The organism is Acinetobacter sp. LUNF3 (assembly GCF_022699605.1).
In the GTDB taxonomy this organism is placed as follows: domain Bacteria; phylum Pseudomonadota; class Gammaproteobacteria; order Pseudomonadales; family Moraxellaceae; genus Acinetobacter; species Acinetobacter johnsonii.
The window spans coordinates 1,728,203-1,785,873 of record NZ_CP093968.1; the positions used below are offsets into that span (position 1 = coordinate 1,728,203).

The 57,671-nt window shown below is 40.5% G+C and carries 52 protein-coding genes, 1 pseudogene and 1 riboswitch (1 of these 54 cut by a window edge); of the genes and pseudogenes, 23 read left to right on the forward strand and 30 right to left on the reverse strand.

All coding sequences use genetic code 11. The annotated features are described in order from the left end of the window. Window positions 1-412, reverse strand: partial view of an SDR family NAD(P)-dependent oxidoreductase gene (locus MN200_RS08465; RefSeq protein WP_058869591.1) — the start only. It extends 425 nt beyond the left edge of the window; 412 of the gene's 837 nt are visible here — the first part of the coding sequence; the start codon lies at window positions 410-412; its stop codon lies off the left edge, out of view. 408 nt (window positions 413-820) lie between these two features. Between MN200_RS08465 and MN200_RS08470 the strand changes: the two genes are divergently transcribed. Beyond that, window positions 821-982, forward strand: coding sequence for a hypothetical protein (locus MN200_RS08470; RefSeq protein ID WP_004979714.1), 162 nt, complete (start codon window positions 821-823; stop codon window positions 980-982). A 209-nt stretch (window positions 983-1,191) separates the two neighbouring features. On the opposite strand, the gene MN200_RS08475 is transcribed toward MN200_RS08470, so the two are convergent. From MN200_RS08475 to MN200_RS08490, 4 genes are all read right to left on the reverse strand, one after another. Further along, the gene (locus tag MN200_RS08475; RefSeq protein ID WP_242759164.1) at window positions 1,192-2,079 is read right to left on the reverse strand and encodes a DMT family transporter; all 888 of its coding nucleotides are present in this window, start codon (window positions 2,077-2,079) and stop codon (window positions 1,192-1,194) included. A gap of 265 nt (window positions 2,080-2,344) precedes the next feature. After that, window positions 2,345-3,622 carry a DcaP family trimeric outer membrane transporter gene (locus MN200_RS08480; RefSeq protein WP_029575018.1) on the reverse strand — a complete coding sequence of 426 codons (1,278 nt, stop codon included), beginning with the start codon at window positions 3,620-3,622 and terminating at the stop codon, window positions 2,345-2,347. A gap of 240 nt (window positions 3,623-3,862) precedes the next feature. Further along, on the reverse strand, window positions 3,863-5,230 hold the full coding sequence (locus MN200_RS08485) for an MFS transporter (RefSeq protein ID WP_242759167.1): 1,368 nt from the start codon (window positions 5,228-5,230) through the stop codon (window positions 3,863-3,865). A 280-nt stretch (window positions 5,231-5,510) separates the two neighbouring features. Beyond that, on the reverse strand, window positions 5,511-6,425 hold the full coding sequence (locus MN200_RS08490) for a LysR family transcriptional regulator (RefSeq protein WP_183176024.1): 915 nt from the start codon (window positions 6,423-6,425) through the stop codon (window positions 5,511-5,513). 115 nt (window positions 6,426-6,540) lie between these two features. Here MN200_RS08490 and MN200_RS08495 point away from each other — a divergent pair, with 115 nt between their 5' ends. The 7 genes and pseudogenes from MN200_RS08495 (at window position 6,541) to accC (ending at window position 11,953) form a co-directional block, all read left to right on the forward strand. Beyond that, window positions 6,541-7,650, forward strand: a complete 1,110-nt coding sequence (locus MN200_RS08495; protein ID WP_151836562.1) for a muconate/chloromuconate family cycloisomerase — start codon at window positions 6,541-6,543, stop codon at window positions 7,648-7,650. Between the two features lie 29 nt (window positions 7,651-7,679). After that, on the forward strand, window positions 7,680-7,970 hold the full coding sequence (gene catC / locus MN200_RS08500) for a muconolactone Delta-isomerase (protein ID WP_130235427.1): 291 nt from the start codon (window positions 7,680-7,682) through the stop codon (window positions 7,968-7,970). 145 nt (window positions 7,971-8,115) lie between these two features. Beyond that, window positions 8,116-8,394 (forward strand): annotated as a pseudogene (locus MN200_RS08505) (dioxygenase); the annotation flags it as partial. A 41-nt stretch (window positions 8,395-8,435) separates the two neighbouring features. Next, complete coding sequence (locus MN200_RS08510) at window positions 8,436-8,594, forward strand: alpha/beta hydrolase (protein WP_242760517.1); 159 nt, start codon at window positions 8,436-8,438, stop codon at window positions 8,592-8,594. Window positions 8,595-9,683: 1,089 nt separating this feature from the next. Beyond that, a complete protein-coding gene (aroQ, locus tag MN200_RS08515) occupies window positions 9,684-10,139 on the forward strand; it encodes a type II 3-dehydroquinate dehydratase (RefSeq protein WP_058869581.1) in 456 nt (151 codons plus the stop codon). Between the two features lie 16 nt (window positions 10,140-10,155). Beyond that, on the forward strand, window positions 10,156-10,575 hold the full coding sequence (gene accB, locus MN200_RS08520) for an acetyl-CoA carboxylase biotin carboxyl carrier protein (RefSeq protein WP_004693209.1): 420 nt from the start codon (window positions 10,156-10,158) through the stop codon (window positions 10,573-10,575). 16 nt (window positions 10,576-10,591) lie between these two features. Further along, entirely contained in the window at window positions 10,592-11,953 is a 1,362-nt protein-coding gene (gene accC, locus MN200_RS08525) for an acetyl-CoA carboxylase biotin carboxylase subunit (protein WP_004979754.1), read from the forward strand. 63 nt (window positions 11,954-12,016) lie between these two features. Here the strand turns inward: accC and MN200_RS08530 are convergent, their stop codons facing one another. The 6 genes from MN200_RS08530 to MN200_RS08555 all read right to left on the reverse strand — a co-directional run bounded on the left by MN200_RS08530 (window position 12,017) and on the right by MN200_RS08555 (window position 20,377). Further along, window positions 12,017-12,454: a hypothetical protein gene (locus tag MN200_RS08530; protein WP_224469288.1), complete on the reverse strand. Its 438-nt coding sequence runs from the start codon at window positions 12,452-12,454 to the stop codon at window positions 12,017-12,019. Window positions 12,455-12,695: 241 nt separating this feature from the next. Continuing rightward, entirely contained in the window at window positions 12,696-16,301 is a 3,606-nt protein-coding gene (gene uca, locus MN200_RS08535; protein WP_242759170.1) for an urea carboxylase, read from the reverse strand. 5 nt (window positions 16,302-16,306) lie between these two features. Next, window positions 16,307-16,957, reverse strand: coding sequence for an urea amidolyase associated protein UAAP2 (locus MN200_RS08540; protein WP_242759172.1), 651 nt, complete (start codon window positions 16,955-16,957; stop codon window positions 16,307-16,309). Window positions 16,958-16,974: 17 nt separating this feature from the next. Then, window positions 16,975-17,715, reverse strand: coding sequence for an urea amidolyase associated protein UAAP1 (locus tag MN200_RS08545; protein ID WP_242759174.1), 741 nt, complete (start codon window positions 17,713-17,715; stop codon window positions 16,975-16,977). A gap of 27 nt (window positions 17,716-17,742) precedes the next feature. Beyond that, a riboswitch (guanidine-I (ykkC/yxkD leader) is annotated at window positions 17,743-17,846 on the reverse strand. A 144-nt stretch (window positions 17,847-17,990) separates the two neighbouring features. Further along, complete coding sequence (locus tag MN200_RS08550; RefSeq protein ID WP_004979763.1) at window positions 17,991-18,884, reverse strand: LysR substrate-binding domain-containing protein; 894 nt, start codon at window positions 18,882-18,884, stop codon at window positions 17,991-17,993. 320 nt (window positions 18,885-19,204) lie between these two features. Further along, window positions 19,205-20,377 (reverse strand): thiolase family protein, encoded by a 1,173-nt coding sequence (locus tag MN200_RS08555; RefSeq protein WP_242759176.1) that lies wholly within the window; start codon window positions 20,375-20,377, stop codon window positions 19,205-19,207. A 521-nt stretch (window positions 20,378-20,898) separates the two neighbouring features. Between MN200_RS08555 and MN200_RS08560 the strand changes: the two genes are divergently transcribed. Further along, window positions 20,899-21,510, forward strand: a complete 612-nt coding sequence (locus MN200_RS08560) for a TetR/AcrR family transcriptional regulator (protein WP_004693224.1) — start codon at window positions 20,899-20,901, stop codon at window positions 21,508-21,510. 62 nt (window positions 21,511-21,572) lie between these two features. Here MN200_RS08560 and cysK read toward each other — a convergent pair whose 3' ends face one another. The 8 genes from cysK to rutD form a co-directional block, all read right to left on the reverse strand. After that, complete coding sequence (gene cysK, locus MN200_RS08565) at window positions 21,573-22,571, reverse strand: cysteine synthase A (protein ID WP_151837005.1); 999 nt, start codon at window positions 22,569-22,571, stop codon at window positions 21,573-21,575. Window positions 22,572-22,732: 161 nt separating this feature from the next. Beyond that, the gene (locus MN200_RS08570; RefSeq protein WP_242760518.1) at window positions 22,733-23,569 is read right to left on the reverse strand and encodes an NAD-binding protein; all 837 of its coding nucleotides are present in this window, start codon (window positions 23,567-23,569) and stop codon (window positions 22,733-22,735) included. Between the two features lie 45 nt (window positions 23,570-23,614). After that, window positions 23,615-24,970, reverse strand: coding sequence for a pyrimidine utilization transport protein G (rutG, locus tag MN200_RS08575; protein ID WP_058869573.1), 1,356 nt, complete (start codon window positions 24,968-24,970; stop codon window positions 23,615-23,617). A gap of 36 nt (window positions 24,971-25,006) precedes the next feature. Next, on the reverse strand, window positions 25,007-25,543 hold the full coding sequence (rutF, locus tag MN200_RS08580) for an NADH-dependent FMN reductase RutF (RefSeq protein ID WP_227509209.1): 537 nt from the start codon (window positions 25,541-25,543) through the stop codon (window positions 25,007-25,009). A 74-nt stretch (window positions 25,544-25,617) separates the two neighbouring features. Then, entirely contained in the window at window positions 25,618-26,001 is a 384-nt protein-coding gene (rutC, locus tag MN200_RS08585; RefSeq protein ID WP_058869571.1) for a pyrimidine utilization protein C, read from the reverse strand. Window positions 26,002-26,031: 30 nt separating this feature from the next. After that, entirely contained in the window at window positions 26,032-26,781 is a 750-nt protein-coding gene (rutB, locus tag MN200_RS08590) for a pyrimidine utilization protein B (protein WP_058869570.1), read from the reverse strand. Next, a complete protein-coding gene (gene rutA, locus MN200_RS08595; RefSeq protein ID WP_058869569.1) occupies window positions 26,778-27,890 on the reverse strand; it encodes a pyrimidine utilization protein A in 1,113 nt (370 codons plus the stop codon). The genes rutB and rutA overlap by 4 nt, the downstream gene beginning before the upstream one ends. A 344-nt stretch (window positions 27,891-28,234) precedes the next feature. Further along, on the reverse strand, window positions 28,235-29,038 hold the full coding sequence (gene rutD / locus MN200_RS08600; protein WP_058869588.1) for a pyrimidine utilization protein D: 804 nt from the start codon (window positions 29,036-29,038) through the stop codon (window positions 28,235-28,237). 391 nt (window positions 29,039-29,429) lie between these two features. Between rutD and MN200_RS08605 the strand changes: the two genes are divergently transcribed. The 11 genes from MN200_RS08605 to MN200_RS08655 all read left to right on the forward strand — a co-directional run bounded on the left by MN200_RS08605 (window position 29,430) and on the right by MN200_RS08655 (window position 41,543). Continuing rightward, window positions 29,430-29,747, forward strand: coding sequence for a metalloregulator ArsR/SmtB family transcription factor (locus tag MN200_RS08605; RefSeq protein WP_004693230.1), 318 nt, complete (start codon window positions 29,430-29,432; stop codon window positions 29,745-29,747). Between the two features lie 101 nt (window positions 29,748-29,848). Then, on the forward strand, window positions 29,849-31,582 hold the full coding sequence (sulP, locus tag MN200_RS08610; RefSeq protein ID WP_058869568.1) for a sulfate permease: 1,734 nt from the start codon (window positions 29,849-29,851) through the stop codon (window positions 31,580-31,582). Between the two features lie 233 nt (window positions 31,583-31,815). After that, complete coding sequence (gene sstT, locus MN200_RS08615; RefSeq protein WP_058869567.1) at window positions 31,816-33,009, forward strand: serine/threonine transporter SstT; 1,194 nt, start codon at window positions 31,816-31,818, stop codon at window positions 33,007-33,009. Between the two features lie 39 nt (window positions 33,010-33,048). Next, window positions 33,049-33,717: a YoaK family protein gene (locus MN200_RS08620; protein WP_058869566.1), complete on the forward strand. Its 669-nt coding sequence runs from the start codon at window positions 33,049-33,051 to the stop codon at window positions 33,715-33,717. A gap of 20 nt (window positions 33,718-33,737) precedes the next feature. After that, window positions 33,738-34,274: a DUF2058 domain-containing protein gene (locus MN200_RS08625; RefSeq protein WP_005399509.1), complete on the forward strand. Its 537-nt coding sequence runs from the start codon at window positions 33,738-33,740 to the stop codon at window positions 34,272-34,274. Window positions 34,275-34,538: 264 nt separating this feature from the next. After that, window positions 34,539-35,777: a mechanosensitive ion channel domain-containing protein gene (locus tag MN200_RS08630; RefSeq protein WP_058869564.1), complete on the forward strand. Its 1,239-nt coding sequence runs from the start codon at window positions 34,539-34,541 to the stop codon at window positions 35,775-35,777. A 113-nt stretch (window positions 35,778-35,890) separates the two neighbouring features. Continuing rightward, window positions 35,891-36,238, forward strand: a complete 348-nt coding sequence (locus MN200_RS08635; protein ID WP_162788934.1) for a hypothetical protein — start codon at window positions 35,891-35,893, stop codon at window positions 36,236-36,238. Window positions 36,239-36,475: 237 nt separating this feature from the next. After that, window positions 36,476-38,326, forward strand: coding sequence for an ABC transporter ATP-binding protein (locus tag MN200_RS08640; RefSeq protein WP_126036372.1), 1,851 nt, complete (start codon window positions 36,476-36,478; stop codon window positions 38,324-38,326). A gap of 303 nt (window positions 38,327-38,629) precedes the next feature. After that, window positions 38,630-39,658, forward strand: a complete 1,029-nt coding sequence (locus tag MN200_RS08645) for an AraC family transcriptional regulator (RefSeq protein WP_004979806.1) — start codon at window positions 38,630-38,632, stop codon at window positions 39,656-39,658. Between the two features lie 71 nt (window positions 39,659-39,729). Beyond that, window positions 39,730-40,104, forward strand: coding sequence for a glycine cleavage system protein GcvH (gcvH, locus tag MN200_RS08650; RefSeq protein WP_176537700.1), 375 nt, complete (start codon window positions 39,730-39,732; stop codon window positions 40,102-40,104). A 260-nt stretch (window positions 40,105-40,364) separates the two neighbouring features. After that, window positions 40,365-41,543: an MFS transporter gene (locus MN200_RS08655; RefSeq protein ID WP_242759178.1), complete on the forward strand. Its 1,179-nt coding sequence runs from the start codon at window positions 40,365-40,367 to the stop codon at window positions 41,541-41,543. Window positions 41,544-41,589: 46 nt separating this feature from the next. Here the strand turns inward: MN200_RS08655 and MN200_RS08660 are convergent, their stop codons facing one another. The 4 genes from MN200_RS08660 to MN200_RS08675 form a co-directional block, all read right to left on the reverse strand. Then, window positions 41,590-42,783, reverse strand: coding sequence for a PilT/PilU family type 4a pilus ATPase (locus MN200_RS08660; RefSeq protein ID WP_242759180.1), 1,194 nt, complete (start codon window positions 42,781-42,783; stop codon window positions 41,590-41,592). A 238-nt stretch (window positions 42,784-43,021) separates the two neighbouring features. After that, window positions 43,022-44,083 carry a 3-deoxy-7-phosphoheptulonate synthase gene (locus MN200_RS08665; RefSeq protein WP_010326643.1) on the reverse strand — a complete coding sequence of 354 codons (1,062 nt, stop codon included), beginning with the start codon at window positions 44,081-44,083 and terminating at the stop codon, window positions 43,022-43,024. A 478-nt stretch (window positions 44,084-44,561) separates the two neighbouring features. Next, window positions 44,562-46,661 (reverse strand): EAL domain-containing protein, encoded by a 2,100-nt coding sequence (locus MN200_RS08670; protein ID WP_242759182.1) that lies wholly within the window; start codon window positions 46,659-46,661, stop codon window positions 44,562-44,564. A gap of 488 nt (window positions 46,662-47,149) precedes the next feature. Beyond that, window positions 47,150-48,280 (reverse strand): alcohol dehydrogenase catalytic domain-containing protein, encoded by a 1,131-nt coding sequence (locus MN200_RS08675; RefSeq protein WP_157843580.1) that lies wholly within the window; start codon window positions 48,278-48,280, stop codon window positions 47,150-47,152. 122 nt (window positions 48,281-48,402) lie between these two features. Here MN200_RS08675 and MN200_RS08680 point away from each other — a divergent pair, with 122 nt between their 5' ends. Both MN200_RS08680 and MN200_RS08685 read left to right on the forward strand, forming a co-directional pair. After that, entirely contained in the window at window positions 48,403-49,956 is a 1,554-nt protein-coding gene (locus MN200_RS08680; protein WP_058869559.1) for a phospholipase D family protein, read from the forward strand. Between the two features lie 258 nt (window positions 49,957-50,214). Further along, window positions 50,215-50,652 (forward strand): hypothetical protein, encoded by a 438-nt coding sequence (locus MN200_RS08685; RefSeq protein ID WP_058869558.1) that lies wholly within the window; start codon window positions 50,215-50,217, stop codon window positions 50,650-50,652. A 62-nt stretch (window positions 50,653-50,714) separates the two neighbouring features. Here MN200_RS08685 and MN200_RS08690 read toward each other — a convergent pair whose 3' ends face one another. From MN200_RS08690 to MN200_RS08720, 7 genes are all read right to left on the reverse strand, one after another. Next, window positions 50,715-51,308, reverse strand: a complete 594-nt coding sequence (locus MN200_RS08690) for a uracil-DNA glycosylase family protein (RefSeq protein ID WP_058869557.1) — start codon at window positions 51,306-51,308, stop codon at window positions 50,715-50,717. 29 nt (window positions 51,309-51,337) lie between these two features. After that, window positions 51,338-52,048 carry an SGNH/GDSL hydrolase family protein gene (locus MN200_RS08695; RefSeq protein WP_058869556.1) on the reverse strand — a complete coding sequence of 237 codons (711 nt, stop codon included), beginning with the start codon at window positions 52,046-52,048 and terminating at the stop codon, window positions 51,338-51,340. 183 nt (window positions 52,049-52,231) lie between these two features. Further along, complete coding sequence (locus tag MN200_RS08700; protein WP_010326633.1) at window positions 52,232-52,555, reverse strand: pyrimidine/purine nucleoside phosphorylase; 324 nt, start codon at window positions 52,553-52,555, stop codon at window positions 52,232-52,234. Between the two features lie 151 nt (window positions 52,556-52,706). Beyond that, window positions 52,707-53,450 carry an SDR family oxidoreductase gene (locus MN200_RS08705; protein ID WP_005399526.1) on the reverse strand — a complete coding sequence of 248 codons (744 nt, stop codon included), beginning with the start codon at window positions 53,448-53,450 and terminating at the stop codon, window positions 52,707-52,709. A 15-nt stretch (window positions 53,451-53,465) separates the two neighbouring features. Next, the gene (locus MN200_RS08710) at window positions 53,466-54,164 is read right to left on the reverse strand and encodes a histidine phosphatase family protein (protein WP_078425610.1); all 699 of its coding nucleotides are present in this window, start codon (window positions 54,162-54,164) and stop codon (window positions 53,466-53,468) included. Beyond that, the gene (locus MN200_RS08715; protein WP_242759185.1) at window positions 54,161-55,282 is read right to left on the reverse strand and encodes a phosphotransferase family protein; all 1,122 of its coding nucleotides are present in this window, start codon (window positions 55,280-55,282) and stop codon (window positions 54,161-54,163) included. Before MN200_RS08715 ends, MN200_RS08710 begins: the two co-directional genes overlap by 4 nt. A 96-nt stretch (window positions 55,283-55,378) precedes the next feature. Next, window positions 55,379-56,620, reverse strand: coding sequence for an acyl-CoA dehydrogenase family protein (locus MN200_RS08720; protein ID WP_242759186.1), 1,242 nt, complete (start codon window positions 56,618-56,620; stop codon window positions 55,379-55,381). 94 nt (window positions 56,621-56,714) lie between these two features. Here MN200_RS08720 and MN200_RS08725 point away from each other — a divergent pair, with 94 nt between their 5' ends. Beyond that, window positions 56,715-57,632, forward strand: coding sequence for a LysR family transcriptional regulator (locus tag MN200_RS08725; protein WP_242759188.1), 918 nt, complete (start codon window positions 56,715-56,717; stop codon window positions 57,630-57,632). The last annotated feature ends 39 nt before the right edge of the window (window positions 57,633-57,671 follow it).

The following is a 57,671-nucleotide window of genomic DNA, read 5'->3' on the forward strand; positions in this document are numbered from 1 at the left end:
CAATATGCCCAGAGCCACTTTGTTTTAAGTAGGGTAAAAAAGCTTTGGTTCCATACACCACTCCCCAAAAGTTGATGTTGAAAATCCACTCGGCATCTTCATAGCTTAAGCCTTCAACAGTACTCGCTAACGCGACCCCTGCATTATTAAAAACTAAATTGACCTGTCCGAAATCCTGCTCACACTGCTTTGCCCAGTCCTCTACTGCCTTACGGTCTGAAACATCTAGTTTTGTGAGCGTGACTGAAACAGGATAATCTTTGACGTGGTTTAAGGTTTCCGCCAAACCTTGTTCATTGACATCACTGAGTGCCAAATGTGTACCTTGTTTAGCCAGTTGAATCGCCAACTGCTGCCCAATGCCTGAACCTGCGCCTGTGATCGCAGCCACTTTATTTTCAAAACTTTTCATAATGCTCTCTAAAATATAGTGTTCTAAATATCGTTTTACACTTAAACGTCATGCTGAAGGTTCAAGTACTCTAATTCTACGCAGCCAAGGTGCTATTTTAGTTAATGTACAAAAATTACAGTCATGAATGAAATGATCATTTCTAATGATTCAATATGTATAAAATTCATGAGTGGTATTTTAAATATAAGATCATTTTCTATTGGGTTTTTGTTCTTAAGTGATAGGACTCTAAAAACTGAAATCAAGTTACTGATATCTACATACTGTCCCGACAGGATTTAAAATATAACAGTCCTTAGCAATTCTGCTTCATCTGTTATATTTTTTTAATCTTGTTTTTGTACCTGTTTCATCAGTCCTTTGCTTTGCATAATGTACTCATCACCTCAGTTGAGTGCAGTAACCATGAAAGATCTAGACTCAAAAAAACCAGCAAAATATGCAGATAGTTCAATTTCAGATAAAGCTTTTAAAAACATGATTATCTGGTTTGCGATTTACTGTGGGCTTTTTTGCATAGGTGTGATTTTCTTTGTCGGTGCAGATCAAAACTACCTTCTTCAGTAAGAATCTGAAGCTTGTTACACTGATATAAACATCTAAATTTTGGCCTCAGAATTGAATTTTACGAGAAGTATAGACTTTGGAGATTAGACCTAGACATGGGTTTAATCTCTATTTTTTGAGTTGAAGACTAGTAAAACGGCAGTTACATTACATTTTGGATGGTTAATGTCATTACAAATGAATGACGTGGGCTGTGTAAAGATCAGACTTTAAGCCCAAATCACTAAAAATGCTGCAATCACTACCAATACAATACCGAGATGTTCAGCACGTGCCAGCTTTTCTTTAAAGAAGTAGGCTGAAATCAACATACTAAAAATAATCTCAACCTGCCCCAAAGTTTTTACAATGGGCACTGACTGCATACTCATGGCACTAAACCAACCCAGTGACGCCAAAAAACTACATAAGCTGACACGAAATGTAAGTCCAATACGCTGCCACATGGCCCATAATGTTGCACGGCGAAATATACCCAAATACATTAAAAGTAAACAGCACTGTGTCCCAATCACCATTAAGAGCACCCAAGCTGCACGGTGAATAAACGGTAAATTATCTAGTTCTAAACTGGCCTCACGTACCAAGAGCGAGGTAATGGCAAAACATAAACCACTACCGATACCTATACACAAGGTTTGCACCGAAAAATCAGAAAAGTCCCGCCCTTTGGACATTAAAAAAACTGCGAAGCCTCCGACAGCAACCCCAAACCAGCCTAAAAGGCTTAAATGATCGGATAAAAAGAGCACGGCAATAATCGCGGCAAGTACTGCTTCACTTTTAGCAAGACCCACTCCAATTGCATAATTTTTTTGCTTAAAAAGCTGAACCATCAATGCTGTTGCTGCAATTTGGCTCAACGCCGCAATAAGCACATAGATAGCAAAACGGAGATTGAAATGGACGGACTCTGTCACAGGTTTGAAATGGTAAAGGCAACTGATGTAAATCAGTGCTAAAGGTAAAGCAAAGATGAACCGCGCTAGAGTCACTCCATAAACATCTACAGTAGTACTGAGTTGCTTTTGAAAAGCGTTGCGCCAAGCCTGCATGAAAGCGGCCATAAGCGTAAAAAGAATCCATGTTATTGTCATCAAGTACTCTATATACAGTTACTTACCTCACATAATGTAACCCGTTGATGGCAGCACATGTGCTTTATTTTCATGACTTATTCTTATGTGACAAATAACTTAAGTTCTGACGAAACTTCGACTATTGCATGACTTTCGCAACATTTCCTCAAAACTGAGTATCGAGCAAAACATAAAAAGCCGAAGGGGTTATCCTTCGGCTTCTATGTGAAATTTCACTTCGATCTATACATATCAAAGTGAAAACGGGTTATCACTTAAAGTATTAGAAGTTATAAATCGCAACCAAGTTCACACGGTTGTCTTCACCTTTTTTACTACCATTTGCCGCAGGTGCAAACGCTTCACGCTCACCGTAGACATACTCTACGCCAAGGCTAACAGGCTGAACTGGGCTATAGAATAAATTACCCCATGCCTGCCATAAGTTTTTATTGATTTTGGTATCATCAGCTACAGCATCAAGGTAGTCCTGATTTTTATCAAAAGTCATATAACCATAAGCCAAAGTACCACGTAATTTGTCATTAAACTTCTGTGTTAAACCGACAGTAATTGAGTAAAACTCACTTTGTTCAATACTTGTGCCTGTTGCAACTACGCCAGGGTTAGTAAAGGATACAAAGCTGCTATCGCCTTTAACATGGTAGTAGTCGGCTTTCACAGAAGTCACAGGGGTGATGTCAAATTTGGCACCAACACCTACGCCATACGCCCACTCTTCTTGATTTTGAATGCGTTTTTCATGCGCCATTGCACGCCCACTGACTGAAAGTGCATCATTAAACTTATGATTCAGTCGTCCTGTAAATGCTGGCATACGTTGGCTCATGCTGGCATCTTTCGGGTCTTCCACTGCCGCGACTAAGTTAGTATTTGGCGTAAATTTATGGGTATAACGCACTTGAGGTGTACGTTTAATTGAAGCACCCACATAAGCCAAAGCATCAATCGTTTCAGGGATGTAGTCTGGAGTCGCAAAGTTTGACCACGTTTGACCAATTAACCAGTTACCATAGTTTAAATACGCATGACGAATACGTAAATTATCAAGGTTTGCGCCGCCTAAAAAGTCGACCTCAATTTTGGCATTTAAGTTCTGATCGGCGACTGGCGCTTTAAAGTCCAAACCTAATCGCGTTGCTGAAAGGGTTGATCTTAAGCGATCGCTATTTTCAGCATTTCCTTCTAAAGGCACGCTATTGATTTGGTTATAGGGCATATCACGAGAGCCACCTTCGGCCTGATACGATGCGTCCGCGCGAACATTACCGTATAAGTTGAACTCTGCCCCACCTTTGGTCAAACCTAAACCCGTTTTTTCAACCGTTTTTGGCGTCGTCAACACTTGACGTTCAACAGCGCTCAATTGAACAGCTTGCTGCTGTTGTTGCTGAGTATTCTGTTGAAGCATTTGTTTTAACGCATTAATTTCATTTCTAAGTTGCTCAATCTCTGTCGTCGTATTGCTTTGTGCATGTAATGCTGCACTGCTTAACATCGATAAAGTGACAACTAAAACGTTCTTCTTAAATTGTTTCATTTAACACGGGTCCTGTGTATTTAAGTCTGTCCTGACTTTTACTCTTTAATATTTAGCTCTATTTTTCATCGCTGTTTTCTAACGCAATGCATTTCTTTTAATACTTTAAAATGAAACTTTTTATTGCATTAAAAATCGCGTTAAAAAACAACTTATAAAAAGCAAATTGATTTTAACAGTTCATACAGTTTTTGAAATGAGCCTACTACTAATGCACTAGACTCATGGGTTCGGTATTCTTTAATTGGCTGTGGATTTAACTGCATCAAACACTTGTTTTGATTTGGTTTTTTCACCATCTACAGATACTTTTAAGTTGACCATAAACACGGCCAAAGCCGCAATCACCCCAGGTATCGCAATCACGAGAAAATTCATTTGATGTGGCAACTCAAAAGTTAACAATGCACCTGTCAGTACAGGTCCAACAATTGCGCCAATGCGTCCTATGCCTGAAGCCCAGCCCATACCTGTAGAGCGCACAGCAGTTGGATAGAACTGTGCGACAAAGGTATACAGTAGAATTTGTGAACCAATGGTTGCTGCGCCTGCAATCGCAATTAAACCGTACAGCACCATTTGTGGACTGTTGAAACCAAGTAGAATCAGCGCAATAGCACCCAAGGTGAACATGGTTGTCAAAACTGGTTTTAAGTGGAAACGGTCTGCGAGCGCACCACCGCCAATCGCTCCAACCATACCGCCAATATTTAAAGCAAATAAGAAAATCATACTTGCACCAAGCGAATAACCTGCTTGAATCATTAGTTTTGGTAACCAGCTTCCAAGCGCATAGACCATGAGTAAGCACATAAAGAATGCCACCCAAAACATCATGGTGCTAAAGGTACGGCCTTGTTGGAATAATGCTTTTAATGGAGCATCATCACCTGCAACAGGTTCGCTGAGCTTAAATGTCGTTTCAGGCTGAATCGCTTGCTCAGGTGCAATTTTTTGCACAATTTCACGGACTTTTTCAGTTTCGCCTTTTTTAGTCAGGAACATTAAAGACTCAGGTAAAAACTTCCAAAGAATCGGTAAAGCCAAAAATGGAATGATGGCGATATAGAACATGATTTTCCAACCATAGTCTGTTACTAACCATGCACCCAGTAAAGCTGAGGTCATGCCACCAATAGCATAACCACTGAACATAACCGCCACGAGTGTGCTACGAATACGCTTCGGAGCATATTCAGTCATGAGTGCGACCACGTTTGGCATCACCCCACCAATGCCAAGTCCCGCAAGAAAACGTAAAATCCCAAACTCGATAGGATTGCTTGCAAATGCGCCTAGAAAGGTGAAGCCACTAAAAATAGCCACACAAATCATAATGGTCTTTTTACGGCCCAATTTGTCAGACAATGTACCAAAACTCATCGCACCGAACATCATGCCAAACAAGGCTGTACTCGCAAGTAAGCCAGCTTGTACTGCACTGAGTCCCCACTCTTGCATCAAAAGTGGCAACGCCACGCCATAGATGACTAAATCATAACCGTCAAAAATAATAATCAGTAGACACCAAATGAGTACACTCCAATGAAAGGGCGTAAATTTGGCTTCATCGACCACCGTGTTGATGTTAACTGGATTTGTATTCACTTTAAGCCTCCTGCTTGCGAATGTTTGTTGCTGTGCACATTGCCGCAAAAGTAGCTTTCTTGTCCAAAACCGAATAACTCTATATTTATACCTTTAAGGTCGGTTAAGGTTTTTATTGTTTTAAATAAATAGCTTATATAAGCCATGATTGCAGTGAGAGACAGAAAATAAGCAAAACCAAGCGAAAATGACTATAAAAAAAGCCATCCCCAAGGATGGCTAAAATGGCTCGTTTTAAAATGTAGACGTTAAAAGTATCGTGAAATTTAAACCCCAAAGTTTAGATAAATGCACGGTCATATTTGATCGCTTCAAGGTCATAGACCTGATAAATACAATCAAATAATGAACGAATGTCCTCACTTTCATCCATGGAACGAATGGCGAGAAAAATGGGGCTAGTCGCTGCATCATCTAAGATTGGAATATAGTTCAAATGCGGCAGTTGAATGGTTCGTGCACTTTCAGGAACCACACAAATTCCTTCTCCAGCGGCAACTAACCCCAGTGCCAATTGTATTTCACGGACTTCTTTTAAGTGTTTAGGTTCCAGTCCATATTCTGAAAACAGCCCTTGGACTTGAGTAGAAAAGTTTGGCTTGGGGTGACTTGGATAAAGAAATAAGTTCTGATCGACCAAGTCCGACAGGTACACACCTTGTTTTTGCACCGTCAAAGGATGACTCGAATGTGCCGCCAACATCAACGGCTCTTCACGCAGTAAAATCCGACGCACAGCAGGATCGGAAATGCGTAAACGTCCAAAACCAACATCAATCCGTCCTTCTTTTAAGGCTTGAATTTGGTCTTTGGTACTCATTTCGATCAATTCGATTTTTAAATGTGGCTGCTGTTGGCGAAATAAATACACAATTTTAGGCAATAAACCATATAACAATGAACCTACAAAGCCCATAGTCACCGTTTTTTCAACCAAGCCTACACGTTGTGTCATGGCTTTGACTTCTTCGGCATTAGACAAAAGTTTAACAGCGTGTTGATAGAAGAATTGTCCTGCTTCCGTGGTCTTGAGTGGACGGCTACCACGTTCAAATAATTGCACCCCCAATTCAGCCTCCAGATTTTGTATCTGGCGGCTTAAAGGAGGCTGTGCAATGAATAATTTTTCAGCAGCTTTGGTAAAACTCTGCTCTTCTACAACAGCTACATAGTAGCGGAGGTGTCTCAATTCCATGACTATTTATACCTTTAAGATATATTAAAATGCTAATTTGATCTTCGACAGTTCATATTTATTCTTTTAAGGTATATCAAATCAGGTACACAACGCAAGGCTGCGCAGAGTTAAGATGTATAAATCTATAGAAACCTTACTCGTCGAAATCCCCACTATTCGCCCACACAAAATGGCGGTAGCGACTATGCAAACGCAAACGCTTGTCTTGGTGAAAATCAGCACTGAAGATGGCTTTGTCGGTTGGGGTGAAGCGACAACAATTGGCGGACTGGGCTACGGTGAAGAAAGCCCAGAAAGCATTAAGACCAATATTGAAACTTATTTTGCACCTTTATTGAAGTCCCTTAAAGCTCAAAACATCGCACAAACCATGCGTGCTTTGAAAAAGAATATTAATGGTAACCGTTTTGCCAAATGTGCAATTCAAACAGCTCTACTCGACATTCAAGCGCAACGTTTAGATTTACCCCTTTCTGAAGTGTTAGGCGGCCGCTTACGTGACAGTTTACCTGTACTTTGGGTGTTGGCTTCTGGTGACACTGAAAAAGATATTGCTGAAGGGCGAAAAATGATTGAGGCAAGACGCCACAATATTTTCAAACTTAAAATCGGTTCACGCCGTGTAGAAGAAGATGTTGAGCATGTTCTTGCGATTAAACAAGCACTGGGTTCAGACATTTCCATCCGTGTCGATGTGAACCGTGCATGGTCTGAGCTAGATGCGATTAAGGGTATTCAACTTTTACAAAATGGTGGTGTTGACCTGATTGAGCAGCCGTGTGCGATTGACAACATTGATGCGATGCAGCGTTTAACACGACGTTTTGATCTTGCCATCATGGCGGATGAATCGCTCATGGGACCAAGCTCAGCCTACCGTTTAGCCAAAACCAATGCGGCCTCTGTTTTTGCAGTCAAAGTGGCTCAGTCTGGTGGACTAATTGAAGGTCATGAAGTCGCGAAGATTGCCAACTTAGCCGGTATAGATTTGTATGGTGGAACCATGCTTGAAGGTGCCGTCGGCACGATTGCTTCGGCACATTTGTTCTCGACCTTTGAAAATTTAGCCTATGGCACCGAGCTATTCGGCCCACTGCTGTTAACCCAAGATATTTTAAAAACCCCACTTCAATACACTGACTTCGCCTTGCACTTACCTCAAGGCAAAGGACTCGGTATTGAACTGGATGAAAACAAGATTGATCAGCTACGCCGCGCTTAAGCGACGTCTTAACCGTTTAGGAGTTACACATGCTTTTTCACGTACGTATGGATGTAAACATTCCACTGGATATGCCTGCTGAAACTGCCAGTGAAATTAAAGCAGTCGAAAAAGCATATTCGCAAGAGCTACAAGCTCAAGGCAAATGGCGACATATTTGGCGTATTACAGGTCAGTACTCAAACATCAGCATTTTTGATGTAGACAGCAATGAAGAGCTACACAACCTTTTGCAAGGTTTACCTCTGTACCCGTATATGAATATTGAAGTGATGCCTTTAAACCGACATCCCTCTTCTATTCGCGAAGATGATCGTTAATTGAAAAAAGATTTTATGCAATTTAATCACTGGAACCTAATGAATGATCTAGTGAAAGAAATTAACAAGGAACGTGGCAGCTAAGCTTTTCAACCTATTCATAAAGCTAGCCACCACACAGCAAACATACTTAAGGAGCAATAGTATGAATCGTCAACAGATTGATGCATTAGTCAAAACAATGAATGTGGATACAGCAACAGGTTCTGTAGACGCACGTACTCAACAAATTGTGGTTCGCCTATTGGGTGACTTATTCCAAGCGATTGAAGACTTAGATTTGAGCCAAACTGAAGTTTGGAAAGGTCTTGAATACTTTACGGATGCAGGCCAAGCCAACGAACTCGGTTTACTTGCGGCTGGTCTTGGTCTTGAACACTACCTCGACTTACGTGCAGACGAAGCCGATGCCAAAGCAGGGATTTACGTGAAAAACTCGAAAGTATTCACGTACCTTTACTTGTTATTGCTGGGCGTAAAGACCCCGTAACAACAGTCTCAGATGCACAGTACATGGTGAATCACATCCGAAGTAGTGCCCTATTTGAAATCGATGCCTCTCATATTTCAAATATCGAACAGCCCAAAGCCTTCAATCAGGCCATTTTAGACTTTATTGCTTAATGCTCTAGATCTGAACGCAAAACAGCACAACAGGGGCTGTTTTTTTATCTATTTAAATAAAGAGGTAAGAAGGCATCAAACGAATCATTAAAAACATGCTGGCTTTGGTTCATTCTATTTTTCCTCTTAAAATCATCAAAACTTAAAAAGTTGTATATAAAACAAACTGAAATTATTATGATTGCAAAATTATCTCTTCCAAATTTCACTTATTGCCAATCCTAAAGTCACCAGATCCCATCATGTAAAGCCAAATCTACCCAGTTAAAATGAGCAAAATAGCCAATTCTTTTCTTTTATAAAATCTTCTCTCACAGCAAAAGCCCTGACGCAATAGGAGGATATTTTTTCAATACATTCTGCTAATCAGCAATTTTTCTACAGTCTTTTGTTTATTTAACGGCAAAATTTCTCAACCAAGAGGATGCTGAAAAACACCGTTACAAACCTGAATTTTCCTCTTACTGGTTCAAGTTTTTCAGTTTTTATCTAAAAGATCATGGCATCAGCTAGATAGACGTTAACAACAGACAAAATCGTGCATCTACACTCTAATGTAACAAGTTAATGTTTTAATTGATGAAAGTGATATTTTTCCAGTTCAATGTTGATCCAATAAAGCTTAGAAGCTGAATTGATCATGCTCGTCAAGCCAGCCAAAAGAGTTAGAATAAATTGATCAGATCATCTCCAGATACAAACCATATCAGACATCAGTTTTATTTTGATATACAGTTTAGCCATATAAAAATTGATCTAGATCTGATGCAGAGTGAGCTACCGACTCAGAAGGCTGAGTTGCCCTCGTTTCAAGACTTGAGTTGTACCTGTGGCACAAAACGAAAACAAATCTGCTGCTTTTGGTCAATTTGGCTTACAATGTAAAAAAGAGTAATAATCCAAAAATTTGTAATCTTTTAACATTGCCAATTACTTGCAAAATTTACATTATATTGCCGAAGTTTGGCACTAAGCATCTACGTCAATTCAAACAAACTATAAAAAAAATGTAGAACTTTATGCCATAATACGCAAACTTTGCAGCCATCTTGCAAAGATTTATTGCAACTTATAATTGGAGCAAGATAAATGAGTTCGACCATTTTGGTTATTCATGGACCGAATCTAAATTTGCTAGGAATGCGTGAACCAGAGGTCTATGGCTCTCTAACGCTGAAAGACATCAACCTACAACTCATTGCACAAGCTGAAAATGCTTCAATTTCTCTCGACACTTTCCAAAGCAATTGGGAAGGTGCCATTGTCGACCGTATTCATCAAGCTCAAGCGGATGGCGTTCAATTTATTATTATTAACCCTGCTGCACTCACGCATACCTCTGTTGCTCTACGTGATGCTTTGCTTGGTGTAGCCATCCCATTTATTGAAGTTCATTTATCAAATGTTCATGCGCGCGAAACATTTAGACATCATTCATATTTATCAGATAAAGCCGTTGGCGTTATTTGTGGCTTAGGTGCTCAAGGTTATAGCGCTGCGCTCAATTACGCTCTCAATAAAATTCAACCCTCTACGCAATCATAATTAGGAATACTGTCACATGGATATTCGTAAAATCAAGAAACTCATCGACCTGATGATTGAATCTGACTTACAAGCGATTGAAGTTAAAGAAGGCGATCAATCGATTGCATTGACTCGTCGTAATCCAGTTGTTGCAGCTGGTGCTCCTGTTGCTATGACAGCTCCTGTTACTCAAGCTCCAGCGGCTAAAGCACCACGTGGTGCTGTAGAAACGTCTCCAATGGTTGGTGTGTTCTACGCGGCTCCGAGCCCAGGTGAAGCGCCATTTGTTAAAGTCGGTCAAACAATCACTGCAGGTGAAACACTTGGTATTATCGAAGCAATGAAAATCATGAACCCGATTGAAGCAACGCAAAGCGGTGTAGTCGAAGAAATTTTAGTGAAAAACGGCGAAGTGATCCAATTCGGTCAACCATTATTCCGCTACCGCGCGTAATAGACGGGGACTTATAATGTTGCAAAAAGTTTTAATTGCAAACCGTGGTGAAATTGCCCTGCGCATCACCCGTGCCTGCAAAACTTTAGGGATTAAGACTGTAGGAATCTATTCAGATGCCGACAAAGACTTAATGCATCTACGTTTTGTAGACGAAGCAGTATGTATTGGACCGGGTGCGAGCAGCGAAAGCTACTTGAACATTCCTGCCATTATTACAGCAGCTGAAATTTCAGGTGCAGATGCCATTCACCCAGGTTATGGCTTCTTATCAGAAAATGCTGAATTTGCTGAAATTGTAGAAAACTCAGGTTTTATTTTTATTGGACCACGCCCTGAACATATTCGTTTGATGGGTAATAAAGTTTCTGCAATTACCGCAATGCGTAAAGCAGGTGTTCCAACCGTACCCGGTTCTGCAAATGCGGTTACACCGCAAAATGCGCTGGCTGAAGCTAAAGAAATTGGTTTTCCATTGATCGTAAAAGCTGCTTCTGGTGGTGGTGGTCGTGGTATGCGTATTGTAGAACGTGTCGACACCCTGCTTGAATCCGTTCAAGCTGCACAGCGTGATGCTGAAATGTGGTTTGGCGATGACACGGTGTATATGGAGCGTTTCCTACAAAAACCTCGTCACGTTGAAGTTCAAGTTCTTGCTGACGGTAATGGCCACGCGATTCACCTGTATGACCGAGACTGCTCTTTACAGCGTCGCCATCAGAAAGTGCTAGAAGAAGCGCCAGCGCCAAATTTACCTGAACAAGCACGTGCTGACATTTTAGAAGCTTGCGTAAATGCTTGTAAATTAATGCAGTACCGCGGTGCAGGTACATTCGAGTTCTTGTTTGAAGATGGTGAATTCTTCTTTATTGAGATGAATACACGTGTTCAAGTTGAACACCCTGTAACTGAAATGGTGACAGGTATCGACATTATTGAGCAACAGCTCCGCATTGCTGGTGGCTTAGGTCTTGAAATTGAACAAGATCAAGTTGAAGTCAAGGGTCATGCGATTGAATGTCGTATCAATGCTGAAGATCCAACGACTTTCTTACCTTCACCGGGTAAAATTGAGAATTTTTATGTGCCAGGTGGTGCAGGTATTCGTCTTGATTCACATATCTATCAAGGCTATAGCATTCCGCCATACTATGACTCGATGATTGCAAAGCTGATTGCACACGGTAAGGATCGTAAAACATCACTTGCTCGCATGCGCCAAGCACTTGATGAAATGATTCTGACCGGTATTAAAACCAATATTCCATTGCATAAAGATTTGATTCTTCAAGATGAAAAATTCTGTGAACAAGCGATGGATATTCACTACCTTGAAAAGCATTTATTAAAGCAAATTGAAGGAAATCAAGATAAATAATTGTCTTGATCCTTAAATAAAAAACCGCGATTCATCGCGGTTTTTTATTTATAAAAGAATTAATTAAGGCAATACACGACGTAGCGTTGCAAAGCATTGTTGTGCTTTATCATTGGCACAAAAATTAATAGTCGATGGACTTTGCCATTTCACAAAATACTGAGACATTTCACCAGTCTGATCTTCTTGTGACCCAGAACAATCCACTTGGTTATTGTCAAATTTGACCTGTAAAATCAAAGCAGGCAGTTGTACATTTTTATCGGTAGATGGCTGGTAATCATAAATTCCCGTGGACCATTCTTCCCCACTTTTAATCACAACATCACTATTACTTTTAAAATTATAGTATTCAACGCATTTACGATTATTTGGAATTTCCATTCCCCATAAGCCCACAATTTCAGGGCGAGTCGTTACACGAATATTATTTTGATTTGATGCTTGAGTATCCTCAGCCTGACTTGGCGTATTTGCCATAAGCACTGATGAAGTTAACATGAATAACATGCCGAGTAATGTTTTTTTCATACAAGCCATAATGTTTTTAAGCGTCTCACTAAATTAGCATATTTTGATTCAAAACATCATTTTATAACCATTTCATAACAATCTATTTTTTGTTATGGGTTGCAATCTCGATTTAACAAAACGATTTATTGTCAGCACTAGATAAATTCTCCTTTCAGAATCGAAAAAAGACCGCTTAAGCAGTCTTTTTTGTATTTCTTGATATTTGAATTTAGGCTACCGGTGCCAGTGTAAACAGCACCTGACCTGTTTTTACCGTTTGCCCTTTTTCAATGGTAATGGTTTCAACCTTCATCCGCTCAGGTGCAATAATGGGAATTTCAATTTTCATGGCTTCAATCACGGCCAAAGTTGCCCCTTCTTCCACAATGTCTCCAGAGGTACATTCAATTTTCCAAATAGAACCCGGCATATGCGACTCTACTGCACAACCACCTTCAGGAATTTGAATTTCACTGTCATCTAACACCGTATCTAGACTTTCAGAAACATGTTCAGCCAAACCTGCCTCATGCCAACGACGGCGTTCATCTTCAAAGTTCGCTTGCTGTACCGCTTTAAAACTTGAAATGGATGCCGCATTTTCAATGAGGAAGTCATTATATTCTTTTAGGTTTAAAATCCCATCTTCTACACGAAGCTTTAAGCGTCCCGCTTTAAAGTCTTCCCGCATTTGCATCAGTTCTGTTTCAGACACTTCGTAAAATTTAATTTGATCAAAGAAGCGCAGTAGCCATGGCTTATCCTGTTCAAAGTCTGGATTTTTGCGGTAACGACTCCACATTTGTGTTGTACGCCCAACAAACTGATAACCGCCTGGGCCTTCCATGCCATAGACACACATATACGCGCCACCAATGCCGACTGCATTTTCAGGCGTCCATGTACGTGCAGGATTATATTTGGTAGTTACTAAACGATGACGTGGGTCCAGCGGCGTTGCCACAGGTGCACCCAAATACACATCTCCCAAACCCATCACCAAATAATTGGTGCTGAATACGATATCCTTCACTGCTTGCTTTGAGTCTAAACCATTGATACGACGAATAAACTCTACATTGTCAGGACACCACGGCGCATCTGGACGGACTGTTTGCATATAACGTTCAGTCGCCAACTGAGTTTGTGAGTCCTCCCAAGCCAAAGGCAAATAGACTGTGCGCGAAGGCACTTCCATTGCTGTCACATCAGGCAATTCACTTTCTGCTTGCTGTAAAAGGCTTAATAAATGTTTTTGATCTAGCACCAATGAATCAAAATGAATTTGCAGCGAACGAATACCCGGTGTTAAGTCTATAATCCCTTCGATACTTTGGTCTTTAACCCATTGCATTAAAGCATGAATACGGAAGCGTAAATTGAGATCTAAAACCAACTCTCCATATTCAACCAACAGATAGCTATTACCTGCAGGACGATAAGTCACATCAGGTCTAGCGTTCTCACCTTTTAATGTCGCTAAAACAGCATCTGATAAGGTCTCCATTTCAGCATGAAAGCTTGGAGAAAATTCTACATTTTCAGTCGTATCTGCGGTTAACGCTGCGCTATATTTTTGATTTAATACTTGTGCTTGATCATAAGAAATTGGGATAAATTTAACTTTATCGCCCGCTTTAAGCTGACCAATTTTCCATAGTTCTGAGCTAACCACCACCGCTGGGCAAACGAAACCGCCCAAGCTTGGACCATCGGGTCCTAAAATAATTGGCATATCTCCAGTGAAGTCAATCGCGCCAATGGCATAAGCATTATCATGAATATTCGAAGGATGCAGCCCTGCCTCACCACCATCGGTACGTGCCCATTCAGGTTTTTCACCGACTAAACGAATGCCTGTACGACTTGAGTTAAAGTGAATTTCAAAGTCTTGCTCAAAGAAGCGCTCAATATCTCGTTTGGTGAAAAAGTCAGGCGCACCATGTGGTCCATACATCACTGCAATGTTCCAAGTCTGGCTAAAGCTTGGCACCTGTGCTGCACTGAGTGCAACAGTTTCTACCGAGCTATAAGCCGTAATGGGCAACATATCTCCTATGAGTAAATTGCGCCCAGCATGACCACCAAACTGACCTAAAGTAAAAGTCGCTTGTGAGCCTAAGTAGGTAGGTACATTGAACCCGCCTTTAATGCCAATATAACTGCGACAACCTGTGGTGATTTTACCTGTTTTAAGAATTTGCCCTTTTTTAACATTAAGGGTCTGCCACATAGCAACGTCGACACCATCCAATGTCGCAAGCATGTCGCCACCCGTAATCACGATTTGGCTATCACAGTGAAACTTTAAAGTTGGGCCTTGTAATGTACATTCGAGCCCTGCGGTATTAAATGGATTCCCCAATAGTTGATTGGCGACATTTAAAGACAAAGGATCAATCGCACCTGATGGTGGCACTCCAACATCCCAGTACCCCAAACGACCATTGACGTCTTGTATTGACGTTTGAATACCAGACTGTAATACCTCAATTTTTTGAGTTTTCCACTCGAATGTATTCAAGAAACGTGTAGTCTGTGTCCCTGCTTTAAACACTTCACAGTCAATAATATTTTGTAAATACTCAAGATTGGTTTCAATTCCTGCCACTGAGGTTTTTGCCAAAGTATCGCTCATGGCCTGAATTGCACTTTCACGGTTTTCGTGAGTCACAATGATTTTGGCAATCATTGGATCATAAAAAGAAGACACGTTTGAACCCGTTTCTACCCATGTTTCATTGCGTGCTTGTGGGTCAAACTCGACATAGGTCAGTAAGCCAGCACTGGGTTGAAAGTTTTTAATTGGATCTTCAGCATATAAACGGACTTGGATCGAATGGCCTTTAGGTGCAAGCATCTCTGTTGGCGCAGTCCAGTCACCACTACCTAAAGTGACCATCCATTCCACAAGGTCTACAGCAAATACTTGCTCGGTCACGCCATGTTCAACTTGCAACCGTGTATTCACCTCTAAGAAATAGAAATTCTGAGTGTCAGTATCCATCACAAATTCAACCGTACCTGCCGAGCGGTAATTCACCGACTGCATCAGTTGAATCGCAACACCTTGAATATAAGCACGTTGTTCATCATTTAAATGCGGTGCTGGGGTCTCCTCGATTACTTTCTGGTTACGACGCTGTACTGAACAGTCCCGCTCTCCCAAAGCCAAAACCAAACCTTGGCCATCACCAAAAATTTGGACTTCAATATGACGCGCATGTTCCACAAACTTTTCTAAATACAAGCCTGCATCTTTAAAGTTCGCTTGTGCCAAATAAGATACCGTTGCATAAGCATCTTTAAGCTCTGCTTCATTCCACACCAAACGCATACCAATACCACCACCACCTGCGGTACTTTTCAGCATCAAGGGATAACCGATACGCTTTGCTTCGATCAGTGCTTCCGCTTCGTCTGCTAAAAGTTGGCTCCCCGGTAACAATGGCACGTTCGCCTGAGTGGCAAGTTCACGCGCAGTATGCTTTAAGCCAAAACTACGCATTTGCGCAGAATTCGGCCCTAGAAACACAATGCCCCGTGACTCACACAAATCACAAAATTCAGCATTTTCAGACAAGAAGCCATAGCCCGGATGAATGGCTTCAGCACCTGCTTCATTCGCGGCCTGTAAAATTTTTTCAATATTTAAATAACTTTGACTGGCTGGGCTATCACCAATAAATACCGCTTCATCAGCCAAAGTCACATGTAAGGAATCACGATCTGCTTCTGAATACACCGCAACAGACTGAATGCCTAACTTCTTTAATGTACGAATTACTCGGCAGGCAATTGCACCACGGTTGGCAATGAGAACTTTTTTAAACATGCTGATTACTCCTTGCCGTCACGTACAATCAGTTGAATTTTGGTCGGGTTGTAGGCATTACATGGGTTGTTCAGTTGTGGGCAGTTAGAAATCAGCACGATGAGATCCATCTCTGCTTGAATTTCAACATATTTACCCGGCGCCGATATTCCATCGTCAAACTTGAGATGCCCATCACTGCTCACAGGAACATTCATAAAGAAGTTAATATTCGGCCCAATATGACGAACATTCAGTCCATGCTTTTTCGCAATTGGGTGCAAAGCTAAAGCTGTCATAAAGTTATTGCGACAGCTGTGCATCGGAAATGTGTCGTGTGCATAACGTACGGTGTTACTCTCACATGAACAAGCACCGCCTAAGGTGTCATGGCGACCACAGTTATCATCATGGATCGTGGCGATTTTGTTGCCATAGTTGGTATATAGAGCTGTGCCTTTTTCGAGATAAATCTGCTGGTTAATGGCTAGAGTATCGGTTGCGCTGTAACGTTCTTCAGGATTGCTCGCAGAAATCAATAAAGTATCGACTGCTTGGTTGCCTTCGAGGTCAATAATGCGGAAATATTGCCCTTTCTGGACTTCACACATCCATGCCTCACCCGCTGGACAGACTTCATTTAAAACGGTTAGATCAAATGCTTGTAAACTGGTCATGCGTATTCTCCTCGGGCTTAAGCAGCATCAAATGCGTAATAACGTGCGTTGTTTTGATAACCGCGTTGGTTTTGTGGGCATGAATCACGACAGACATCGTGTACTGCTAAAGCGGAGGCTTTAAATAAGCGCATTTGAATATCGGCAGGCTGATACTTTGTTGCTTGACTCAAACTATGTGGCGCGGCAGATAAGAACACCAGACAGTCCATCTCAAAACGCAATTCAATAGTTTGATGGGTATTATCGACATCGATATAAGATAAGTTGCCTGCATCATCAGGGCGAACTTTAGAGAATAGGTTGACCGTAGCTGACAGGTCGGCTTGACCTAATGAGAACTTGGTCATTTCAAGTAACAGGCTGTCGCGTCCACTCCGATACATCTCATTTCGTGCATCTTGAAAGGTTTGAGTGCCGAATTGTTTTTGGATCTGTTCTGTGCGACTCGGACCACATAAGGCATCATTCCAACCATGATCATCATGAACAATTGAAGCCATAACCCGACCTAAGTCCGAATACAACACATGCCCTGTACTTAGAAATGCCGTATGTTGTGCCTTTAGGCTATCTGGCATATTAAAACGTTCGAGCTTATCTTCGCTGTTGACACAGAAAAGAGAAACGTTGGCTTGTGCCCCCAAGGCTTTAAACTGTAAGACTGTGCCGCGTTGAATACGTCCAGACCAGTGATTCCCACCCGGTAAAAGTTCAGTCCATAGTGCTTTATCGTCGTGATAAGTTATTGTGCTCATGCGCCTCTGCCTAAATCGTAACTGTTTACCTCCCGGGCTTTTATCCCTCCGTGTAGCTCTTTCGAACCGTGAACTCTCGGTCGCAGACATACATAAAATAGATATGTATCGGAACCCTAGATCACTCTTTCAGATTAGACGATGCAAAGGCTGTGCCAATTTAGTATTACGATTTTTAAACTTCGTAATACTATTTATGTGCAATAAATGGGCACTTTAGATTTCAAGCACGTATATTTTCGCTATGCGCACTAAAAAGCATCAAATTTTAAGAATTACTTCATTAAAATTTCATGGAACATGTGACGCAGCCACTGATGACTGGTTTTGTGATGACAAGACATATGCCAATACTGTTTCACCCCATAACTTGGGAAGGCAATTGGTGCATTGAAGATCTTTAAATTACCACGTGAAAGCAGCACTTCACTTAAATAATACGGGACTGTCGCAATTGCATCGGTTTCTTGTACCACCAAGCCGACGCCTAAATAGCTCGGTAAACGCATTAAAATGTCACGTTTTAGTTCTAAATTGAGCAGTTCGTTTTCAATATGATAATGTCCCATGCCCGCATCAATATCGATATGTGACTCAGCCAAGTACTGTGCTGTGCTGATACTGTCACCTGTCAAACGCGGATGGTCTTTGGCTGCAATCACCACATAATACTGCTCAAACAATTGCTGTTGATAAAAGCCATTTTCCAGTTGAGGTAAAAAACCCAGCGCCAAATCAATCTCGCCGTTTGCCATCTGATAACTGGTTTCAGAGGTGATTGGACGGATATTCAGACGAATATGCGGCGCATGTTTTTTTAAGTATTGCGAAATTTTCGGCAACAGCACCAAATGCGAAACATCGGTCATGGCCAAAGAAAACTGTTGCTGTGAAGTGGCTTGGTCAAAATCAATCGTAAAGTTATTGATGATTTCAACCTTGTTTAAAGCCTCACTGACCAATGGAAATAACTGTTTCGACAGCTCAGTCGGCACCATTTCATTGCCAATCCGTAAAAATAACGGATCATTATAATGTTGGCGAATTTTATTCAGAATGTTACTCACCGTCGGTTGACTCATTTCTAAATGATCAGCCGCCAGTGACACACTTTTAAACTTATAAACGTAAAAAAAGATACTGAGTAATTTACAGTCCAGTTCAAACACGAAAAAAATGTTCCTTATATGTATGGTGATGGTAGACGATCCATCATCTACCCATTATAGCGATGATCCAATGCTCAAAACTTACTTTTATAAGCATCTAGGTCTAATATCAGACGTTTCAGCAATAAAAGTACATTAATTATACTTTTAGCTGTACTGAACAATCGATGCTTTCCCTGAAAATTTATGTCGCATGATCTGCATGTATTTTACATAACAAAAAAGGCCCAAATCAATCGAACCTTTGATGAAATCAACCATGCCGAATTATAGCTATTTAAAGTATTTTCTTCACAGGCATAGCTATGAATATTACAGTTTTAGTTCAGCAGCTCGACGGCAATAGCAGTCGCCTCACCACCACCAATACATAAAGCAGCTACACCCTTTTTCCCACCAGTACGTTTCAAGGCATGCAGTAAAGTCACGATAATACGTGAACCAGATGAACCCAATGGATGACCAAGTGCACAAGCGCCACCATTCACATTGACTTTTGCAGGGTCTAAATGAAAACCATCAATTGCAAGCATTGTGACCATCGCAAACGCTTCATTGACTTCCCACAGATCTACATCACTCGCAGACCAACCTGCTTTGACTAAAACTTTCTCAATGGCACCTACAGGGGCAATGGTGAACTCAGATGGATGCTGGGAATTACTTGCATAAGCCACAACTTTTGCCAATGGCTTAAGACCACGTGCGTCAGCAACTTCGGATGAAGTTACAACCAGTGCCGAAGCACCATCCGAAATAGAGCTTGAATTTGCCGCGGTAATCGTGCCGTCTTTTTTAAATGCCGGACGTAAAGTTGGAATTTTATCCACTTTGGCATTGAGCGGCTGTTCATCTTGATCAACCACAACATCGCCTTTACGGCTACTCACCGTCACAGGTACGATTTCATCTTTAAAGAAACCACCTTGAATCGCAGCAACGGCTTTATTTAAAGAACCAATGGCATACTGATCCTGCTGCTCACGGGTATAGGCTTTTTTATCTGCCATTTCTTGAGCAAGTACACCCATCGACAGACCTGTTTCAGCATCTTCTAAACCTTCTTGGAACATGTGATCAGTGGTTTTACCATGTCCCATACGGTAGCCCGCGCGTGCTTTTTCAAGTAAGTACGGCGCATTTGACATCGACTCCATACCACCGGCCACCACAATTTCAGCTGAGCCCGCTTTAATCGCATCAGCCGCTTGCATGACGGCTTTCATACCAGAGCCGCAAATTTTATTGATGGTTGTTGCACCCGTTGAGTCAGGTAGACCCGCCATACGCATTGCTTGACGTGCAGGGCCTTGTTTTAAACCTGCTGGAAGTACGCAACCAAAGATCACTTCATCCACATCGGTTGGTTGTAGGCCAGAACGGTTTAACACTTCTCTAATTGTCACCGCACCAAGTTCAGGCGCGGTACAGCTCGACAGTGAACCTTGAAAACCACCCATTGCTGTACGTACACCGTCTACAATAACAATCATTTTCTATTTCATCCTTTTTTGCGTTTTATTTGCTTTTAGCCCAATTAAGAGACTTAAAAACATTCCCTATCTATTTTTTCATATTACAAAAGGGTTAATCGTTTCAGATCTTATTTTAATGTTTTTCATAGTGCTACCGTCTCAAAGCGAGTCATCTATAAAGACATTAAAATAAACACACGTGAATAAGACATCGATCCATACGACAGATGATCTATTTATCAACCCGCACTGCATTCGAGGCTTGAGCACTAAAGGTTCTCGTCTCTAAGAACACAGTGGCTATACTGACAATAGTGTAAAAATCACGAAAAAGGAATGCAATGGCCCAAATTTGATCTCTAGAGATCAAATTTATTGACAACGAAATGCGAAAATGCACCTGTATTTATTTCTATTGTTGAACAAGTGGATATTTTTAAAACGATTGTAGTAATATCCAAGACCTTAGTTGCATTTTCATTTTCAACCAAGTTCAATAGCCTCTCTATAGTTCTCATGGAATACACTGGAATAAGCCAATGACTTCAGTACGCCAACAAAATTTTCTATTACGCAAAGAGAAAATTTTAGCCATGGCTGAGACTTTATTATTAGACAATAATCAAGACATCACCTTAAGCGAATTAGCAACGGAACTCGATATTGCGAAGGGTACGATCTACAAGCATTTCAAAAGTAAAAATCAACTTTATCTAGAGCTGATTATCTTGAATGAAACTCGCCTGCTAGAGATTTCTCAAAAGCATAACAATGATATTAAAACGTATGTTTCCGAATACATGCTTTATAATATGTTGAACTCGAACCGTACGATTTTACTGCACGTTATTGAAGAACGTTTAACCAATAATGAACGTAAACTCAAAGAACTTTTTGAGAAGCTCTATCAAATACGTGAACAACGTATTATCGAAATTAAAGACATGACCTCTGACTATTTAAAGTCTTTAGACAGTGCAATGTCCATTCGTGATTATTTATCTTATGTATGGACAGTGACCTATGGTGCGTCATTGTTACTCAATTCAACGCATTATCAAAAATCAATCGGTTCACGTGAGCGTCTGATTAAACTATATGTCAACCAAGCCCTCATGACACCCGATAAAATTTCACACGCAGCCCTTTAAAACTTCTAAACGGCATAAAAAAAGCTAAACATTTTATGTTTAGCTTTTTTTCATACAGTAAATTAGTCTACGGAAATATCTTCAAACAAAACTGAAGATAAATAACGTTCACCACCGTCAGGTAAAATCACTACAATGGTTTTACCTGCATTTTCAGGGCGTGCTGCAAGTTCAGCTGCTGCTGCCATCGCGGCACCACTTGAAATACCCACCAAAATACCTTCTTGACTTGCTGTTTTACGCGCCCAATCAATTGCTGTTGCTGCATCAATTGGCATCACTTCATCGACCAAATCAAGGTCTAAGTTTTTAGGAATAAAGTTAGCGCCAATACCCTGTATCTTATGTGGTCCAGGCGTCAAAGCTTCGCCACGTTTGGTTTGACCAATAATCGGCGATTCAGCAGGTTCTACCGCAACTGAATACAGGGCTTGTTTTTTTACTTTTTCAAAATAACTTGAAATCCCTGAAATCGTACCACCTGTCCCCACACCTGCAACTAAAATATCAACTTTACCACCTGTTGCATCCCAAATTTCTGGGCCAGTAGTTGCTTCATGAATAGCTGGGTTTGCTGGGTTTTCAAACTGTTGTGGCAAAAAATAGGTTTCTGGATTTTTATCCAACAAACGCTGTGCTTCTTCTACCGCACCACGCATGCCTTTTGCAGGGTCGGTGAGAACCAAGTTCGCGCCCAAAGCTTTCATCACCTTGCGGCGTTCGATACTCATGCTTGATGGCATAGTCAGGGTTAACGCATAACCTTTTGCAGCAGCAACAAATGCCAAAGCAATGCCTGTATTGCCACTGGTTGGTTCGACAATATGCATTCCCGCTTTCAGCACACCGCGTGCTTCCGCATCCGCAATCAGCGCAGCCCCAATACGACATTTTACTGAAAATGCAGGGTTACGGCTTTCAACTTTGGCTAAAACGGTGGCTGGACTTTGTATAATTCGGTTAATACGAACCAATGGTGTGTTACCAATCGCTTCTGCATTATTACTATAAACCGCTATCCCTAAATTATTAGGCGTTGGAAAAGCTGAGTCAGTACTCATACCAATGTTTCCTATGTTGTTTTTAATGATCCACTCATTATCATACCCTGATTTTTAAATGCAAACTGACATTTGGTCGGGCTTATGTTTTTATTTGATAAATAAATCAATTAAACAGAAAAAGCATGAGTTTTCCCATGCTTTTCTCCCGCGCGACCAGCTTAAACGAGCCTTACACTATTCCACTTTTCTAACTGTGTAACGGCCGCGCTAAAATCTACTTGTCCAGCCTGTTCTCGATCTGTTTTTAAGAACAGTTCTTGTGTCACTTGAAAAACAGGTGTTTTCATCTGTCCTTCTTCGGCCAGATCCATCGCAATACCAATGTCTTTTTGCAACAGGTTTAAAGCAAATGTTTTTTGAAAAGTGCGGCTCAAAACTTTTTGCGCCATCACCGTTTCAGACATGGTACTTTTGCCACTGGAGTGATTAATACAACTCAATGCTCCAGCCAAGTCAACGCCTCGATTCTTCAAAATAGATAAACCTTCAGACAGTGCCCATAAATGCGTTGCCATGAGCGTATTGTTCACCGCCTTAACCGCAAAGCCTGCACCACTTTTCCCGACGTATTTAATCAGCCCAGAAAATGCCTGAATAATAGGTTTTGCCCTTTCAAATCCAGCGATATTACCACCCACCATAACCGTCAAAGTACCGCGTTCAGCACCGATGGTTTGACCTGAAACAGGTGCATCTAAGTAAGTCACACCACGTGCTGCCAAATCAGTGGAAATTCGCTGCGCAGACTCAGGTACGCCACTGGTACAATCCACCCATAAACTTCCAGATTTGGGTGGATGTAACGCAATTAAAGCTTCAACGTCTGCACTGGTCGGTAAGCATGAAAATATCACATCGGCTTGCATCGCTTGTTGAAATTCAACCTGCAAAGTACCGAAGGTTTGCGCATGTGAAGACGCTTTTTCCGCTGTGCGATTCCACACCCAAACAGGATAACCCAGTTTTGGCAAATGGGAGGCCATGTGCCAACCCATTGCCCCAAGTCCTATAAATGCAATATTTAGACTCAAAACGTACTCCTAACTGTGTGCAATAGTGCTATTGATTTGATCGTCCGACTTTTCTACGACTGGCTCTTTCTCACTGCCTCGATTCAAGAAAAGATTAAGTAGAATGGCTGCTAGTGTTGCAGTGCCAATACCACCTAGGTCAAAACTCCCTATTTGTAAGCTGTAATTACCAGTTCCCATAATCAGACACACTGCACCAATCATTAAAGTACTGTTCTTGGTAAAATCAATTTTGTTATCGACCCAAATTTTTGCGCCAGCAACGGTAATCAAACCAAAAACCACAATGGATGCGCCACCCAAGAGTGCAACGGGAATTGTACTAATCACTGCGCCAAACTTAGGTGAAAGCCCTAGTAAAATCGCAAATACACCTGCAAAAACAAAGATTGTGGTTGAATAAACTTTAGTAACTGCCATCACCCCAATGTTTTCAGCATAGGTGGTCATCCCTGTGCCACCAACCGAAGCAGAGAGTGTGGTACATACCCCATCTGCAAAGAAACCGCGTCCCATATAATGAGACAAATTTTTCCCAGTCATCGCCGACACAGCTTTGAAATGTCCTAAGTTTTCAGCCACCAAAATAATCGCAACGGGTGCAATCAACATCATGGCGTTTACATCAAAGGTTGGTCTGTGGAAAGTTGGCAAACCAAACCATGCTGCTTGACCAACTTTTGCAAAGTCAATTGCAGTGCCAAAACCCATGACATTCGTGAGTAAGAAATAAATAAAATAGGATGCAACCAAGCCTAAAAGTAGCAGTAAACGGCGCACCATACCTTTGGTAAATACCGCAATGACACTGATACAAATAATCGTGATTAACGCCATCCAAGAGTCAAACTGATTGGCTGACACACTTTTGATCGCAACTGGTGCGAGGTGTAGGCCAATAATCATTACGATGGCGCCTGTCACAATAGGTGGCATCAACTTTTCAATCCATGCCGTACCAGTACGTATCACAACTAAACCGATTAACGCGTACAGCACTCCACACGCAATGGTTCCACCCAGTGCTAAAGAAAGATTTGGGTTTGCTCCAACACCTGTATAACCCGTAACTGCAACCACTGCTCCAATGAAGGCAAAGCTTGACCCCAAATAACTTGGCATACGTCCACCGGTCATGAGGAAGAAGAGTATCGTACCAATGCCTGTAATGAAGATCGTTAGATTCGGATCAAAGCCCATCAACAATGGGGCAAGTACGGTTGCGCCGAACATGGCAAAAGCATGTTGCAACCCCAAAATAATGCTTTTTCCTGCGGGTAAGTATTCATCTGTTTGCACAGGCGTTGTATCTAAATCGCCTTGATAAGGCTTAAATTTTGGAAACCACGATTCTTTTGTTTGCATGGGTTTCCCCTCCTTGTAAAAGTAGGAATTTTTGAATTAGCACATTGGTAATGGCTCACAGTAACCACGGTTAAAATACATCAGCGCATTTAGTCCATAACTTTGCTTCATGGCTTTGACTTGGCAAAACAGCACATCATGACTACCCACAGACATGGTCTGTACCACTTCACAATCAAAACTCACCAAGGCATCCTCCAAGACCGGTGCATTGGTTAACAGTGTGGACCATGTGCCCTGAGCAAAACGTTCAAGCATTGGAGTTTTACCTCCAAACAGATTAGATAAGTGTTGTTGCTGACTCGACAACGTATTCACACATAACACTTGATTGCTTTTAAATGTCTCAAACACAGAGGATGCACGGTTTAAACACACCAACAACGTTGGCGGTGTATCGGTCACACTACATACTGCCGATGCCGTAAAGCCTGCCTGACCAGCCCTCCCATCTGTTGTAATCACATTGACCGCAGCCCCTAGATTCGCCATACCTTGACGAAACGTGTGTTGATCCAAGATTGCCTCTGGTGCTTTATGATTCAGCATGGTTTCAACTTGATCTTGATTCATCAATTTTGCATTCATCGTATTCTCCATGCCCTAAAAAAATCGTATATCAGGGCATTAAAATTTGATTATTCCACTTAAGCCACATGTGCAACCGAAGCGATTTCAACCAAAGCCTCTGGCTTGACCAGTCCAGTCTGTACGCAATAGCGTGCAGGTTTATCGTTTGGAAAATACTCGGCATATACAGCATTAATCGCGCCATAATCGGCCCAATCTTTCACAAAGACATGATTAAAAGTGACGTCATCCATTGTGCCACCTGCCGTTGCAAGAACTCGTTTAATGATTTCTAAAATATGTCGAGTCTGTGCTGCTGCATCACCAACGTGAACGACGTTGTTATGTTCATCAAAGGCCAAGGTGCCTGATACATAAACGATATTGTCAGCCTTAGTTGCAGGTACAAATGGTGCAAGTGGTTTCGCTGTGCCTTCTGGCACAATAATTTCTTTAGGCATGAGATTTTCTCTATCTTTCGTATGTATGACTTATGCAGTTTTTGCCAGTGTTTGACTGCTTGATGTTTGAAAGGTGTTCGCAAAACTTTGTGTATCAGACACCCAACCAAAAAAGGTTTTGATGTTATAGAGACTTGCTTCTTGCGCCTCGATAGGCCCAGCTTGATAGCACGCATCTTTAAGAGCGATTCCAAAATACTCCAAGAAAAAACCATCCCTTAAAGTTGACTCGACACAGACATTGGTCGCAATACCGACAAAAACTAAATTTCGGATTCCTCGCACCCGCAACATACTGTCCAACGCAGTATTAAAGAATCCACTATAACGAGGCTTTTCTATAACTAAATCTTGTGGTTCAGGCTTGAGTGCATCAATCAACTCAAAATCCCAACCACCTTTTGCCAGTAGTTTTCCCTGCAGCTCTGGATTTTTGCGCATGGTTTTTAAAGCATTCGACTTATGGAAGTTTGGTGAATCACCCCCTCCTGCTTCACGGTACTGGTCATCCCAACCATTTTTAAAGTAAATCACCTGAATGCCAGCTGCATGTGCAGCAGTAATGGTTTTTTGAATGTTTTCAACCACAGGTTTGGTTTTAGATACATCAAACCCGGCCAAGTCCAAATAGCCACCTACTGAGGTATAGGCATTTTGCATATCAATCACAATCAATGCCGTGTGTTCAGGTGCTAAAGCAATATGTTCAGGTTCTGCTTTTAATGTTTTTGCTTGCAGACTTTGTTTAGTAAATTCTGTACAGACTATAGAGTCATTCATGCGCTTTTCTCCAAAACAACGCGTGGCGCATCCGCTTCAACCACGATATGTTCACGGCATTTCATCAAAGGTTGTATACGCTGACCAAAGTCTTCGACCCCTTGTACAAAGTCATCAAAGGTAAGTAAAATACCTTCAGTCCCCTGAATTTCACTAATTTCATCCAACATTTGTGCAACATGTTCAAACGAACCGACTAAAGTTCCCATATTGATATTCACAGGCGAAACCGAAGATGCCATTTGGCGAATATTGGTATCTGTTCCAGATTTGGTATCTTTACCTCCTTGGTTGATCAGCCAATTAATCGCCTCCATATCCGCACCAGCGTTATATGTTTGCCATTTCGCATGCGCCTCTTCATCGGTTTCTGCAGCAATCACCATAAACAACACATAGGTTTGCACGTCACGCCCTGTTTTATCGGTTTGCTGTTTTAAACGCTCATTGATCTCTGCATAAGCTGTCGGTGTATTCAGCCCTTTACCGAAAACAAAGTTGTAATCGGCATATTTGGCAGAAAACTCAAGCCCTGTATCAGACTGACCCGCACAAATTATTTTCATATCCGCTTGTGGACGCGGACTCACACGGCAGTCATGCATAGTAAAATGCTCTCCTTTAAAATCTGAACGACCTGTCGCCCAGAGTTCACGCAAAATTTCTACATATTCAGAAAGATATTCATAGCGCTGTGCAAAATACTCATCTCCTGGCCACATCCCCATTTGCGTATATTCGGGTGCTTGCCAGCCTGTCACGACATTTAAACCAAAACGACCATTTGAAATAGAATCAATGGTTGACGCCATACGTGCCACAATTGCAGGCGGCATCACCAACGTCGCTGCTGTTGCATAGATTTGGATTTTACTGGTCACCGCAGCGAGCCCAGCCATCAAGGTAAATGTTTCTAGGTTATGATCCCAAAACTCTGTTTTCCCGCCAAAGCCACGCAGTTTGATCATCGACAAAGCAAAGTCAAAACCATAATACTCAGCACGTTGAACAATTTTTTTATTTAGTTCAAATGAAGGCATGTACTGTGGCGCGTTTTCCGAAAGCAGCCAGCCATTATTTCCAATTGGACAAAATACACCTATTTTCATCTCATTCATCCTCTACACTTATTTCATTATTTGCAGAACATCAAAGGCTAAATACAGCAAGACTTTTGACCTTTAGTTTGATAAAAATATATTTGCACAAGCCATGCCAACTATTATTTATTGTTATTTTTCAATATATTAAATAATTTTACTTAATTTTATTTTTTACCAAAAAGTAAAATTAGTTTTTATTTCATGCACTATCTCTGTGAGGAGTGATCAATGATTGTGCGATAAATGATCCAAACTAGAATTTTTATATTTTTAGCCTAAATAAAAAAGGTGTATAGATTTCAAAACCTATACACCTTCACTTTATAAAGAAAAATTAAACAATCGATAATCTAAACTAAACTTTCCTGCCCTGTTAAAAAGCCCAACATTTCTTTATTCATCAGTACTGTTTCGGTTACAGTCGCTGCATGAGCGCCCTGCTTTAAAAGAGTCAACTGTGCATGCGGAAACAACCCTTTTAGGTTTTGTGAGCGTTGGTAAGGCACAAGGAAATCATCTTGGTTTGCAATCAAATGCATCGGTATATTCTGCAAAGCGGCTCGTATCTCCTCGCTCAGTTGAAAGTTCATTAATGCACTTAGCCGTCGCAATACATTTTCATGCGGTGGAAAGTTTTGAATTTGAAACTGTTCTTGCTTTTGAATACTTTCTATATTTTCTGAAATCCAAGCTGGCGGATATAAAAACAAGGCCTGTGCTTTGACATAAGCTTCAGTGCCTGCACATGTTAAAAGATTAATTCGGGTTTCAAAGCATTTATAGGTATGCGCATCTAACGTGTCCCAACCATTTAAAATCGTGATTGACAACATCTGATACTCGGTCGATTGGCACAAGTAGGCTAACTCCGCACCAATAAAACCACCTAGTGCATGACCGATAAAATGAAAGCGTCGAATATGTTGTTGCTTTAAAATCAGCAAAAGCTGCTGCCTCAAATCGCGTATGCAATAATCTGGTTTTAATAATGTACTGCTTTCATGGCAACCTTCTTGATCGTAAGTTAGGACATGAAATTTGGTTTGCAGGTCTTGAATTTGTGGCTGCCAAAACTGCGCATGTCCACCTAAACCTGATGACAAAACCACATATTCAGCATCTTCTATATGGGATGGAAAAATTTGTACATTCATCTCAAAGTTTACTTTTTGGTCAAAAATATTATCTAGCAATAATTATGCCTTTTAATAAATGTTTGTATTTTTTAAATTTATAATGAATTTTTTAAAAAGCTCTGTAATTATGATTTTAATGCCCTCTATATGATAAAATATTCAAAGCTTATTATAAATAATCATAAAGAATGAGTTTTTGATTTAAAAAATCGACTTAAATTATATAAATATCTAGAACTTAAGTAACATTTTGAATAACTAATTTTGATGTAAATATTAAGTATATATAACTTTAGCTAATATTTTATTTCACTAAAAGCCATGCATATTGGACTTGAAAAGACAGCATTATGAACTGCTTGGTTTTATACTAAGCGCACAGTTGTTTTGTTTTATGAGTAGGTTTTAAATGAACACAGGACTTGAAATAACGTCTATGCGCGACTCTGCTGAAGTTGTTGTGAGTATTTTAAAATCTCTAGCCAATACTGATCGTTTATTAATTTTGTGTCATTTGTCGCAACAAGAACTTAATGTTTCTCAAATTGAAGAAATTACCGACATCAAACAGCCGACTCTTTCTCAACAATTAATGATGTTACGTAAAAGTGATGTGGTAAATACGCGCCGTGATGGTAAGCAAATTTATTACTCCATTAAAGATGAACGCATGATTGAAGTTTTAAATACTTTGTATAGCTTGTACTGCCCAAAACCACGTCTCTAAACCAAATTACTGCTATATTTTCTGTGCTCTGAAAACGAATGCTAAGACTTCTTAGCATTTTTTATGCATAATATATCTAAATTTGTGATTTAGATTTTTTTATGTCTGATTGGAATCGTCGTCTAAGCCATTATCTACCCGCATGGCAATGGCTCAAGAACTATGACACGCCTACGTTTAAGTCAGATTTACTTGCATCTTTTATCGTCATTGCCATGTTGGTTCCTCAAGGCATGGCCTATGCCATGTTGGCAGGCTTACCACCAATCACTGGGCTATATGCCAGCATTATCCCAATGATTATTTATGCCATCGTTGGCGGCAGCCCTACACTTTCTATTGGCCCTGTTGCCATCATTTCGATGATGACCTTTGCGACTTTGAGCTCAATGTTTGAAGTTGGTTCACCAGTTTATATACAAGCGGCATGTTTATTAGCCCTAATGGTCGGTGTCATTTCCCTGCTGTTGGGTTTATTTCGCTTTGGTTTCCTCATCCAACTGATTAGCCACCCCGTCATCCAAAGTTTCATTATTGCGTCTGCTTTGCTGATTGCGTTGGGTCAGTTGAAGTTTATTGTCGATCTGCCTTTAAAAGCCAATAATATCCCCGAGTTTGTGGTAAGTGTTTGGCAATACATCAGTTTGACTCATATAGGTACGCTGCTGTTTGGACTGTGCGCAATCGTATTTTTAATTTATGTACCAAAGCTGCTGAATACTAATACCTTAAAAGGTTGGTTCGGATCGACCGTATTACTTTCGCGTACCATTCCTTTATTTTTAGTGGTTGCCTCGATTGCCTTGGTCTATTTTTTCCAACTGCAAACGCTTGGAATTAAAACCGTCGGAATCATTCCATCTGGTATGCCTCCACTCGATATGCCGTATTGGAACTGGACTTTAGTTCTGCAACTTTTGCCAGGTGCGACCATGATCGCGATGATCAGTTTTGTTGAATCACTTTCCATTGCTCAAGCCACTGCTTTACAAAACCGAAGTCAACTTAATAGCAACCAAGAACTTATCGCTTTGGGGCTAGCCAATATCAGTGCAGGTTTCAGTTCGGCCTTTCCTGTAACAGGCAGCCTTTCTCGTACTGTCGTTAATGCAGATGCAGGCGCTCAGACCCCTATGGCTGGCGTCCTCTCTTCGCTGTTGATTATTGTAGTGAGCTTATACTTTACAGGTTTCTTTCAGGATCTTCCTTTAGCTATTTTGGCTGCAACAATTATCGTCTCCATATGGAAACTTGTGGACTTTAAACCCTTCATCGAAGCATGGAAGTATTCCAAAGCAGATGGTATCGCGATGTGGATTACCTTTTTTGGTGTTGTCTGTATCGATATTTCAACTGGCCTGATCATTGGCATGATCTCAACCTTTATTTTGTTGCTTTGGCGGATTAGCCGACCACATATTGCTGTGATTGGCTTGGTCGAGGGGACTCAACATTTTCGCAATGTTGAACGCCATCAAGTTCAGACGACGGCACAAGTACTGTCAATGCGTATAGATGAAAGCCTAACCTTCTTAAATGCCAACATATTGAAAGGCGAGCTGATCAATGCCGTGAGCCAACAACCTGAGTTAGCTCATGTCGTGATTAATTGTTCCAGTGTGAGCAGTATCGACTTGAGTGCTTTAGAAATGCTGGAAGATATTAATCTAGAATTGGCCAAGCAAAACATTCAGCTGCATTTGTCCGAAGTTAAAGGCCCTGTGATGGATAGACTGCAAAGCTCAAAGCTATTGAAACATTTGAGTGGGAATGTCTTTTTAACTCACTATCAAGCCATTCAGACCCTTTCACCTCAGCTGCTTAAAACTTCATAAGAGACTGAATGTCTGCTTGTACTTTTTCAATTTAGTGAGAAATATCAAGCAGGCATTTATGATAAAAATCCATTAAATATGTCGTTTTTATGAATTAAAATGAATAATAAAAACTGGAATTACAATAACTTAATTTTTATATTTAAATATTTTTCAGTCAGTTAGCAAATTAGGTATAAAATGGCGCACTTAAAATCCGTATTTTGTCCTCGTAATTTCAACAAGGCGCCTCTATGTTTTCTGTTTTAGCGCGAATGAGTCTAGTTACTCGAATTATTATTGCCATTATTTTGGGTATTGGTGTAGCCTTTGTTTTCCCAGGCGTTGCACCTTATTTGAGCCTGCTAGGCGACTTATTTATTAAAGCGTTAAAATCTGTCGCGCCTGTACTTGTATTTGTCTTGGTTCTTGCTTCTATTGCAAATTTTAAAGTAGGTCATAGTGCGAATTTACGTCCTATCATCATCATGTATGCCGTGGGTATGCTACTGGCTGCTTTTTCAGCAGTTGCTGTCAGCATCGCTTTCCCAAGTACTTTGTTCTTAAACTTACCTGCGAATACTGACTTACAACCACCAAGTAGCTTGATTGAAATCTTTAAGAACCTACTGCTGAGCTTTATTGCTAACCCTGTAACTGCCATTAGTGAAGCAAACTTCATTGGTATTTTAGCGTGGGCTGTGGCCTTGGGTGCTGCATTCCGTCATGCCAAAGACTCAACCAAAGACTTACTCAATGATACTGCACACGCAGTAAATAGCGTGATTCGTTTGGTGATTAACTTTGCGCCTATCGGTATTTTCGGTCTAGTGGCGGTAACCTTTGCAGAAACAGGTTTAAGCACATTAGCAAGCTATGCACACTTATTGGCGGTCTTACTCGGCACAATGGCTTTCGTTGCCTTAGTCATCAACCCGCTTATGGTTGCTGTGGTAACACGTAGCAATCCATATCCTTTGGTATTTCAGTGTTTACGTGAAAGTGGTATCACTGCTTTCTTCACGCGAAGTTCTGCTGCGAACATTCCTGTGAACTTAGATCTTGCAAAACGTTTGGGTGTGCCTGAATCTACAGCAAGCGTAGCCATTCCACTCGGTGCGACCATTAACATGGCGGGTGCTTCAGTAACTATTACTGTGCTTACACTGGCAGCAGTCAATACACTAGGTCTTAATGTTGACTTTACCACCATGATGATTTTATCTGTGCTTGCAACAGTTTCAGCATGTGGTGCTTCTGGTGTCGCAGGTGGTTCTTTGCTGTTGATCCCTGTTGCGTGTGGACTGTTTGGTATTTCATCTGATATTTCAATGCAAGTGGTTGCAATTGGTATGGTGATTAGCGTACTACAAGACTCTACTGAAACCGCATTGAACTCATCAACTGACGTATTATTTACTGCAGCAGTTGACCGCGCTTCAAAATAATATATTGTAGAATCAGTATATTATTTCTTTTTTGAAGTTATGCCATTTCAACACTTACCACTTTGGATTCAACTGGGGGCATTCTTTCTTGCAGTCAATGCAGGAATGATTAATGTCTTAGGACTGGTGACTGTTTTACACCAGTCTGTTTCCCATATGACTGGTAATGTAAGTGTTTTGGCGATGTCGCTTGTACACTGGCAACCCGAAAGCATTTTATATTTGCTATTAGTAACTGTCTGCTATGTCATCGGTTCATTTTATAGCGGTGTAATTCTGGGAAATAGTCACTTTCGATTGGGACGCCGCTATGGCGTACCACTCACGTTAGTGGCTTTTTTTATTTTTCTGTGTTGGTTCTTTCTGCCTTATTTTCCACGCTATGCTTTACTCTGGGCCTGTGTCGCAATGGGTGTGCAAAATGCCATGGTGAGCCATTATAAAGGCACCATCATTCGCACTACACATTTATCGGGTGTTCTTACCGATCTCGGCTTAGCGCTTGGTTATCGTGTGCGCGGACTCGTGGTTGAGCGTCGGCGTGTAGTTTTACATCTTTTGATTTTAAGTGGCTTTTTGATCGGCGGACTCTGTGCAAGTTGGATGTATCCCTATTTAAAACTCAATTCTTTTTTAGTTCCAACAGCATTCAGCTTGATCCTTAGTGTTGTATATTGGATCATTTACTTTCGTTATCGTCGTTTTTAAACGCAGTTGTGGAATTCGCTATGGTAAAAAATGCATTACAGGCTCAGTTACTCAAAGCCGGTTTAGTTGACAACAAAAAGGCCAAAAAACTTTCTAAACAAGCAGTGCATGAGCAAAGAACAGGTCAAAGCAGTGAAGCTGAGATCAAGGCAAAAATTGCACAAGACAAACAGCAAAAACAGGCCAAAGATCAAGCTATTGAACTTGAGAAGAAAGCGATATTGCAAGAAAAAGAGCTCAAAGCGACGATCATTCAAATGATCACGCAGCATAAAATCAGGGATACCGATGGTGACGTGGCCTATCAGTTTATTGACGATGGCAAAATCAAAAAACAATATATCAATCAACAAATTTATAATGCCTTGGTTGCTGGTAGCCTCGTGATTGCACGGGATCATGAAAGTTATGCCTTCTTACCTAAAGCTTTAGCTGATCGTATTAATGCCAAACTTGAAGGCTTTATTATCGTAAATACCTCAGAGAAAAATGAGGCAGTCACAGATGAGGAAGATCCATACGCTGCGTACGTGATCCCTGATGATCTCATGTGGTAATTTGAACCATCAGAAGCTTCCTTATTGGAAGCTTCTTTTTTCCTAGTTCATTATAAAACTAATTTACCACTCCACTGATCTGACATATCCCGCGACCATCAACGAGCTATACTTCACGAAATCCAAATAATGACTTAAAAGCTGAATCTAAGAGAGTAAATAAACAAGTCGTTGATAACATGTATAAACTTAGTGACACAATTTGCTTAATTCGTATAGCTGATTACAATATTTGCAGTGTTTTAATCAAAAGAAGATCGCATTTTGGATAATTTTCATTTCATACAGAGTTTAAAAGACTGGTCAGATCAGTATCCTTGGATCGAAATGCTGACAGGATTCTGCATACTTATTCTAGTGGCTATACTGGCGTATATTATTGCCAAGCATGTTGTCGTTCGTGGTATTCGGCATCTCATCACTAAGCTAAAATTTGCCAATCACGACATCATGTCACAGCATAGCGTGATTCGTCGAATTGCGAACATTGTCCCAGCAATCGTCATTATGAATGGTATCGTCACCGTTCCTCACCTGTCTGCGAAAATGGTCAGCTTTGTCCAAATGGCGGCACAGGCCTTTATTTTCTTAACCATTGCGCTCGCGATTGGTGAATTACTGAATATCTTCAATTTGGTTTATCAACGCAATCCGAAGTCTAGAAATAAGCCCATCAAAGGCTATTTACAGCTGATCAAACTGATTATTTTCATCGTTTGTGGTTTGATGATCTTAGGAACTTTCCTGAAAAAAGATGTCTTCACCTTGCTAGCGGGCTTCGGCGCTATGGCAGCAGTGCTGATGTTGGTCTTCCAAAACACCATTTTGTCTTTGGTGGCTTCTGTTCAGATTTCATCCTATGACATGGTGCGTATTGGAGATTGGATTGAAATGCCATCCCTGAATGCAGACGGTGATGTCATTGATATGTCATTACATACCATCACCGTACAGAACTTTGATAAAACCTTTACCACAATTCCAACCAACAAATTGGTCACTGATACTTTTAAAAACTGGCGGGGTATGTCACAGGCAGGCGTACGTCGTATCAAACGCTCACTTTATATTGACCAAAGTAGCGTTCACTTTATGTCTGAAGCAGAACAAAGCAAACTTAAAGAGTTTTTATTATTAGACCAATATCTAGATCACAAGAGTACAGAGCTGATTGAGTTTAATCAGAAATTGAGCAATACATCTCCTTGTAATCAGCGACGTTTAACCAATATTGGGACCTTCCGTACGTATGTTGAGCTGTACCTTAATCAGCATCCGAACATTTCAAAACACCAATCTTTAATCGTACGTCAGTTACAACCGACTGAAAAAGGCTTGCCACTGGAAATTTATGCATTTAGCAATCAAATTGCATGGAAAGACTATGAAGCAATTCAGTCGGATATTTTCGATCATTTGATTGCCATTCTTCCCGAATTTGGTCTCAAAATTTACCAAGCACCATCGGGATATGACATGCAAATCGCAATGTCAAACCCGTAATTTTTTCACTTTGGTATGCTAAAACCACTCTAGTTTTAGCATACTAAGGTCTTAAAAACGAAGAATAGGCATTTTAATATACGTTCTAAATCACCAACTCTAGAATAAAAATTATGAAAATACATAACATTAGTTTTTCAACAACTGTGTTATTTACCTTGTGTATTATGCAAGTTAATTATGTGATTATTTACATGAAATATACCTCAATATCACAATATCAACCTTTTCTCTTCATTAAATTAGCCACTCCTTTTCACTTTGTAAGACTTTCTAAAATGAATACTTTAAATAAATCTTTATGTGCTGCCCTTTTAGCTGTAGTAGCGACATCTTCTTTTGCAGCAGAAACTCAAGTTGTAGAAACCACTCAAGCTGCTGTTGCAACTGAAAATGCAGCACCTGCTTCAGAAGCCGCTGCATCTGATTCGGTTGCGACATCAGAAGCTCAAGCAAACTAATGCTTTAAGTATCTTGGGGATTCATTTGGTTGGATTCCCTTTTATCACTCTTCTCTATATCAGACTTTTATATCTATTCATCTACATTTCTTGCTATCAATACTGCTACAACATCGTTTAGTCTCTCGCAATTTACACAGACCACTGAGGTCTTTTCATGCTAAAATTTTCAAATTCTGCTTATTTATAAAACAAGCCATTACCTTATAAATGGCTTATTTTTAGAAGGTTTTATTCATGTTCAAATGGTTTGAAAAACGTGTTGATCCCTATCCAGAAGAAGGTTTAAACCAACCTTTACCGACCACGTTCTTTCCGTTTGTATGGCAGGCCGCTAAAGGTGTACGTGGCTATTTGTTGATTTTGATTTTATTCACAGCTGGTGCTGCCAGTTTTGAAGCTTTGTTTTATGCCAAAATTGGTGACTTAGTAAACTGGCTCAGTAAAAGCCAGCCAGAAACATTTTTAGCAGAACATGGTTCAAATTTAGTCCTTTTATTCTGTATTTTATTGGCCAATATTTTATTTGCGAGTTTACAGTCGATTATTAAACACCAAATATTATTTAGCACTTTTCCGATGCGTCTGCGCTGGCGCTTTCATAATTTACTGCTGAAGCAAAGTCTCGACTTTTTTCACAATGACTTTGCAGGACGCCTCTCCGCAAAAGTCATGCAAACCGCACTGGCAATACGTGAGTTTTGGGTTATTTTGGGTGACATGTTGGCTTATGTGCTGATTTATTTTGTCACGGTCAATCTGGTGCTTGCCGCTATTTCCCCACTCCTAATATTGCCTTTACTGGTCTGGTTGGCGTTGTTTATCTGTGCTGCGTATTACTTCATCCCACGTTTGAGCAAAGTTTCAAATGAACAGGCTGATGCCCGAGCTGTAATGACTGGTCGTGTTACCGATGCCTATACCAATATTCAAACAGTGAAGCTTTTTGCCCATGCAGGACGTGAAAGCTTATATGCCAAAGCCTCGATGCAGGAGTTCATGGTCACCGTCTATAAACAAATGCGTTTAGGTGCCAAATATGAAATAAGCATCCTGTTTTTAAACATAGTGCTGTACGCGGGTGTACTGGGTACTGCAGTTTGGTTATGGATGAATGGGCGAGTTGAACTCGGTGTTATTGCTGCTGCAACGGCTATGATTTTAAAACTGAGCAGTATTGCTGAATTTATCATGTGGCAAACCTCAGCACTTTTTGAAAGTGTCGGCACTATTCAAGATGGCATGAAAACTCTCGGTCGTTCGATCACCATTCAAGACAAACCTGATGCCAAAGACCTTGAGGTTAAACAAGGCGTGATTGAATTTAAAGACGTCACTTTCGCGTACAACAGTAAAAATGTCATCGACAATTTAAACCTACGCATCCGAGCTGGTGAAAAAATTGGGATCGTGGGTCGCTCTGGTGCAGGGAAATCAACACTGATTCAACTATTACTGCATTTTTATCAATTGAAACAGGGTGAAATTTTAATTGATGGACAGAATATCGAAGATGTCACCCAAGACAGCTTACGTCGTAATATTGCCTTAGTGACTCAAGATACCTCCCTGCTACACCGTAGTGTCGCAGAAAATATCAAATATGGCCGTCCCAATGCCAGTGATGAAGAAATGTATGCTGCTGTACGTAAAGCCAAAGCCGAAGAGTTTATTCCTCAGCTGACTGACTTACGTGGTAAATCAGGTTATGAAGCCTATGTTGGTGAGCGTGGAGTGAAACTTTCAGGTGGCCAACGTCAGCGTATCGCCATTGCTCGTGTGTTCTTGAAAGATGCACCGATTCTAATTTTAGATGAAGCCACCAGTGCCCTAGACTCAGAAGTTGAAGCTGCAATTCAATCTAGCCTTGATGACTTAATGCAAGATAAAACGGTGATTGCGATTGCTCACCGTCTTTCAACCATTGCTCAAATGGATCGTTTGATTGTGCTTGATGAAGGTCGTATTGCAGAACAAGGGACACATGAAGAGCTGATTCAAAAAAATGGTATCTATGCGCACCTTTGGCAGCGTCAAACAGGTGGATTTTTAACGGAACAACATCCAATTAAAAAGAAAGAAGCCTAATTTTACTTTCCATTTTCAGCACGCATAGATCATTATCATCAATGATTTTAGTGTGCTGATTTTGAAAAGATTTTACTTAACTTTTAGCATCATTTGCTGAGCCTTTACTTTTATCGAGAGTCTTATATTTTTGCTCAGAAATTTATGATATTTATAATATCGTTCTACTAAATCAGAAATGAAAAGGATACTGAATTGATATAGGCTCGGAACATATTGTCCAACAATATGCTCCATGAATTTGAAATATTCATGCCAATATAACTTTAGTCAGATAAGAAAGAAAAATGCAATGGATCGCGCATGAAAACAGTTTCACTTCGCCAAGATCAAGGAATTCCTGGTGTTTATGGCTTATTGTTGTTAGATGTTGTGTCTCGTTGGGGCTATAACGCAGAGACGCTATTTTCCCCTTTTCAACTCACGAGCGAACAACTCGCAGAGCCTGACTTTCGCATACCTGTTCATACTGCCAATGAACTTGTGAAGTTGGCCAGCCGTCTCACTGGTGAGCCCACGCTTGGCTACCATCTAGGCACGCAAATGCGTATTTCAATTCATGGCTTCATTGGCTATGCCATTATGACCACCCATGATATTGGCGAAGCCTTGGTACTTGCTAACCGCTTTATTCAACTGCGCATGCCTTTTTTGCAGCTTTTCTTTTCCACCTTTGGCGAAAAAGCGACTTTACAATTACGCTGTGATGTCGATATAGAACCGTTGCGTACCGATATTGCGATCAGTATTATTTTTGGCATTGTTTCTATGAGCAAGGCGCTCACGGGCATTGAAAATCTGGCTGGGGAAATTGATTTTGATTTTCCAGAACCAGAAGGCTTTGATCGCTATCGAGCAAAGCTGCCAAACCATAGTGTTCGCTTTGATCAACCACATTTACTTTTGAGTTTCGATAAGCATTATCTAGGTTTTAAAATGGTCAATGCTGATCCACTTGCAAGCCAAATAGCCATTAATCAATGTGAAGCTGAGCTCTCAGCCATGGGCGAACGCCGAAGATTATCGATGCGTGTACGTGACATTTTGACGCGCTCAGAACAACACTATTTAAGCATCGAGCATGTGGCTGACCTCTTACACATGTCTGATCGAACACTGAAACGCCAACTGGCTGCTGAAAGCACATCTTTTTCCACCATTGTGGATGAAGTGCGTTACCGTCATGCCACGTCACTTTTGTCACGTACAGACTATAGCTTAGAGCAAATTGCGGATGAACTGGGATATAGTGATGTGGCAAATTTCAGCCGAGCCTTTAAGCGTTGGAGTGGACGCAGCCCGAGTAATTGGCGTAAAGATCCGTATTTATAGATCTTTTGTTTTGATAGAAAAGCATGTATAAATCATGCGAAAAATGATTTTTGTATTTTAAGGAGTTATTCATGAATCATCCTTCAGAATTGAAGTATGCAAGTACACATGAATGGGTGCGTATTGAAGGTGATCTTGTTGTAACTGGTATTTCAGACCATGCACAGGATGCTTTAGGCGATTTAGTCTATGTTGAAACACCAGAAGTTGGTCAACAAATCACTGCGGGCGAACAAGCGGGTGTGGTTGAATCTGTAAAAACAGCTTCTGATATTCATGCACCAGTTTCTGGCACCGTAATAGAAATCAATGCCAATCTGGAAGATGATCCTGATTTCGTCAATGATGACCCTTATGGTAAAGGTTGGATTTATAAAATCAAACCAGACAATATCGCAGATGTAGAACAACTCCTTTCAAGCACAGCCTATGAAGCGGGTCTATAAGCCTAGTATTCATATTTACGGCTCAAAAAAATCAGTCTACGGACTGATTTTTTACATATATACTCTTATTTTGATAAATTCACTCTATATTTATATATTAATCTCGATTAAACACAAGAATTTATCGCTATAATTACACTTTTCACGTGCATTATCCTATAATTTAGTTGTTCTAATTTCACAGCCGTGACCTAGCTTTTGCATAAAATAATAACAACAGTTCACGTTCTGTGGCCTCATCTTCGAGCCAAGGGTTCTGCATGTCTGCTCTCAATACATCATCACTATGGAATAAGTCTTTTATTCTTTGCTTAGCGAACAATTTGTTTTTGTTCATCTTTTACTTTGCACAGACTTCAATCCTCCCAATCTATATTTTGAATGATTTGGGAGGAAACCTTGCACAAGCAGGCTTAGCCATGACTTTGTTCATGGCATCGTCTATCGCAGTTCGCCCTTTTAGCGGACTCATTATTGAAAAATTGGGCAATAAGAAAACGCTTTTTATCGCAGAGGCCCTATTTTGTTTGTTTTCCTTGGCCTATTTGTTTGCTGATAATTTACAACTGTTACTACTGATTCGTTTTCTACATGGCATTTGGTTCAGCATCGTCACCACAGTTGCCGTACCTATCGTCAATGAGTTTATTCCAGAAAAACGTAAAGGCGAAGGCATGGGCTATTTTGTCATGTCCATTAATCTGGGGATTGTACTTGGGCCATTCCTCGGTTTAACCCTGATCCAGTTTGGATCCTATCCAATGGTCGCAGGGATTTTAGCGTTTAGTGTCTGTCTCGGTTTCTTGTTTTGCTTCTTTATCCCAATTCAGCAGTCCACTCAAAAATTGACACCCGCCGTGAAGCGCAAGCTCAGTATCCATGACTTTGTTGAAACTAAAACCTTGAATATTTCAATTATGGGCATGATCGTTTCTTTTTCCTATGCCAGTATCATGTCGTTCATTTCAACTTATGCAGAGTCTAAACATCTACTGAACTACGCGAGCTTGTTTTTTATCGTCTTTGCGATTTCCATGATGAGTCTACGCCCGATTACAGGCAAAGTTTATGACCGTCGTGGGGCAAGTTATGTGATTTACCCAGCGATTATATTATTTAGCTTGGGGCTTATGATTCTCAGTCAGATTCAATCTCTGACGGGTTTATTGGTTGCGGCAGTATGCGTTGGCATGGGCTTTGGTTCTGCACAGCCTTGTCTACAAACTTTAGCTATTCAAGGTGCAGAAAAGCATCGGATTAGCCATGCGACCTTCACGTTCTTTACCATGTATGACTTAGGTATTGCTCTTGGCTCTGTTTTGTTAGGTATACTCATTGCTAAGCAAGGTTATAGCTTCACCTATTTATTCTGTGCACTGACAACCGTTTTAAGTTTATTTTTCTATGCCTTTATTACGAATAGAAAGAAAACCGCTTAAAACATCAATCCGTATGCCCATAGTAATGAACATACGGACTCAAAAATTAAGCGTCGTCTTTCTCTTCTTCAGCTTCTTTGGCCTTTTCGGCAACCGCTTGATCAAAAGACAAAGCACTACTTGAGTTTAACTGTGGGTTAGCACGACTACTCTTTAATTTAATCTGTAGACGTAATTCATTGACCGAGTCTGCATTTCGTAGCGCTTCTTCGTAAGCAATTGCACCTTGATTGTATAAATCAAACAAAGCCTGATCAAAGGTCTGCATACCTAGCTCTCGTGACTTCGACATCACTTCTTTGAGTTCATGGAAATTCCCTTTAAGTATCAAGTCTGACATCAACGGCGTATTGAGCATGATTTCCACTGCTGCTCGGCGACCACGACCATCTTCAGTTCGCACCAGACGCTGTGAAATAATCGCCTTCATATTGGAAGATAAGTCCATCAAAAGTTGATTGCGACGTTCGTCTGGGAAAAAGTTAATAATTCGATCTAAAGCCTGATTTGCATTATTAGCATGTAATGTGCCTAGGCATAAGTGGCCTGTTTCTGCAAAAGCTATGGCATGCTCCATAGTCTCCGTGTCACGAATTTCACCAATTAAAATGACATCGGGCGCTTGGCGCAAAGTATTTTTCAAAGCATTGTGCCAAGAATGACAGTCTACACCCACTTCCCGATGAGTAATCATCGATTTCTTATGCTTGTGAACATATTCCACTGGGTCTTCAACCGTAATAATGTGCCCTGCCGAGTTTTCATTTCGATGATCAATCATGGCCGCCAAAGACGTAGATTTACCCGACCCTGTACCCCCAACTACCAATACTAAGCCACGTTTTTCCATAATCACGTCTTTTAAAGACGTTGGAAGTTGTAACTTGGTGAAGTTAGGAATTTCCGCGGTAATCGTACGAATCACCATCCCCACATGCAGTTGCTGCTGAAAAACATTGATACGAAAACGCGAAACATTGGGAACGCTAATTGCAAAATTACACTCAAGCTCAGTTTCGAACTCCAATCGTTGCTTTTCGTTCATTAAGCTATAAGCAAAGAGCTTAGTCTGATCAGATGGCAAATTTTGTTGACCCAATGGCTTCATAAGGCCCTGATGCTTAATACTTGGCGGAAAGTCTGCAGATATAAATAAGTCTGAGCCACCATACTCAACCACTTTGCTGAGCATGTGAAACATCATCCGACGGGCTTCTTCTAAAAGTTCTGCAGAATACATAGTGTTCTCTAAAAATTAGTGCAAATAGCTGACTTTAAAAAGCATTTCTTTTATTCAAAATACAATTTTTATCGTGTTGTTTCAGGCTTCTGATTTTGCATAAGTTTATGCTCTAGCTCAACCTAATTTATCGTTTGATAAATAACTTTTAGCTTATTTTTCAATTTATTATCTTAATTTTTTGAACTGCATCACAAAAAAAAGACCTTTCATTGAAAGGTCTTTTTGGTTGCGTTGATTAAGCACTACGTTGAACAGCGTGGCTGCGTAATGTGTCGGCAACCTCTAAAAGTACTTGCTCGGTTTTTTCCCAGCCTAAACAGCCATCGGTAACAGACTGACCATAGACCATGTCATCTGAAATTTTCTGATTACCATCAACCAAATGACTTTCAAGCATGACACCACACACATTGCTTTGCGTACGTTCTGCAACAATGCTACGCAATACATTAGGTTGATTGAGTGGATTTTTACTACTGTTACCATGACTACAGTCAATCACCAAAGCAGGTAATTCATCTTTGACTTTATCTTGCATATGACGAATATCGGCTAAAGCATAGTTAGGCCCCGAGTTTGCACCACGTAAAATCAAGTGTGGCTTCGGATTTCCTTGGGACTGAAGCATACATGCCATGCCTTGCTGCCCAATTCCCATGAACTGGTGAGGGTTTGATGCAGACTGAATCGCATCCAGAGCAATTTGAATTGAACCATCTGTGCCATTTTTGAAACCAATACTAAACGGCATATGACTCGAAATTTCACGATGAATCTGCGACTCGCTGGTACGCGCACCAATAGCTCCCCATGCCAACAGATCGTCGAAATAAGCAGTCGCCATCGGGCTTAAAATTTCTGTAGCAATCGGCAAACCCATTTCAATAATCGCTAAATACAATGCTCGAGACTGCTCTAATCCCAACTGCATATTGGAAGATCCATCAAGTAAAGGATCGTATAAAAAACCTTTCCAGCCCACCGTAGTCCGTGGTTTTTCAATATAGGCACGCATTACGAAGAAAATCTGATCTGAAACTTTGGTTTGTAATTGTTTTAACTTTTCAGCGTATTCTAAAACCGCAATAGGGTCGTGAATGGAACACGGGCCTGTAATGACCATTAAACGATGGTCTTTGCCTTCTAATATATTTTGAATGGTTTGACGCTGTTCAGCAATTTGTAGTTTTAATGGCGTTGAAAGTGGCAACTGCGCTTTGAGTTGCTGCGGCAAACTTAAAAGTGTTTCTTGAACTGTCGTTTGAGTACTTTGTAGTGCAGTATTTAGAGCATTCATTGGTTTGTATCCTTTGGACTGTGGTGTTCAGTCCGATCTTTTATTTGAGCGTTATGGGTCTAATGGATTGCTGGGCTAAAGTCATAAATTGACTAAAGTAAAACCAATAAAAGTTGCTAAAGTATGAATAGTTAGTTGTTTTCATGAAGTACTCCAAAATTTATTAAAACAGCAGATATAAAAAAACCTGACCAGGGTTGCCGATCAGGTATTAACTAGGTGGGCAACCTCTTGATGCCCGAACGCGTTCAGGCAATTATCTAAATTGCCAGAAGTAATAATTTGCGTTAGAGATTACAGGTTGCTTTAACATTTTTATATCTTCAAAAAATATGTTATCTGAAATTTAAAATACGCTGATTTTTTTGCTTTTACAACACTTTTTTATACAAAAAATTCTGTTCTATTCCGTTTAAGCCTTTGCCTTTAACTTAATGGCCTATCATGTTTGAGTTCATGAGAACAGTCGCTATGAAGCCTAGTGTAGTTTTAGCAACTGCATTTCTGCCTGCTGAGCACAAACAGGTGGACTAAACAGATAACCTTGCCCAATATGACAGCCCATATCTCTTAACAGCTGCAATTGTGTTTCGGTTTCAATGCCTTCGGCAACGATATCCATTGATAAAATCGGGCCGAGTTTGGCTAACCCTTCGACAATGGCATAAATCGATTTATCATCACTTAAGCGTTGTACAAAAGAGCAGTCAACTTTAATAATATCAACAGGATAATCGCGCAAATGAGTAAGAGAAGAATGCCCCGTACCAAAATCATCCAGTGCTATTCGCACACCATTTGCTTTGAGTTTTTTTAAAGCACGAACCACATATTCATAGCCGCGTTCAGCCAAATGATATTCAGTAACCTCAATTTCAACAAATTTTGAGGGTATGCGGTAGGATTTGAGACGTTTTAAAAAGATCTCCGCAAAATTATCACGCATAAACTCAACAGGTGCTGCATTAATTGAAATGGGTACAATGTGTAAGCCTTTTGCCCACCATTCAGTAATCTGCTTGAAAACCTGATGCTGCATAATCTCACCAATACGGCTGGATAACTCATAATCATTAAAAGCTGCTGCGATTCGTGCAGGGCTTTGAATGTTATTCTGATCATCACGCCAGCGTAATAGCGCTTCATAACCAATAATTCGTTCTGAATCTAAACAGACCTTCGGTTGAAAGAAAGCCTCGATGGCAACATTACGAATAATTTGGTGCGCACAATTCAGTTGTTCAGATTGTTCCCGTACTGCATTAAACATATCCTGATCAAACATGCGCATACCGCCACGGCCTTGTGCTTTAACATCATTAAGTGCTGTGTCGGCACATTTGAGTAACTCACTGAGGTCATTGGCATCATCTGGATAGAGGCCACATCCAATGCTCATACCACCATTGATGTAGTTCCCCGAAAATGTGATGGGAATCTCGAGTTGTTGCAAAATCTGCTGGGCAATTTGATTGAGCTCACCGATATCCTGCACATTCGGAATAATCACACCAAACTCATCCCCACCAAGACGTGCCAAGAAAGCACGTCCTTCTAAAATTTGTTTTAAACGTTTCGATAAAATTCTTAAAAGGTGGTCACCTGCCGTATAACCCAGTGTGTCATTGATGGTTTTAAAGTGATCTAAATCCATCAACATGACGGCTAACTTTTGTTTTTTATCACGTGCGCTGTTATACAGTTTTCTGATTTTTTCTTTAAACGCACGCCGGTTATTTAAACCGGTTAATTCATCACGTTCGCTGCCTTGTTTTAATTTTTGTTCAGTCAAATATTGCAGCGTGATATCACGTGAAACACATAAAATACTCTGGGTTTTTCCGTCAACATCAAGTACAGGTGTCAGAACATTATCCCAATAATAAACTTTACCGTCCGATAAACTCATGCCGTTAAAACGGGAAATTTGGCCTTGGCCTGCATCATGCAATGCTTTTTTGGCTTTTTTACGCACCGCAGGAGGCAAAAGTTCGACCCAAGACATACCAAAGTCCTTAACATCTGCACTTCCCAATAACATGACACATGCCGACTTATTCATATGGGTGACCGTGCCATCTGGCTCAACCGCAATAATGCAGTCTACGCTGGCATTTAACATATCCGAATGGGCACGTAACAGCGCCAAAGACTCGATATAAATTTTCATGCCCAGATGAATATCAGTGCAACTCAGTTGAAATCCAGCCGTCGAGCGATCCATTTCACCTTGGACTAAGAACCAATGATACTGGCCCTGATGATTACGAATCCGACAGGTTTTTTCAAATGCAAGCTCGGCAATTATCGGTTGATGCAAAAACTCATCTAATGCTGGCACATCTTCTGGATGAATATATTCGACCAAATTAAAGCTATCTGCAGATAAATCCATTCCGCCTACATAATGACGTAAGGGTAAATTTATATATTTACAGAGGTCATTATGAATCCAAAAAAGCTGAGGAATAATATCAATCAGATTGTGGTTTTTTTTTGAAGTAGAACGCATTCCTGCCTGTTGATCATAAGCAATATTTTTAGATTTATTCTTAGGCTGTGAATGGGTTCGAGACATAATAATTATCTGCAACTTAAACTTGCTGGTTTAGTCCATAACCAGACATATTGTTTAAAAAAGAAATCAAGCAAAGTCATGAAAAACAATGAAAAAAAATGAAAAACAAAAAAGTAAATATAAGTATAATGACGCTGCGTGATTACCATCACAATATGCATCATATACAACTTATATAAGCGTATACCAATGAAAAATTGCAACTATTACACAAATTAGACAAATAACTGAGAGCCGTTTTCAATAGCAAATGAGTATTCATTTGAGCGACATAGCAAAGCTAAACAACTTTCACTGAAAAACCAATATTAACAATAATTTATTTTAAGTAAATACCGACTATTCACATAATGATTAAATTTAATCCGACTTACACAAAGACATCATATAGAGGGGTTTTACGCCCTACTTTTGTGCAAAAAAAAAAGCAGAAACCTAATGGGTCAATATTATCCAATAAAGTTTCTGCTCTGGTACATACTTGTGAGCTATGATTTAAAGATTCTTTTTTTCAATAAACTCAGATTGTGTTTCAGAAAAGACTGTGTAGGGTCACTTTTTTCATAACATTCATTTGGCAGTGAGTATTTAGCCAATTTCACCCAAACAGATGAGAACTGTTTGATAAAGCTCGCTTCATTGTAATGAATTCCATACTCTGCACACAGTGCTTTAATTTTGGGTGCGACTTGTGTGTAGCGATTGGCTGGCATGTCCGGGAAAAGATGATGTTCGATTTGATGACTCAAGTTCCCGCTTAAGATATGCAAGCCCTGTGTCCCACTAAAATTACTTGAGCCTCGAATTTGGCGTAGATACCATTCGGCCCGTGTTTCATTGTTGATATTGTCCATTTCAAAGTTTTCAGCGTCTTCGGTAAAGTGACCATTAAAAATCACCGCGGATGCCCATAAACTACGAATAACATTTGCTTCTGCTGCTAATTTATATTTGTCAGGGTTCGTATCAACCGCAATAATACGGCTGGCTTTGGCTTTTTTTGCACCTTGTACAACAGCGAGACCAATACCACCTAAACCAAAGACTGCAACGGTATCACCCTCTTGCACTTTGGCTGTATTTTTGACTGCACCTAAACCAGTAGTCACGCCACAACCCAATAAACAGACGTGTTCAGGGTTAGCATCTGGATTAATTTTAGCCAAAGACACTTCTGCGACAACGGTATATTCAGAAAATGTTGAACAGCCCATGTAGTGATAAATCGGTTGTCCATTATAAGAAAAACGCGTTGTACCATCGGGCATCAGACCTTTACCTTGTGTAGCTCGAACTGCAACACATAGATTGGTCTTGCCTGACTGACAGAATAAACACTCGCCACACTCAGCCGTATACAGTGGAATAACATGATCACCCGGCTGAACGCTAGTTACGCCTTCACCGACCTGAACTACGATACCCGCACCTTCATGGCCTAAAACTGCTGGAAAAACACCTTCAGGATCATCACCAGATAAAGTAAATGCGTCGGTATGGCATACACCTGTATGGGTAATTTTGACTAAAACTTCACCTTTTTGCGGTGGAGCAACATCAATTTCTACAATTTCCAGAGGTTGTCCAGGTCCAAAGGCAACTGCTGCACGTGATTTCATTTTCGCTATCCTTACTTAACAGGTCTTTAACAGATGCGCTACAGTAACCGCTTTTTATTCTCTGTTTGAACCTATAACATGTGAAATATATAACTTATAAAAATTAGGTCTTTAAAAGAAATATGGCGATACCAACTCATTGTCGACCGCTGATTTTGCTGAGCACCGTTTTAACACTCGCGGGATGCCAGCTCGCCCCTAATCAGGCTAAGCCTTCAGCCCCTGTAGAGGTATATGCAGAGCATTGGCTCAAGGGTCAAGATGTATCTGCACAGCAAAAACAGGGACTTACGGCTTATTTGGCATTGGACGAAGCATTTATGAGCATTGCCTCACGCTTACACTTGATACGAGAAGCCAAGCACAGTCTAGATGTCCAATACTATATCTGGGGAGATGACTTTATAGGCCATATGATGTTGCATGAACTGCTGAATGCTGCGGATCGTGGGGTGAAAGTACGTTTATTAATTGATGACCAAAACGGCACGGCACTTGATGAAACCTTCAAAAAGTTGGCCGCTCATCCCAACTTTGAAATCAAATTATTTAACCCTTACAAATACCGCCATTTACGTGTGATTGATTATGCTTTCCGCTTCAATCACATTAACCATCGTATGCATAACAAGCTGATCATTGCTGATGGTGCAATTGCGGTAACTGGTGGTCGTAACATCAGCAGTGAATACTTTGATGCCAGTGAAAAATTCCAATTTACTGATTTGGACATTTTATTTTATGGGCAAGCTGTAGAGCATGCTAACAGTGTATTTCTAAATTTCTGGAATGATGATCTCAGTTATACCATTCCCCAATTAGTGGGTCGTGGGACAAAAGAAGAACTGGCTAAATTAAAACAGCACTATGAAGCGGATGCCTTAGATAAAAATGTGATTGAACAGAAAATTGATTTGGCTCGGATACAAGTCGATTCAGAGCTGACTAAACATCCTGTTAACTGGGCAAAGGCTCATTTCATTGCCGATTCTCCCAATAAAATTCGTGGTGAAGCAAAGCCTGATGAAATCATTGTCAAACAAATGTTCGATTTGATGGGCAAGCCTGAAAAGCATATGGAGTTGGTCTCCGCATATTTTGTTCCAACCACAGCAGGTGCCGAATATCTCTCCAATTTGGCAAAAAATGGAACTCGAGTTCGGGTCTTAACCAATTCGTTATTGGCTAATGATGTTGCCATTGTGCATGCATTTTATAAAAAATATCGCCGTGGCTTGCTTGAAAATGGCGTCAAATTATATGAATTTAAACCTTATATCGAACGAGAGAAATACACATGGTATGAAGTGGCAACTGGTCATGTGATTCCTGCTAAAGGTCGAAGTTCCTCACGGCTCCATGCCAAATTTTTTGATATAGACGGAAAAGTCTTTGTCGGTTCGTTTAACTTTGACCCGCGCTCAGCCCATTTAAATACAGAAGTAGGCTTAGTGGTGGAGTCAGATCAATTGCAAAATGCAATCTCACACAAGTTAGATGAATTTCTCCCGCATATTGCATATGAGTTAAAGCTTAATCCTCAAGGCGATATCATTTGGCTTGAACATCAAAAAGATGGAAGTGTCATTGAACATCAAAAAGAACCTGAAACCACAAAATTTCAGCGTTTTATGATGAAAGCTGTATCCTACCTGCCCATTGAATGGATGATGTAATTACAGGTGAATGATGTTATCCACATTTTCTAATGTACGATAGCTTTCTGTTTAGGCTGAGTTGCTTTGTTTTTAGGCTCAGCTTAAAAATACTTTATCTATTGCTATTTTTAATAAACAACTTTGAATATAAGACTCGAACAGAATAATTGGATCTGATACCTAAATTCATTCAAGGGCTTGAAAGGTTTTACTGAGTACACACTTTGATTTAACATGCAGCCCTCCTTTTTTATCTCTCCTTTATAAAGTTTAGTAATGCAATTTTTTGATTTAAGTCGTCAGTTTAATCTCAGCAATATTTTAACCCCCTACAAAACACTAGAAAATCTTGCCCGACAAGAATGGTTTCTAAGTAAAGTGCGTGTTGAACATGACTGCTTGGTTGACAATGACATGGTTGAAGGACAAGTCGTTTTAAAATCCAATCAAAATATCCAAATTGAACTGGAGTGGCAAATCCAAGATACAGGCCATGAACTTTTAGTTCGGTTTAAAGGGATCGAAACAGCTGCAAGCGAAGAGTCTTTTGTTTTGGTGAAAGGCGCTCAATTGATCGATGAATCGCAACAACCACTTTCGGCAGGTGCACTCAGCCTATGGATTGATGGAACATTATTTCCTATGCTGCCACAACTACGCAAACAGATTAAAGCGCGGCTTAATCTCTGGGACTATGTTGAGTACGAAGACTAAAGCAGACCAACTATCTACGAATGGCTGGAACATTCAGTCATGTGGATAATCCAAATAGTGACCTAAAGTAAGCCTATTTCAGAAAATAAGTTGTAATAAGCCTCGGCTTTTTTCTCTAAAGCCAAAGGATAGGCACGAGAAGAAGATGGCATCCGATAAAGCCTCAGGTCTCGCCCAGCAAAATGCGTCTCGGACTTCATGCCAATTTGTGGTTTTAACGTACCAGTAGGCATAGACAGCATGAGCGTATCAGTGGCTTTATCGCCCGTGGTCATCACACTATGACATTCGGGCATTTTTTCAAGTAAATGTTGTATATTGGTTGGGGTAACAATATGCAAAAACTTATCTGAAGCATTGCCTTTTTGGCGAATCACTTCATAGGCCGTATCAAAAATCGCAATGCCCCGTTCATTTAAAAATGTACGGATCTTTTGTTCTTTAAATGTCTTCTGCTCGATATTGAGAAAATAATTTTTATCTTGGAAAAAACACAGGCCAAATATTTTCCACATATCATTTTGAAAATTTGGATAGTAAAAGTCCATTTTCCAGCGGGTCTTGGGCGGCGGAAAGCTGCCCAGCATCAATAATTTGGCATTAGCTGGGAGGAACGGTTTAAGTGGATGTTTTTCGATTTCAACTGAATGTGTCATAAGCTATAAAAAATTGTCTTTATTGCATTTTAAAAAGATTGGCGTATTTTTTCAGCCACTTGTTTACCCCAAAATTGATAAATTTCTTTGCTAGGGTGGAAACCGTCTTCGGCCATAACTAAGTTTAAAGCCAAAAATTTCTTGAGATCGTACTCTATCCAATCCATCTGATTTTGCTGGGCGACAAATTGGCCTAATTTTAAGTTCATCTCTTTGGCATATTGACCGAACAACCATGCAAGTGGGTTTGGAAGTGCAGGAAACTGATCCATCGGTGGTACACCTGATGCGATTGTTAGTTGTGGACTAAACTTATGTTTGAGTATGTCATAAAGCTGCTTCTGTTTTGCGATCCAAGCCTGCGGCGAAGTGAATTTTGTAATGTCATTTACGCCCACAGAAGTAATGATGACATCAAAATGCTGTGTCTCAAGCGTTTGGATGGACTGAATGACCTGATCTGTGGTGAATCCCGTCGTTGCTTGTAAATAAAATTGAATACTAAACTCAGATGACAGTTCTTTTAAAATTGAACCCAATAACGCATCATCTTGAGCATTTACACCAACACCTGCCGCTGCTGAATCCCCCAAAATGAGCAAAGCAAGCGACTGACCCACGCCCTTTTGTCCAATGCGCTCTCCTTCGGGTTCAGCCAATCTTGGTGTATTTTTTTTGACAGCATAGCCCTGAAAAAGAATGACTGGAATTAAAGCCAGCGTATAAATTTTTAATCGCATATTCAGTGACTGGGTCTAAGCTAGCTAAGAGATGAAAATAGTATACGTTGAATTGCACCGATACACAGACTTAAATATTTTTCAGAAATATTGCTGCAAAGTAAATAACATAACATAACACCTATTAAATCAATAATTTATAAGACTTAATATTATTCTAACAATTTGAGTCTTTGTCTTCGGCTATTTTTCTAAGTGACAAATATAATCTACAACTTCACTTGCCATCATACTAAAGCGGCTGTTGGCAGGAACATCAAAACTTTCACCTGCATAATACAGAGTCATTTCAGTCTGTAGCCCAATTTTAACTTGGCATTGACCTGAAACAATTTCAATATGCTCCGCAACATGCGTTTCAAACGTCAGCGGTTGATCTGTAGGCAAAATAACCCCAAGGGTCTTTTGTGAACCATCTTCACATTGAATGACATGACTGATTGAGCGCCCACCAAAATGAACATTGGGCTTTTTTCTGACTGAAACAAAGTCGAATTGTGTGGACATCTTGATCACCTTTTTCTTCAATGCTACCTCGATTTTATGACCAACTCATGAATACACTCAAATGATCATCTGGAAATAGCAACATATGTTTAGAAGGCAGTGGCATAGTTAAAAATAAAAAGGCTGATTTACAGCCTTTTTATTTCAATCATTAACCCAGTTTATTGACCAATTTCAGTGGTAAAATTTTCATTGCTAAACCCAGTGGTAACCACGGCCATTTAGGAACATAGGCTTTTACAGGGGCTTTTTCAATTTCTGCGGCCAACAGTCGTGAACCTGTTTTTTCATCCACTTCAAAAGGTAGTGGTTTGGCACCCTCATTAATTTCTGTACGAATATAGCCAGGAAAAATAGTCGTGACTTTAATTGGGGTATTGAGCAGTTCTGCACGAATACCTTCAGCCAAATGTGCAACACCCGCTTTACTTGCACCATACGCTGTCAAATGTTTCGGCATACCGCGGACTGCACTCATAGACGAGATAACAACCAAATGCCCTGCATTTTGCTCACGGAAAATTTCAACTGCAGCTTCGCACTGCGCTAGAGCTGAAATAAAGTTGGTTTCAACCGTGGCTTTATTAATCGCAAAACTGCCTTTACCAATTCGACGTCCATCTCCAATTCCAGCATTTACAATCACACGGTCTAAATGGCCAAATTCTTGTTTAAATGCACGAAAGACTTCAAACACTTGATCGTAATTGGTCACATCTAAAACTTTAGGGATGACTTTTATGCCGTACTTGCTCTCAAGTTCCTGTTTTAGGCTTTCGAGGCGATCTAAGCGTCGTGCACAAATTGCCAAGTTATAGCCTTTTTGTGCAAATTCGCGCGCCATACCTGCACCAATGCCAGAACTTGCCCCTGTAATTAAAATTGTTTTAGCCATGTCTTAATCCTGTCCTTAGATCCATGTCAGTAAGTTTGAGTTTTCGGCTTTAATAAAATGATGTTCATTGAGACTTAAAAGCTGCGGTTCATTGCCCACCAGTCGTAATGTGGTCATGCTGCTGTTGGCAATAGCCCAATTTAGGGCAAAGGTTTTATTTGGACTTAAACCCAACAGCTTACCTGCAACCACTGAAATTACACCGCCTGAAGTAAACACCACAGCATAGCGCGGTTTGCTTTGAGCCAATTCATCACACAAATCTTGTAAAGCGACTTCAATTCGACTTTTAAATTCAGGCCATGATTCATCGTATTCATGGTGATAATCGCCACCTGTCCATCGTTCAATTGCCCCTTCAAATATCTTGGCCAAATATGCACGTGGGTTCGATTCTTTAGCCACATCGGCTTTTAGTAAATGTGGCTCGTTAAAACGCGGTTCGTAATGAGCGAAGACTTGTTGATGATTGAACTCATTCCATGCAGAATTTGTTAAAACATCTACTTCAGGAAAGCACTCAGCCAAAGAAATACATGCCGTTTGCTGATGTCGCTGCATGGAGCCTGACACCACCACAGGCGCTTCTTTTAAGATCTGATCAAAATATTGACCTAAAATTTTGGCTTGGAGTTCACCATTGGGAGAGAGTTGATCATAACTTTCTGCACCAAAAGATGCTTGCCCGTGGCGAATGAAATAAATAGTGGTCATTTGCCTAATATTTCCTTCATTTTAACAATGTATTTTTGAGCGACTTCATTGGCTTCAATTTTTTGTAAACCAATCAATTTAAGTGCGCGAATATGGAGAGCATGAATTAAAATCCAAAAATCTTTGAAGGCTGGGTTATTGGTCTGCTTATGGTGATAGCGATAATAAATTTGTTGGGCAATTACGGCTAAACGGAAAATGCCAAAGACTTCATAAAAGGTCCAATTCTCGACCTCTAAACCCGTTTTTTCTAAATAATAATCGACCACTTCTTTACGTGTGAACATGCCTTTAAGATTTGTCGGTTGACGACGTGTCGCTTTAAAGAGTGCACTATCCGACTCTTCAACCCAATATGCCAAGGCCGAACCTAAGTCCATGAGTGGGTCACCGAGCGTTGCCATTTCCCAATCTAAAACTCCAATAATTTGCGTCGGATGATTCGGATCTAAAATGACATTATCAAAACGCCAATCGTTATGAATTACGCAGGTTTTTGAGTCTGCTGGAATATTATCTTTCAGCCACTTTCGCACATATTTGAATGAAGGGACGTTAATGGTTTTGGCTTTTTCAAAACGAGCGTCCCAACCTTCCACTTGACGACGACAATAACCCTCACCTTTACCAAGGTTCTCAAGTTCTGTGCCTTGGTATGGCACTTGATGAAGTTCGATCAGTTTATCAATCACATTGATACACAACTCACGAACTTGGGCTTCTTTAAAATCTAGCTCTCTCGGTAAATTGGCACGTGGAATAATGCCTTCTACACGTTTCATCACGTAGAAGTCACAGCCAAGAACAGATTCGTCCTGACACAATGCAACCATTTCGGGAAGTACAGGATAAAAAGGGGTTAAATTCTTTTGCACATGATATTCACGTGCCATGTCATGTGCAGATTTAGCTTTGGTACCTTTGGGTGGGCGGCGTAGAATTAGATCGACATTGTCGTATTTCAATCTATACGTCCAGTTAGATGCACCGCCTGAGTATTGCGTGACTTCAACCTGCCCTTGTAGATCGACACCTTGTGCTTTGAGCCAGTTTTCTACGGCTACAGCATCCAGTTCTTCACCCGCCCGAACTGTTCCACCTACATCAATCGCTGACATTCTTTTTTCCCAAACTATCAATCTTTTCTTTATGACTAAGAAGATCATCTATTCTTATTTCAACACGATGAATTAAAGAGATGATCTTCTCCTCTATTATTTTTTACGACGCGTACTATAGCCGCGTTTTGCCAGTTCTAGTTTTGCAATCATGCCTTTATGGACTTCATCTGGTCCATCGGCCAAACGCAGTGAACGTGCTTGGGCGAAGAAACCTGTCAAAGGTGTATCACGCGACACACCTGCTCCGCCGTGAATTTGAATCGCCATATCGACCACTTTTTCAAGCACACTTGGCGCAACGACTTTAATGGCAGAGATTTCAGTTAACGCTGTCATATTCCCTAAAGTATCCATTTTATACGCAGCATACAAGGTTAATAAACGTGCTTGATCAATTGCAACACGTGCATCAGCCACGCGCTCTAGGTTTCCACCTAATTTTAAAATCTCTTTGCCAAATGCAGTACGACTCATGCCGCGATCAATCATCAACTCTAAAGATTTTTCCGCAGCACCAATGCAGCGCATACAGTGATGAATACGACCCGGCCCTAAACGACCTTGGGCGATTTCAAAACCTTGACCTGCACCACCAATAAAGTTGGAAACAGGAACACGAACATTACTAAAGCTAATTTCGCCGTGACCATGGGGTGCATCGTAGTCACCAAAGACTGGTAACATTCGTTCTATTTTGACTCCAGCCGTTTCAACAGGCACTAAAACCATCGAGTGTTGATGGTGGCGATCTTTGGTTTCATCTGGTGTATGCGCCATAAAAATAATAATTTTGGCATTGGGGTCACCTAAGCCTGAAGACCACCATTTACGGCCATTTAGCACAATTTCATCACCTTCGATCACGGCTGTTGCTTGCATATTGGTCGCATCAGATGAAGCGACGGCAGGCTCTGTCATGCAGAAAACAGAGCGAATTTTTCCATCTAAAAGCTGCGTAAGCCACTCTTGCTTTTGAGCTTCAGAGCCATAACGCCACAATACTTCCATGTTGCCACTGTCAGGCGCATTACAATTAAATACGGTCGGCGCAAGAAGACTTCGACCTGTGAGTTCTGCAATATGAGCGTACTCTTGAACCGATAGACCTTGACCCAATTCAGGACAAGGCAAAAACATATTCCATAAACCTGCAGCTTTTGCTTTGGCTTTGAGCATTTCAAGTTGTGCGGGCCACTGCCATTTGGTCCAGTCACCACCTTGGTTTAGTTCATGTACCTCATGCCAAAAGTCAGTTTCGATCGGCTCAATTTCGTTTTGAATAAATTGTTTGGTACGTTCTACATAATCTTGAGCACGTGCTGAAAGTTCAAACATGGCTACTTCCTTCGATCTATTTTGATATTTTCGCTTTACATCAACATAACCTGAAAACTAATATGAACAAAATGATTTTATTTTATAGATCAGCATGAACAGTATTCATAGTAAGTTACCCATTGATATGGGACTTTTTCATCGCATCGATATCAATTTATACCCACTTTTTATTGCGATTTATGAGCAAAAAAGTATTTCAAAAGCAGCTCAAATCTTGTCGATTACGCAGTCTGCTGCCAGTCATGCCTTGCAGCGTCTACGTAGCCATTTAAAGGATGATTTATTTGTTCGCTCTGGCAGCCAAATGCTTCCAACACCTTTTGCAGAACAAAATTACCTGATTATTAAAAATGCTTTAATTGCAATTCAAAGTATTTCCATGCAGCAGCAAAGCTTCGACCCGAACATGGTTCAAAGCCTAAAAATTGCGATTCATGATGAAATCGAACCAATTGTTTTCCCAAAGTTAGTCGCTCACTTTCAGAAACTTGGATTAAGTATTCAGTTCATGAGTAGTAAGCTGGACCGTAAAACGGTAGATGCCGATTTAGTTTCTCAACAAATTGATTTTGTGATTGATTTGGAACAAAACTTTGGCGATAAAATTCAATTTGAGAGCTTGGTCAAAGACCAGTTTGTGGCTTGTACTCAGCTCCAGCAAATCAATGCTGAATTGTATTTGGCTGCACCGCATATTGGTGTGTCATCAAGGCGAACTGGTGTTTTGGTTGAAGATGTTCATTTAAATCGTAAGCAACTGTCTAGGCAGGTTTTTTTGCGTTGTCAGCACTATTCCACTGCGCTACAAATTTTAGAGCAATATCCAAATGCAATTTTAACGATTCCTCAAAATATTTTGAGCCATTTGCATGTTTCCCCTCTACTCAATATTTTTGATGTTCCTGTGAAACTGCCGCAGATGAATATTGGAATTTATTGGCATAAAAATTTAACTGAAAATAAAAGACACTATTTTTTAAGGAACGAAATTTATAAAATTTTTGCTTAGGCTATTTTATATAATTTAAAAAAAATCGAAGTTCTAACT

Bases quoted from the DNA above. Each gene is read 5' to 3' on its own strand.
- MN200_RS08470 (WP_004979714.1), top strand. From the start codon at position 821: ATGAAAGATCTAGACTCAAAAAAACCAGCAAAATATGCAGATAGTTCA.
- MN200_RS08475 (WP_242759164.1), bottom strand. From the start codon at position 2,079: ATGACAATAACATGGATTCTTTTTACGCTTATGGCCGCTTTCATGCAG.
- MN200_RS08480 (WP_029575018.1), bottom strand. From the start codon at position 3,622: ATGAAACAATTTAAGAAGAACGTTTTAGTTGTCACTTTATCGATGTTA.
- MN200_RS08490 (WP_183176024.1), bottom strand. From the start codon at position 6,425: ATGGAATTGAGACACCTCCGCTACTATGTAGCTGTTGTAGAAGAGCAG.
- MN200_RS08495 (WP_151836562.1), top strand. From the start codon at position 6,541: ATGTATAAATCTATAGAAACCTTACTCGTCGAAATCCCCACTATTCGC.
- catC (WP_130235427.1), top strand. From the start codon at position 7,680: ATGCTTTTTCACGTACGTATGGATGTAAACATTCCACTGGATATGCCT.
- aroQ (WP_058869581.1), top strand. From the start codon at position 9,684: ATGAGTTCGACCATTTTGGTTATTCATGGACCGAATCTAAATTTGCTA.
- accB (WP_004693209.1), top strand. From the start codon at position 10,156: ATGGATATTCGTAAAATCAAGAAACTCATCGACCTGATGATTGAATCT.
- accC (WP_004979754.1), top strand. From the start codon at position 10,592: ATGTTGCAAAAAGTTTTAATTGCAAACCGTGGTGAAATTGCCCTGCGC.
- MN200_RS08530 (WP_224469288.1), bottom strand. From the start codon at position 12,454: ATGTTAACTTCATCAGTGCTTATGGCAAATACGCCAAGTCAGGCTGAG.
- uca (WP_242759170.1), bottom strand. From the start codon at position 16,301: ATGTTTAAAAAAGTTCTCATTGCCAACCGTGGTGCAATTGCCTGCCGA.
- MN200_RS08540 (WP_242759172.1), bottom strand. From the start codon at position 16,957: ATGACCAGTTTACAAGCATTTGATCTAACCGTTTTAAATGAAGTCTGT.
- MN200_RS08545 (WP_242759174.1), bottom strand. From the start codon at position 17,715: ATGAGCACAATAACTTATCACGACGATAAAGCACTATGGACTGAACTT.
- MN200_RS08555 (WP_242759176.1), bottom strand. From the start codon at position 20,377: ATGATTGTTATTGTAGACGGTGTACGTACAGCAATGGGTGGTTTTCAA.
- MN200_RS08560 (WP_004693224.1), top strand. From the start codon at position 20,899: ATGACTTCAGTACGCCAACAAAATTTTCTATTACGCAAAGAGAAAATT.
- cysK (WP_151837005.1), bottom strand. From the start codon at position 22,571: ATGAGTACTGACTCAGCTTTTCCAACGCCTAATAATTTAGGGATAGCG.
- MN200_RS08570 (WP_242760518.1), bottom strand. From the start codon at position 23,569: ATGGGTTGGCACATGGCCTCCCATTTGCCAAAACTGGGTTATCCTGTT.
- rutG (WP_058869573.1), bottom strand. From the start codon at position 24,970: ATGCAAACAAAAGAATCGTGGTTTCCAAAATTTAAGCCTTATCAAGGC.
- rutF (WP_227509209.1), bottom strand. From the start codon at position 25,543: ATGAATCAAGATCAAGTTGAAACCATGCTGAATCATAAAGCACCAGAG.
- rutC (WP_058869571.1), bottom strand. From the start codon at position 26,001: ATGCCTAAAGAAATTATTGTGCCAGAAGGCACAGCGAAACCACTTGCA.
- rutB (WP_058869570.1), bottom strand. From the start codon at position 26,781: ATGAATGACTCTATAGTCTGTACAGAATTTACTAAACAAAGTCTGCAA.
- rutA (WP_058869569.1), bottom strand. From the start codon at position 27,890: ATGAAAATAGGTGTATTTTGTCCAATTGGAAATAATGGCTGGCTGCTT.
- rutD (WP_058869588.1), bottom strand. From the start codon at position 29,038: ATGAATGTACAAATTTTTCCATCCCATATAGAAGATGCTGAATATGTG.
- MN200_RS08605 (WP_004693230.1), top strand. From the start codon at position 29,430: ATGAACACAGGACTTGAAATAACGTCTATGCGCGACTCTGCTGAAGTT.
- sulP (WP_058869568.1), top strand. From the start codon at position 29,849: ATGTCTGATTGGAATCGTCGTCTAAGCCATTATCTACCCGCATGGCAA.
- sstT (WP_058869567.1), top strand. From the start codon at position 31,816: ATGTTTTCTGTTTTAGCGCGAATGAGTCTAGTTACTCGAATTATTATT.
- MN200_RS08620 (WP_058869566.1), top strand. From the start codon at position 33,049: ATGCCATTTCAACACTTACCACTTTGGATTCAACTGGGGGCATTCTTT.
- MN200_RS08625 (WP_005399509.1), top strand. From the start codon at position 33,738: ATGGTAAAAAATGCATTACAGGCTCAGTTACTCAAAGCCGGTTTAGTT.
- MN200_RS08635 (WP_162788934.1), top strand. From the start codon at position 35,891: ATGAAAATACATAACATTAGTTTTTCAACAACTGTGTTATTTACCTTG.
- MN200_RS08640 (WP_126036372.1), top strand. From the start codon at position 36,476: ATGTTCAAATGGTTTGAAAAACGTGTTGATCCCTATCCAGAAGAAGGT.
- MN200_RS08645 (WP_004979806.1), top strand. From the start codon at position 38,630: ATGAAAACAGTTTCACTTCGCCAAGATCAAGGAATTCCTGGTGTTTAT.
- gcvH (WP_176537700.1), top strand. From the start codon at position 39,730: ATGAATCATCCTTCAGAATTGAAGTATGCAAGTACACATGAATGGGTG.
- MN200_RS08655 (WP_242759178.1), top strand. From the start codon at position 40,365: ATGTCTGCTCTCAATACATCATCACTATGGAATAAGTCTTTTATTCTT.
- MN200_RS08660 (WP_242759180.1), bottom strand. From the start codon at position 42,783: ATGTATTCTGCAGAACTTTTAGAAGAAGCCCGTCGGATGATGTTTCAC.
- MN200_RS08665 (WP_010326643.1), bottom strand. From the start codon at position 44,083: ATGAATGCTCTAAATACTGCACTACAAAGTACTCAAACGACAGTTCAA.
- MN200_RS08670 (WP_242759182.1), bottom strand. From the start codon at position 46,661: ATGTCTCGAACCCATTCACAGCCTAAGAATAAATCTAAAAATATTGCT.
- MN200_RS08675 (WP_157843580.1), bottom strand. From the start codon at position 48,280: ATGAAATCACGTGCAGCAGTTGCCTTTGGACCTGGACAACCTCTGGAA.
- MN200_RS08680 (WP_058869559.1), top strand. From the start codon at position 48,403: ATGGCGATACCAACTCATTGTCGACCGCTGATTTTGCTGAGCACCGTT.
- MN200_RS08685 (WP_058869558.1), top strand. From the start codon at position 50,215: ATGCAATTTTTTGATTTAAGTCGTCAGTTTAATCTCAGCAATATTTTA.
- MN200_RS08690 (WP_058869557.1), bottom strand. From the start codon at position 51,308: ATGACACATTCAGTTGAAATCGAAAAACATCCACTTAAACCGTTCCTC.
- MN200_RS08695 (WP_058869556.1), bottom strand. From the start codon at position 52,048: ATGCGATTAAAAATTTATACGCTGGCTTTAATTCCAGTCATTCTTTTT.
- MN200_RS08700 (WP_010326633.1), bottom strand. From the start codon at position 52,555: ATGTCCACACAATTCGACTTTGTTTCAGTCAGAAAAAAGCCCAATGTT.
- MN200_RS08705 (WP_005399526.1), bottom strand. From the start codon at position 53,450: ATGGCTAAAACAATTTTAATTACAGGGGCAAGTTCTGGCATTGGTGCA.
- MN200_RS08710 (WP_078425610.1), bottom strand. From the start codon at position 54,164: ATGACCACTATTTATTTCATTCGCCACGGGCAAGCATCTTTTGGTGCA.
- MN200_RS08715 (WP_242759185.1), bottom strand. From the start codon at position 55,282: ATGTCAGCGATTGATGTAGGTGGAACAGTTCGGGCGGGTGAAGAACTG.
- MN200_RS08720 (WP_242759186.1), bottom strand. From the start codon at position 56,620: ATGTTTGAACTTTCAGCACGTGCTCAAGATTATGTAGAACGTACCAAA.
- MN200_RS08725 (WP_242759188.1), top strand. From the start codon at position 56,715: ATGAACAGTATTCATAGTAAGTTACCCATTGATATGGGACTTTTTCAT.